The organism is Enterobacter sp. D2, assembly GCF_034427575.1.
GTDB classification, from domain to species: domain Bacteria; phylum Pseudomonadota; class Gammaproteobacteria; order Enterobacterales; family Enterobacteriaceae; genus Enterobacter; species Enterobacter cloacae_M.
This window is the reverse complement of record NZ_JAXQPP010000002.1, coordinates 115,196-171,046: the sequence shown is the minus strand read 5'-3', so window position 1 is coordinate 171,046 and position 55,851 is coordinate 115,196. Positions and strand designations below refer to the sequence as shown.

The following is a 55,851-nucleotide window of genomic DNA, read 5'->3' as shown; positions in this document are numbered from 1 at the left end:
TAATAAAGGGACTGCGACTGTTGTCACAGCACCGGTGACGGCACCTGTGGTTAGCTCTACTGAACCGACTGCCAGCAGTATGACCTCCAGTTCGCCTATCTCTGCATGGCGCTGGCCAACTGACGGCAAGGTTATCGAGAACTTCTCTTCCTCTGAGGGGGGAAATAAAGGGATCGATATCGCAGGGAGTAAAGGACAGGCTATCATCGCGACCGCTGACGGGCGCGTTGTGTATGCCGGTAACGCTCTGCGCGGTTACGGTAATCTTATTATCATCAAACATAACGATGATTACCTGAGTGCCTACGCCCATAACGACACAATGCTGGTCCGGGAACAACAAGAAGTTAAGGCGGGGCAAAAAATCGCTACCATGGGTAGCACCGGAACCAGTTCTACACGCTTGCATTTTGAAATTCGTTACAAGGGGAAATCCGTAAACCCGCTGCAGTATTTGCCGCAGCGATAATTTGACGGGGCATGCCAGCCAGGGTGTCTCGTTCAGGGATCACGGGTAGGAGCCACCTTATGAGTCAGAATACGCTGAAAGTTCATGATTTAAATGAAGACGCGGAATTTGATGAGAACGGAGTAGAGGCTTTTGACGAAAAAGCCTTAGTAGAAGAGGAACCCAGTGATAACGATTTGGCTGAAGAAGAGCTGTTATCGCAGGGTGCCACACAGCGTGTACTGGACGCGACTCAGCTTTACCTTGGGGAGATTGGTTACTCCCCACTGCTAACGGCCGAAGAAGAAGTCTATTTCGCACGTCGTGCTTTGCGTGGTGATGTAGCCTCGCGTCGTCGCATGATTGAAAGTAACCTGCGACTGGTCGTGAAAATTGCCCGCCGTTACGGCAATCGTGGTCTGGCTCTGCTGGATCTGATTGAAGAGGGCAACTTAGGTCTCATCCGCGCAGTTGAGAAGTTTGACCCGGAACGCGGGTTCCGTTTCTCAACCTACGCGACCTGGTGGATTCGTCAGACCATCGAACGGGCTATTATGAACCAGACCCGTACGATCCGCCTGCCGATTCACATCGTCAAAGAGTTGAACGTTTATCTGCGCACCGCGCGCGAGTTGTCCCATAAACTGGACCACGAGCCAAGCGCTGAAGAGATTGCCGAGCAACTCGATAAACCGGTTGATGACGTTAGCCGTATGCTGCGTCTCAACGAGCGCATTACCTCCGTTGACACCCCGCTGGGTGGCGACTCCGAAAAAGCGCTGCTGGACATCCTGGCCGATGAAAAAGACAACGGTCCGGAAGATACCACGCAGGACGATGACATGAAGCAGAGCATCGTCAAATGGCTGTTCGAACTGAACGCCAAACAGCGTGAAGTGCTGGCACGTCGTTTCGGTTTACTGGGGTATGAAGCTGCGACACTGGAAGACGTCGGCCGCGAAATTGGCCTGACTCGTGAACGTGTTCGTCAGATTCAGGTTGAAGGTCTGCGCCGCCTGCGTGAAATCCTGCAGGGGCAAGGTCTGAATATCGAAGCGCTGTTCCGCGAATAAGCAACCTTTCGTCAAAAAAGGCCCGTCGTGAGACGGGCCTTTTTCTTTTGCGCTACGGCTTAGCCGTTTCGTGCAGCAGACGCCACACTATCCGATCGCCTTCCTGATTGAGCACCGCGGTTGACCAGCGCACGTTGACGGGCAGGTCCGGCCGGGTTTGCGTCTCCCGGTAGTGGAGCACCGCGCCACGATCCCAGCGCTGGATCGTGGATAATTCGTCAATGACGATCTTCAGTCCTGGACGGCTTCCGCGCTGATTTTCCAGAAAACTGGCAAGACCGATATAGTCGATCTGAACGCCGCCCGGTGGGATCATCATAAAATCCGGGCTGAAGCGGGCGAGCAGGGCGTCGGAATCACCTTCACCTTTGCCTAACCAGTCTTCAAGCGCAATGTGGAGGTCGATAATGTCGTGTTCGAAAGGCGTCATGAATTCTCCTGTCGCAGCTGGGTGAGCACCTGCGTATTGTTAAGACGAAAAATGTACGGTAAAGGCAGCAGGGTCATGCCTGCGGCAAAAATAAACATCCCGTGCCAGGCGGCGAGCGGTGTCAGCCAGGCCTGCGCCAGGCTCAGGGCCTGCGCCAGCAGCAGGGCTCCGGCAAAAAAGCTCAGCTGACGATTAAGATTCCACAGCGCGCTGGCATCCGGCATCTCTTCCCGGCGCGTCGTCAGAAAAGCGCTGCTCTGAGCCGTACTGCTGCACAGGCTTCCCCCCACGCCCATCAGGGTAAACGCAACGGCAGGCAGCAGCGTAGCCGAACTGACGTTAATCAAAAGCAGGATACCCGTCGCCTGCAGCAGGCAGCCGATGACGATCAGCGGTCGGGGGCCGATACGGTTAAAATAGCGTCCCGTTGCCGTGATGGCGATAAACGATGCCACGGACCACGGCAGCATGAGCATCCCCGTTGCGGCTGGGCTCATGTTCGCCACTTGCTGAAGATAAAACATGCCCGTGACGTTCACCCCAATAAACATGCCGGGTACGCAGATATAGACAAGCATGGAAAAACGCAAAAGCGGGTCCGCGAGTAACGGCAGGTTTAGCAGTCTGGCCGCTTTCATCGCGGGCATTTCGTGTTTAAGCCACAGGCAGGCCAAAACAAAGGTCACGACAGCGACCGGTAGCGTGGCGAAAAATATCCATCGCCAGCTTAGCGTCTGCACCAGCAGGCCTCCGATAGCAGGGGAGCAGGCCGGGGCAAGCAATGCCACCAGCATCACCGCCGAGGAGAGTCGGGCACGCTCGTGAGGCTTAAACTGTTGCCAGGTCAGCGCCTGTCCGACGGGGATCAGTAAACCTCCACCCACGCCCTGGAGTACTCGCCAGGCGATCAGACTTTCAAGCGTTGCAGACAGGCCCGCCGCTGCGGAGGCTGCGCTGAACAGAAAAAGCGAGAGCAGGATGACGCGCTTTGGTCCGATGCGGCGCGTGAGCACGCTGCTGAACGGGATCACCAGCGTCAGGCCGGCAATGTACCCGTTACTGACCCAGGCAAGGGCTGAAGGCGTGGTGTTAAAGGCGTGAGCCATTGCCGGGAAGGCGACGCTGGCAATAAACATATTGATCAAATCAAGAAAAAAGCCCAGCAGATAAACAACGGCGACTTTGCTGCGATACGTCATGGTGGATCCTCCGGTGAGGTGGCGTATCGTATCGATCCGGGAAGCACGGATAAACCTGACAAAGCGCGATATACTGTCAAAAAAGTTTTGACAGTAAAGGGCGTGATGATGATTAATCTGCAGCGGGCTCAGATGTTTGTCGCGGTGGCCGACACCGGCAGTTTCACTGCTGCAGCCGAGGCAATGGGGCTGACAAAAGCCGTGGTCAGCTTCAATATTCGCCAGCTTGAAGATGAGCTGGGCGTTACGCTGCTGCTGCGCTCCACCCGCGGCCTGACGTTAACCGAGGCGGGCGCGCTCTTTCATCAGCGCAGCGTGGCGCTTCTGAAGGATGCGGAACGGCTGCAGGATGATGTCCGCGCGAATCATGCGGGGCTCACTGGCGAACTGCGGATCACGACTACGCCCGAGTATGGCTCACAGGTGGTGGTGCCGCTGCTGGCCAGGTTTAGCCAGCAGCACCCGGATCTTCGCGTGCGGCACGTTTCGTCGTCCCTGCACGCTGACCTTATATCGGAGCGCTTTGACGTAGCCATCCGTCTGGGAACGCTTGCCGATTCGCGCAACCACGCCGCGCTGATTGTGCACTTCTCCATTCTCCCCGTCGCGGCGCCCGGGTGGCTCGTTAACCATCCGATCGAAACGCTTGCGCACCTTGCCAACGCCGACTGGATTATTCACGAGCGTCTGGCCTCGCCGCTGCGCTGGCAGGTGAAGGATTCCAGCGGTGCGCCTGAAACGCTGGAGATAAAAAAAGCGCCGCGTCTGTTTGCCGACAGCGCTCAGGCCCTTATGGCCTTTGCACTTGCTGGCGGAGGTGTGGCGTTACTGCCGGAATGGCTGGCGCGCGATGCGCTTGATGCGGGAAAACTGGTCCCGGTTTTACCGGAATATACCTTTGCGCAGCAGGGCATCTATGCGGTTTATCCCGATGCCCGCCACGTGTCAGCGAAAGTGCGCACCTTTATCGATTTTATGCGCGCCAGCGTGAATTAATCGTGCATCATCTTTTTGATGAGCGCGGAGAACTGCTCCCGCTCGGCCTTGTTAAGACGTCCTAAAAACGCCTCATCCACCTCGTTGCCAACCGGTTTACAGCCAGCAAGCAGGGCTTCACCTTCTGGCGTCAGGAAGACAAACCGGCGGCGCTTATCGGCCGGATCGTGCTCGCGTTTGACCAGCCCGCGCGCCTCCATGCGGCTGAGCATCTCCGCCAGGGTCGCTTTCGTGCTGACCGCCACTTCGGTTAACGCCACCTGTTCAATACCCGGATGCTCGGCAATAGAGCGCATCACCGCATACTGTGGCTTGGTCAGTTCCGGTAAGGCATGTTGCCACTGCGCGGTATGCTGTTGAAAAAGCTGACGTAACAGGTGGAACGCCTCTTGTCTTAGTTCCATGAACTCTCCGACGGAAAAAATCTCTCCCCTATGATAGCCGCTATTGCTCTCAATTTTAACGCGGCATCTTTTAGCCATTCGTGTGATCGTATGCGAACGATCTTGCCAGGAAAACGATCCTGGAGTAGCTTATTTATAATGTTCGTGTACGAACAAATAATTGAGGTGATGAATGAGATTGATAGTAGGAATGACGGGGGCAACGGGCGCACCGCTGGGCGTGGCGCTGCTGCAGGCGCTGCGGGAAATGCCGGAGGTGGAGACGCATCTGGTGATGTCTAAGTGGGCAAAAACCACCATCGAGCTGGAAACGCCCTACACCGCGCAGGACGTTGCTGCTTTGGCTGACGTTGTCCACAGTCCGGCTGACCAGGCCGCCACCATCTCCTCTGGCTCGTTTCGCACCGACGGCATGATCGTCATTCCCTGCAGCATGAAAACGCTGGCGGGTATCCGCGCGGGCTACGCCGAAGGGCTGGTGGGACGTGCGGCGGACGTGGTGCTGAAAGAGGGGCGCAAGCTGGTATTGGTTCCTCGTGAAACGCCGCTCAGCACCATTCATCTTGAGAACATGCTTGCTCTTTCCCGCATGGGCGTGGCGATGGTGCCGCCCATGCCTGCGTATTACAACCACCCGCAAACCGCCGATGACATTACCCAGCACATCGTGACCCGCGTGCTCGACCAGTTCGGTCTGGAGCATAAAAAGGCGCGCCGCTGGAACGGGCTGCGGGAGGCGAAACATTTTGCACAGGAGAATAAAGATGGCATTTGATGATTTGAGAAGCTTCCTGCAGGCGCTCGATGAGCAAGGGCAACTGCTGAAAATTGAGGAAGAGGTTAACGCCGAGCCCGATCTGGCGGCGGCAGCCAACGCGACCGGCCGCATTGGCGACGGCGCGCCTGCGCTGTGGTTCGATAACATTCGTGGCTTTACCGATGCCCGCGTGGTGATGAACACCATCGGCTCCTGGCAGAACCACGCCATTTCGATGGGGCTGCCTGCGAACACCCCGGTAAAAAAACAGATCGACGAGTTCATCCGCCGCTGGGATAAATTTCCCGTCACGCCGGAGCGCCGCGCCAACCCGGCCTGGGCGCAGAATACGGTGGACGGTGAAGACATTAACCTGTTCGATATCCTGCCGCTGTTTCGCCTGAACGACGGTGACGGCGGTTTTTATCTCGATAAAGCGTGCGTTGTCTCGCGCGATCCGCTCGACCCGGACCACTTCGGCAAGCAGAACGTCGGGATCTACCGTATGGAAGTGAAGGGCAAGCGCAAGCTCGGCCTCCAGCCGGTACCGATGCACGATATCGCTCTGCATCTGCACAAAGCGGAGGAGCGCGGCGAAGATCTGCCGATTGCTATTACCCTCGGCAACGATCCAATCATTACGCTGATGGGCGCGACGCCGCTGAAATACGATCAGTCAGAGTATGAAATGGCCGGCGCGCTGCGTGAAAGCCCATACCCGATTGCCACCGCGCCGCTGACCGGCTTCGATGTGCCATGGGGTTCTGAAGTGATCCTGGAAGGGGTGATTGAAGGCCGCAAGCGTGAAATCGAGGGGCCGTTCGGCGAGTTTACCGGGCACTACTCCGGTGGTCGTAACATGACGGTTGTGCGTATCGACAAAGTTTCTTACCGCACCAAACCTATTTTCGAATCCCTTTATCTCGGCATGCCCTGGACCGAGATTGATTATCTGATGGGGCCGGCCACCTGCGTGCCGCTCTACCAGCAGCTTAAAGCGGAGTTTCCGGAAGTGCAGGCGGTGAACGCGATGTACACCCACGGTCTGCTGGCGATTATCTCCACTAAAAAACGCTACGGCGGTTTTGCCCGCGCGGTCGGTTTACGCGCCATGACCACGCCGCACGGCCTCGGCTACGTGAAGATGGTAATTATGGTGGATGAGGATGTCGATCCGTTCAACCTTCCGCAGGTGATGTGGGCGCTGTCGTCGAAAGTGAACCCGGCAGGCGATCTGGTGCAACTGCCGAACATGTCGGTCCTTGAACTCGATCCCGGTTCCAGCCCGGCGGGCATTACCGACAAACTGATTATCGATGCCACCACGCCTGTCGCGCCGGACACCCGGGGCCACTACAGCCAGCCGGTACAGGATCTGCCTGAAACCAAAGCCTGGGCTGAAAAACTGACCGCGATGCTGGCAGCACGTCAATAAGGAGGAAAAGATGATTTGTCCACGTTGTGCCGATGAGCATATTGAAGTGATGGCGACGTCGCCGGTAAAAGGGGTCTGGACCGTTTATCAGTGCCAGCATTGTTTGTATACCTGGCGCGATACCGAACCGCTGCGCCGCACCAGCCGCGAGCACTATCCGGAAGCGTTCCGCATGACGCAGAAGGATATTGATGAGGCGCCGCAGGTGCCGACAATCCCGCCGCTGCTGTAAAAAAAAGCCCGATGGCGCTACGCTTACCGGGCGATAATATTGTGCGGTCTTTTGCCCGGTGGCGCTGCGCTTACCGGGCCTACGGTTTTGTAGGTCGGGTAAGACGAAGCCGCCACCCGACAAAACAGACCGCAGAAAACTAAACCAGACTCTTCAACCTGTAAATCCACTCCAGCGCCTGACGCGGCGTCAGTGAATCCGGGTCGAGGTTCTCCAGCGCTTCCACCGCAGGCGACGTCTCTTCTGCAGGCATCAGCAGCGACATCTGGGTGCCATCAATCTGCGTCGCCGCCGCATTCGGTGACAGGCTTTCCAGTTCACGCAGTTTCTGACGCGCGCGCTTGATCACGTCCTTCGGTACGCCTGCCAGCGCCGCGACGGCCAGGCCATAGCTCTTGCTCGCCGCGCCATCCTGCACCGTATGCATGAAGGCAATGGTATCGCCGTGCTCCAGCGCATCCAGATGAACGTTCGCAACACCTTCCATTTTCTCCGGCAGCTGCGTGAGTTCGAAATAATGGGTGGCAAAAAGCGTCATGGCCTTGATTTTATTCGCAAGGCTTTCCGCACAGGCCCATGCCAGGGACAGACCATCATAGGTTGACGTTCCGCGTCCGACTTCGTCCATCAGCACCAGGCTGTGCTCCGTCGCGTTATGCAGAATGTTTGCCGTTTCGGTCATCTCGACCATGAAGGTTGAGCGTCCGCTCGCCAGATCGTCCGCAGCCCCGACGCGGGTAAAGATGCGGTCGATGGGGCCAATCTCCACGTTTTGCGCCGGGACGTAGCTGCCAATATACGCGAGCAGCGCAATAAGCGCCGTCTGACGCATATAGGTACTCTTACCGCCCATGTTCGGACCGGTAATGATCAACATTCTTCTCTGCGGTGACAGGCTCAGCGGGTTGGCGATGAACGGTTCGTTGAGCACCTGCTCTACCACAGGGTGACGGCCTTCAGTGATGCGAATGCCGGGCTTATCGGTAAAGGTCGGGCAGGTGTAGTTCAGCGTTTCAGCGCGTTCTGCCAGATTGACCAGCACGTCCAGCTCCGCCAGCGCGCTGGCGCTCTGCTGCAGGTCGCCCAGGTGCGGCATCAGCATGTCGAATAGCTCGTCATAAAGCTGTTTTTCCAGCGCCAGCGCCTTGCCTTTCGAGGTGAGGACTTTGTCTTCGTACTCTTTCAGTTCAGGAATGATGTAGCGTTCGGCGTTTTTCAACGTCTGGCGACGCACGTAGTGAATCGGCGCCAGGTGGCTCTGCCCGCGGCTAATTTGAATGTAGTAACCGTGTACCGCGTTATACCCCACTTTCAGGGTGTCGAGCCCAAGACGCTCGCGCTCGCGGATTTCCAGCTTATCGAGGTAGTCCGTCGCACCATCGGCCAGCGCGCGCCATTCGTCCAGCTCCTCGTTGTAGCCCGGGGCAATCACGCCGCCATCACGCACCAGAACCGGAGGCGCATCGATAATGGCACGCTCCAGCAGTTCGCGAAGCTCGGTAAATTCGCCCATGGTTTCGCGGAGTTTCTGTACCGGCGCGCTGTCAACGTCACTCAGCTGCGCACGCAGTTCCGGCAACTGCTGGAAAGCATGACGCATCCGCGCGAGGTCGCGTGGTCGCGCTGTTCGAAGTGCCAGACGCGCAAGGATACGCTCCAGATCGCCCACCTGGCGCAGGACCGGCTGCAGCTCGGTATAGCGATCCTGCAGCGCGGCAATCGTCTGCTGACGGCAAACCAGCGTCTCGGTATTGCGGATCGGCATATGCAGCCAGCGTTTCAGCATGCGGCTGCCCATTGGCGTAACCGTACTGTCGAGGACCGACGCGAGCGTATTTTCTACGCCACCCGCCAGGTTCTGCGTGATCTCCAGGTTACGGCGCGTGGCGGCATCCATGATGATGCTGTCCTGCTGGCGCTCCATGGTGATAGAGCGGATATGCGGCAGGGCGGTGCGCTGGGTATCTTTCACGTACTGCAGGAGGCAACCTGCCGCACACAGCCCGCGCGGGGCATTTTCAACGCCAAAGCCAATCAGATCGCGGGTGCCAAACTGCAGATTCAGCTGCTGGCGCGCGGTATCAATTTCGAATTCCCACAGCGGACGACGGCGCAACCCGCGACGACCTTCAATCAGCGACATTTCGGCGAAATCTTCGGCATAGAGCAATTCTGCAGGGTTGGTGCGCTGCAGTTCGGCAGCCATCGTTTCACGGTCAGCCGGTTCACTCAGACGAAAACGTCCGGAGCTGATATCCAGCGTCGCGTAGCCAAACCCTTTACCGTCCTGCCACAGCGCTGCCAGAAGGTTATCCTGGCGCTCCTGTAACAGGGCTTCATCACTGATGGTGCCAGGCGTGACGATGCGCACGACTTTGCGTTCCACCGGGCCTTTTGAGGTCGCCGGATCGCCGATCTGTTCGCAGATGGCAACGGACTCGCCCTGATTCACCAGCTTCGCCAGGTAGTTTTCTACCGCGTGGTGCGGGATACCTGCCATAGGAATGGGCTCGCCTGCCGATGCGCCACGTTTGGTTAGCGAGATGTCGAGCAGCTGCGATGCACGCTTAGCATCGTCATAAAACAGCTCGTAAAAATCGCCCATACGGTAAAACAGCAGGATTTCCGGATGATGTGCTTTCAGCTTCAGATACTGCTGCATCATCGGCGTATGTGCGTCGAAATTATCGATTGTGCTCATGGAGTTATGATGTCCATTTCTTTGAAAATAAACCGTTTTGATGGGCTCAATGGCCGTTTGTTCCTTCTATTGTCGCATGAAAAAAAGGTCCGGCGCAGAAAAATGTCGTGGCTTTACGAGGCATCTTCCGACATTAATTCGATGACAATTTTTCCATGCTCCACGCCCACCCTGACTCGGGAATGGGTTGTAAATCCCGCTTTTTCAAGCCAGTCACCTTTTAAGCTCAGCGCCGCATGCACGCTGTAGCGCTTCGGTATCTTGGTATTGCGGTCTTCATGGCGCTTTCTAAAATATCCCACTTTTAAATGGCGATAGGGTTTGCCGATCGCGAGCTCTTGCATAGGGTCTCCAGACAACACGGACAAAGGTCATTTCTGATGCCTGTATAAAATACCAGTGATTGCTAGCCGGTGCAGGGCTAAAACTGGAATCAGGCTTCAGGAAACGAAATGCAACCGCTGAAATCCAGTGTTGAAAGGTGTATTATTGATGCACTTTATTATTCGGTAATCCGCTATGTCCGGTAAACGCATCTCACGAGAAAAAGAGACCATCGCGAAAATGATCGCGCTGTATGAAAAGCATTGCCCGCAGGCATCTCAGGAGGAAGGGCACTATCAGGCGCTCAATGCGTATGCCGATAAGCGCCTGGATAAATGCGTTTTCGGTGAGGAAAAGCCTGCCTGCAAGCAGTGCCCCGTACACTGCTACCAGCCTGCCAGACGTGAGGAGATGAAGCAGCTTATGCGCTGGGCAGGCCCGCGTATGTTATGGCGTCATCCCATCCTGACCGTTCGCCATCTGATGGATGACCGTCGTCCAGTGCCGGAACTGCCGGAAAAGTATCGTCCGAAAAAGTGACCGGTTCAGCTTCTGAGCGGGCGGCAAATCACGTTAAGGGCCAGCGCGCTGCAGAGCGGGAAGAGGGCCAGCAGCAGCCAGGGGAGCATCGCCTGCGTTGAGGGCACCAGCGCGCGATCCAGCAGGCTGCCAAACAGCAAATTGCCGGCCAGTACCGCAATGCCTCCGGCGGTGGCGAGTGCGCCGTAGTGCGCCCCCAGCGTGGACTCCTCGGCAAACCGGGGAATCAGGTCCTTAGCCGAGGGTACCAGCAGCATCTGTCCCAGCGTCAACAGCGTCACGAAACAGACCGACGGCAGCAGGCGCAGCCAGCCCTCTGGCGGTTCTGTCGCCGCAAACATCGCCACGCTCGCAAAGGCGGCGGAGAGCAGCAAAAAGCCCACCGGCAGAATTCTCACCGCCCCCACGCGTCGGGCGAAGCGGGCCAGCGGAAGCTGCAAAGTGATGATCAGCACCGAGGCCAGCATAAACAGCGGGCCAAGATCTTTCTCGTTACCACCGGAGCGCTGGAGCTCTACCGGCAGCGCCAGATAGAGCTGGTTATAGCTTAACAGCCACGAGCTGTAGGCAATGATAAAGGCGACAAAGCGCGGCTGGCGGAACGTCGTCCACCAGGGCTGTATGTTTAGGGTCTGTGAAAGGCGGGGGGAAGCCGGAAGACAGAAGTGCAGCACCAGTAAGGCAATAATGAAAACCCCTGCACCCGCCAGCGCCACCTGGCGGAAGCCAAGCCCCGTCAGCAGGGCACCGGCAACCGGGCCCAGCACCGCACCGAGTTCACCGCAGACGGCAAAGAGGGCAAACCACTCCGCCCGGCTACGCTTGCCTCTCGCCTCGCTTTGCGTGCCTGCTTTTGCCAGCAGTGCCTCAATCGAGGGGGAGAACAATGCGCCGCCAATACCGGTCAGGCACGCCCCAAGAATGATGGGCCAGAGTGCGTGCCCGAACGCCAGCAGCAGATAGCCCGCGACGCGAATAATGCACCCGCTCAGGATAACGATTTTCGCGCCAAACCGGTCCGAGAGCGCGCCGCCGACGATAAACATCCCCTGCTGAGAGAACGTGCGCAGGCCGAGGATCAGCCCGATCAGCCCGCCGGAGAGCAGCATATCGTCGCGCAGGAATATCGCCAGGAAGGGGACAACGGCGTAAAAGCCGATGTTAAAAACAAACTGGCTACCCAGTAAAACGGGCGGCCAGAGCGTGGTGGCAGGGCGAAGGGGCATCGTTGGTCACTCGCCCCTAAACGATAAAGTGAATGTGTTTTTTGCCATGGAACGGCGAGATCTCGATTTTGGTTTTGACCCGGAAGACGTCCCAGAGCAACGACTCGGACAGGATGTCCTGCGGTGTCCCCGTCGCCACAATTTGGCCTTTCTGCATCACAATCAGCGAGTCGCAGAACATCGAGGCGTGGTTGAGATCGTGGATAGCGACAATGCTGGTGACCGGTAATTCGCTGATCAACTGCATCAGCTGCATCTGATGATGAATGTCCAGGTGGTTTGTTGGTTCATCCAGCAGGATTTCCGTCGGGGTCTGGGCCAGCGCGCGGGCAATGTGGACGCGCTGGCGCTCACCGCCGGAGAGGCTCAGCCACCCCTGGTTGCTTTTATCCAGCATATCCACGCGCTGCAGAGCGGCGGTGACGGTTTCGTCATCGTGCGTGCTCCAGTTGGAAAAGGCGGAGTGGTGCGGAATCCGCCCGAGTTTGACCACGTCGCGCACGCGCATGTTGGCGTCAGTCATGCCGTGCTGCTCCACGAAGGCGACCCGGCGGGCCAGCTGCTTTTTGGCAATACGAGAGATGTCCTGGCCGTCCAGCGTCACACAGCCCGCATCCGGGCGACGCAGCCCCGCGAGGATACGTAAAAGAGACGATTTACCGCAGCCGTTAGGGCCAAGCAGTCCTACCGTTTCGCCCCGGGAAACCTTCAGCGACACGTCATTAACGATGACTTTTTTGCCGACCTTCCAGGTAATATTTTCAGCGCAGATGCTCATCACTTATTCCTTGAGCGGTAGATAATCACGGCAAAGAACGGAACGCCAACCAGCGCGGTGACCACGCCGACGGGCAGGCTTTGCGGCGCAATCAGCATGCGCGAGGCGATATCGGCCAGCACCATCAGGATTGCGCCTGCCAGCGCGCTGGCAATCAGCAGCGTGCGGTGCAGCGGCCCGAACAGGAAACGCATGACGTGCGGCACCACCAGCCCGACAAAGCCGATTGAGCCCGCCATGCTGACGATGGTCGCGGTAATCAGCGCGGTAGTGGTAAAAAGTGCCAGGCGCACCCAGGGGACAGCAATGCCCAACGATGCCGCGGCGTCATCACCGAACGTAAAGGCATCCAGCGCCCGGGAATAGTAGAGGCAAATGGCTAACCCAATCAGCACCACGACCAGTGCCAGCTGGAATTCAGGCCAGCGTACGCCGCTGAAGCTGCCCAGCAGCCAGAACATTACGTCGCGCGCCTGCTGGGCACTGGCGGAGGTGCTAATGGTGTAGGCGGTAATAGCGTTAAAAAGCTGCGAGGCGGCGACGCCTGCCAGAATCGTACGTTCATTCCCGCCGCGCGCCCCGTTCGTCAGAAACGCGACAAACGCAAACGCGGCGAACGCCCCGGCAAAGGCCCCGGCAGAGAGCGACACCGCACCGGTGCCGATCCCCAATACGACGACAGAGACCGCCCCGGTCGATGCGCCCGCGGACACGCCGAGCACGTAGGGTTCCGCCAGCGCGTTCTTCAGCAGGCTCTGCAATACGGCCCCGCAGATGGCCAGCCCCGCGCCGCAGCAGGCCGCCACCAGCGCGCGGCTCAGGCGAAAGTCCCAGATCACGCTCTCATAGATGCGAGTGAGCGGAACCTCGGTGAGCCCCATTTTATTGCTGATGGCGTAAAACACGTTATCCAGCGGGATGGACAACTCGCCGACGCTGACGCTCAGCGCGATCGCCAGAAATAACAGGACCAGAGCGAGCAAACCCGAGGTCGTCAGAACCAGGCTCTGCCGGGCCTGAAGAACGGCGGTTGTCATCAGTTCAGCCCCAGCTTTCTGAGCTGTTCGCCGACCTGCTCAGCCCCGTAAATCGTGCGGATCGTCGGGTTCATCGCCTGGCCGTCCATCACCACGATATGGCCTTTTTTCACCGCGTCCAACTGGCTGACCGCCGGATCGCTCTTCAGGAATTTGATTTTTTCTTCCGCGTTATCCAGCGCCCAGCGGTTGCGGTCAAGGCTGGACACCACGATGACATCCGGATTGGCGGCAATAATGCTTTCCCAACCCACGGTTGGCCATTCGGTCTCGGACGTAATGGCGTTATGGCCGCCCATCAGGCTGGCGATAAACCCGGAGGGACTATTTTTACCGCCGACGTAGGCGTCCGCAGAAGGGGATGAACTGGAGAACCAGAAGACAAACGAAAGGTCTTTTTTATTCTTGCCGAATTCCTGGCGCAGGTCAGCCTCACGTTTTTTGAAATCGGCAATCACGGCCTGACCGCGGTCTTCAACGTTAAAGATTTTGGCGAAATCCTCAATCTCTTTGTAGAGATACGTCATATCCCAAAGCTTCTGGCGGCTGCCGTACATATCGCCGGTGGCTTTTTTGGTCGCACACATGCCCGGTGACACGTAGCTGTTCACGCCCAGAGTCATCAGATCGTCGCGTTTTGCGACCTTGCTTTCCGGCCCCAGCAGCAGCGGTGACTGCGCGGGGACAAAGTCGGGATTTTGCGCAAGCACGGATTCAAGGGTAGGGATTTCGACCGTCAGGGTTTTGATTTTTGCGTTCTGTTCCGCCAGCTGCGGCAGCACTTTCGTCGGCCAGAAGGCGCTGGCCTTCACCTTATCTTCCAGCCCCAGCAGGAGCAGAATTTCGACGGTATTCTGACCCAGAGCCACGACGCGTTCCGGCGCTTTGGTGAATGTCTCTTTATAGCCACAGTTTTCAATGGTCAGAGGATATGTGGTTGCCAGAGCAGAACTGACCGACGCAACCGCCAGGCCTAACGCGCAGATGACCTTCTTCATGAAACGCTACCCTTGATTAATATTATTATTGATGCAAATGAAACTCATTATTAAGGCGGAATTTTATACAGAGGAAACGATTTTGTGTCAATGAGGGACAATTGCGCAGGGTAACGAAAGGCGGTGCCAGAAAAACACCGCCGGATTGGGGGCTTAAACCAGGCTCTCTTTATCAATACCGAGACGCTTCATGCGTGACAGCAGGGTGGTGCGTTTTAACCCCAGACGCTGGGCGGCACCTTTTGGCCCGGCGACCACGCCGTTGGTCTCTTTCAGCACGCGCATAATGAGCTGATATTCATCTTCTCCCTCTTTCGCTGTCTCGGCGGCGGGCGCGGTTACGTCAGGAAGCGTAACTTCAGGCAGGGAGAGTTGCAGCACGTTTCCGCGCGTCAGCAGCACCGCGCGTTCGATGACGTTTTCCAGCTCGCGCACGTTGCCGGGCCATTCCATCGATGAAAGGGTACGCAACGTCTCGGCAGGAATACTGTCGATGTTTCGCCCCATACGGCGCGCGATCTTCGCGGTAAAGGCTTTAACCAGCAGGGGGATATCTTCCGGGCGCTCGCGCAGCGGCGGCAGGAAGATCGGGAAGACGTTCAGGCGATAGTAAAGGTCGCTGCGAAACTCGCGGTCGGCGACCATTTTTTTCAGGTCCCGGTTGGTGGCCGCAATCAGCCGCACGTCGGTCTGGATAAGTTTGTTGCTGCCAAGGCGCTCAAACTCCTGCTCCTGCAGGACGCGCAGCAGTTTCGGCTGTAGCTCCAGCGGCATATCGCCCACTTCGTCGAGGAACAGCGAGCTTTTGTCCGCCAGCTCAAAACGGCCCAGCCGCTGGCTGCTGGCTCCGGTGAATGCACCGCGCTCGTGGCCGAACAGATCGCTTTCCAGCAGTCCCGCAGGCATCGCGGCGCAGTTCATCTTCACCATCCGGCGGCTGTTGCGGTTGCTCAGGTTATGGATAGCGCGGGCAATCAGCTCTTTACCCGTACCGGTTTCGCCCAGAATCAGCACCGTGCTGTCGCTTTGCGCCACCATCTCAACCTGCTTAAGCACGCTGTACATGGCGTCGCTGCGCCCGATGATTTCACCAAACTCGCTGTCCACGTTGTTGAGCTGTTCGGTCAGGGCCAGGTTCTCATCCACCAGCCGCTCTTTCAGGCGATGAATTTCCTGATAGGCGAGGGCGTTATCGAGCGCGATGGAAATACGCTCGGCAATCTGGCGCAGCAGCTTCAGGTTGGCGGTGGTAAACACGCCTTCCTCGCACTGCGCCAGCTTCAGCACGCCCAGCATGGTGTTACCGGACATCAGCGGCAGCAGGCACAGGGTCTGAATTTTATTGCCCCAGGTGTTAAACAGCATCCGCTCGTACGGCGCGACCGGGTCCTGCTCGTTCAGGTTGAGCAGGAGGATCTCTTTGCTCTTGAAGACCCGCTCGGAAAGGGTGCCCGCTTCGTCTACCTCGCTCTGCTCGTGCGCCGGGTTGGCTTCATCGAGATAGTGCGTGGAGTAGATGTTCAGCTTGCCCTTGCGATGCCCGCGCAGCGCAATGCTGATGGCGTCTATTTTGAAATAGTGGTGGATCTCTTTCGAAACTTCGCTGACCAGCTCGTCCATGTCGAGCCGCGACAGCACGGCGTTGGTGATGGCGACCAGAATGCGGAAGTTGTCGCGCTCGCGGCTCAGCAGGTCGTAATCGACGTTATTGGTGACGCGGCTTTGGATCTGCTCCGCGACGACGGCCACAATCTGGGTAAAGGTGTGCAGGCGCTCGTATTCCGCCTCGCTCCAGGGCTGGTCGGTCGTGCGGATAAACTCGCAGCCGCCAAAAATCTGGCCCTCTGCCGCCAGCGGCAGCATGCAGTAATGCCCGAAAGGCTGATAGAGGTCGCTCTCCGCCAGCTTCGGCCACGCCTGGCGGAACTCCGCAAAGTTGCAGTGCAGCACTTCAGGCCGGGAGAGTATGCGGCGCACCGGGCCATGCGCCAGATACGTTTCGTCTTCGTATTCAAACGTTTTGCCATTATCACGCGTCGAGTAGTAGCTCGCGCGCTGCGTTCCGCTATGCCAGAGCACAATCGCGGCGCTGTCCGCCAGCGCCGATTGCCTGACCAGCCGCGTCAGGGCATCGCTCAGCGCACCGAGATCGGGCTGCTGTAAAAGTGTGCGCGTGATGTCAAACAGGCCCTGCTGTCCAAGATCGCTCATCGGTGTATACGGCATATTGCTTTCCAATAGAAACTGGCAAAAAAAGAGACATTCAGTGCTGACCGCTTTTGGCGCGGTTCTAGCAAATACGGGGTAAGGGTTCCGCGTGCGGCAGGTCAAGCGTCCGCTTCACGCCATAAAGTCCGGTCAGGCGCACCCCTTTGCGCTCAACCACTTCACCAATCATCGCCGCCTCTTTTCCTGACGGATGAGCCCGCAGCTGTTCAAGAACGGCTTCCGCGGCCGAGCGTTCAACGCCAATCACCAGTTTGCCTTCGTTGGCAAAGTTGAGCGGGTCCAGCCCCAGCAGTTCGCAAAGCCCACGAACGGCGGGCTTAACGGGCAGGCTGCGCTCGGTGAGTTCAATCCCGCATCCGCAGCTTGCCGCAAACTCATGGACCACGGCGTTGACACCGCCTCGCGTGGCATCCCGCAGGGCCTTCACGCCGGGAATACCGCGCAGCGTCTGAATCAGCGGGGTGAGTACCGCGCAGTCGCTGCGCAGTTCGCCGTCCAGCCCCAGGCCCTCGCGCAGGTTCAGGATGGTCGCCCCGTGGCAGCCCAGCGTGCCGGTCACGATCAGCCCGTCGCCCACGCTGAGGCGCTGTGCGCCCCAGTGAATATCGGCGGGGATCGCGCCCATGCCGGCGGTGTTGATAAACAGCTTGTCGGCCGCGCCGCGCTGCACCACTTTGGTATCGCCGGTGACGATAGCTATCCCGGCCTCGCGTGCGGTCTGCGCCATGCTGTTGACCACTGTCGTGAGCGTCTCCATCGGCAATCCCTCTTCGAGGATAAACCCGCAGGAGAGGTAGCGCGGAACGGCACCGCTGACCGCCACGTCGTTGGCCGTGCCGCAGACGGCGAGCTTGCCGATATCGCCGCCGGGGAAGAACAGCGGGTCAATCACGTAGCTGTCGGTGGAGAAGGCCAGCCTGTCGCCCTGCGCGGTGAGGGTGGCGAGGTCAATGCGCGCCTGGTCTTCCTGTTCGGCGAGCCAGGGGTTGTTGAAGGCTTCCATAAACAGCCGGTTAATCAGCTGCTGCATCGCCTGTCCGCCGCTGCCGTGCGCCATTTCAACCGTATTCATGCTTCACTCTCCTGGTTGCGATACTGATACCACGCGGCACACGCCCCTTCGGAGGAGACCATCAGCGCGCCAAACGCCGTTTGCGGGTTACAGGTATTGCCAAATAACGGGCATTGATGCGGTTTGCATTTACCGGTGAGGACTTCGCCGCAGCGGGCCCGGGGATCGTCGCAAACCTGCTGCGGCTGCGGGCGGAAATGCGCTTCGGCGTCGAACGCGCGATAGGCTGACGTCAGGCGCACGCCGGATTCAGCAATCAGCCCCAGGCCGCGCCACTCGCTGTCGCCCTCAACGCTGAACACGTCGGCGATCGCCTGCTGCGCTCGTTCATTACCCGCATCGGGCACCACGCGGCGATACTGATTTTCCACCGCGCTCAGGGCCGCTATTTTCTGCTCAACCAGCATGGTCACACCTTGCAGTAGATCAAGTGGTTCGAAACCAGCGACCACTAACGGACGATTGTACTGTTCAGCGATAAAACCGTAGGCGTCTGTGCCAATCACCATGCTGACATGCCCCGGTGCCAGAAATGCGTCAATGCCGTTTCCCGGCTCTTCCAGCAGGCTGCGCAGCGTGGGAATGAGCGTAATGTGCTGGCAGAACAAGAAAAAATTCTCGACGCCGCGCGCTTTCGCCTGCTGCAGCGTGATGGCGGTGGCGGGCATGGTGGTTTCAAACCCCAGACCAAAAAATACCACCTCACGGTTGGGGTTACGCTCTGCCAGCATCAGGGCATCCATCGGCGAATAGACGATCCGGATGTCTGCGCCGCGCGCTTTCGCCTGCAGCAGCGAACCATTTTTCCCCGGCACGCGCATCGCGTCGCCAAAGGTGCAGAAAATGACGTCGGGCTGGCTGGCAATTTCAATACAGCTGTCGATGCGCCCCATCGGCAGCACGCAGACCGGGCAGCCGGGGCCGTGGATAAACTCAATGTTTTCCGGCAACAGCTGGTCGAGGCCAAATTTGAAGATGGCGTGCGTGTGCCCGCCGCACACCTCCATGATCCGCAGCGGCCTTTCTTTCGTGTAGTCCAGCCGCGCTGCGCGCGTTTTCAGGTGGCCAATAAGCTGCAGCACCTGCTCCGGCGCGCGGTATTCATCAACGTAACGCATGATTACCGCTCCTCGCCGTACAGCAGCGCGCCCACGTCAGGCTCCACGTCGAACATATTTTGCAGGGCGTCGAGCGTGTCGCGGGCTTCCGCTTCGTTAATCACGCTCATGGCGAACCCCACGTGGACCAGCACCCACTGTCCGAGACGCGAAGCGCCGCTTTCATCGGTGCTGCCCACCAGCGTCAGGTCGACGTCGCGCAGGATGCCGCAAACCTCGACTTTGGCCTGATTACCGTCGATGGCGTGAATTTGTCCCGGTACGCCTATGCACATCGTTCGCTCTCCAGCCAGTGTAGCCAGCCGTCCATGCCGTCGCCGCGCGTGGCGGAGACCAGCAGGATCTCAATCTCCGGGTTCACCTCGCGGGCATACGCCACGCACTTATCCACGTCGAAATTCAGGTACGGCAGCAGGTCGACTTTGTTCAGCAGCATGATGGACGCGGCGGCAAACATGTGCGGGTACTTCAGCGGCTTGTCTTCGCCTTCGGTCACCGAAAGCACCGCCACCTTGTGTCGTTCGCCGAGGTCGAAGCTCGCCGGGCAGACGAGGTTGCCGACGTTTTCAATAAACAGGATGCCGTTATCCGCCAGCGGCAGGCGCGGGGCAGCGTCGGCAATCATCTGCGCATCCAGGTGGCAGCCTTTACCGGTGTTGACCTGAATCGCCGGGGTGCCGGTTTCGCGAATGCGAGCCGCATCGTTAACGGTTTGCTGGTCGCCTTCGATCACCGCGCAGGAGACACGCCCGTTCAGGCGCTTGAGCGTTTCGGTCAGTAGCGTGGTTTTGCCGGATCCGGGGCTGGAGACAAGGTTCAGCGCCAGCTGTTTGCGGGTGGCAAAGCGGGCGCGGTTGCGGGCGGCGATCTGGTTATTCTTGTCCAGCACGTTGATTTCCACCTCCAGCATCTGGCGCTGGCTGATGCCCGGCGCGTGGGTGCCCGCTTCGCCGTGGCCGTAATGCAGGTCGCCCGCATCGGAGCGTTGCGGCGCAAAGGTAATGCCGGTCAGGGCTGCCGCAGGGCGCGGTGCGGGGGAAAAGGGCGCGGAGCGAAACGCGGAGTGGGGGCGGTGTTCATCCCCTTCTATATACAGGTTGCCTTCGGCGCAACCGCAGGTACTACACATACTTTACTCCTTCTCGATTTCGAGGCGTTGGATCTGCATGCCGTCATCCGCCACGATGCGCAGACCGGTGCTCTGACACTGCGGGCAGCGCTGTACCTTTGATGACACCAGGGTGACGTACTGCTGGCACTGCTCGCACCAGCACTCCGCCTGCTGTTCTTCAATATGCAGTTCGCAGCCTTCCGCCAGCGTGCCGCGGCAGACCAGCTCAAAACAGAAATTCAGGGCGCTGGGCTCAACGCAGGAAAACGCCCCGACTTTCAGCCAGACGCCGGTGACGCGCTTCGCGTGGTTTTGCACTGCCTGCTGTTCGATAAGTTCCAGAGCCCGCTGGCAGAGGGTGATTTCGTGCATGACGCCTCCTCAATGAATTGCGCCATTGAATGCAATAACGGTGCCAGCTTGATTTTTGTTAAGGCGTGACGATGTCAACGCTGTCGAAATGACACGTCGACACCGCGGCGTTGACAGCGGGTTTGTAATTAAATCTATTTAAAATCAGAAAGTTAAAAACTGGCATGGAATCTGCTTAACAGCCGCTATCTCCATTAACCGGATACCTTCTATGACTATTTGGGAAATCAGCGAAAAAGCGGATTACATCGCGCAGCGTCATCAGCAGCTGCAGGACCAGTGGCACCTCTACTGCAACTCTCTGGTTCAGGGCATAACCCTCTCGAAAGCGCGTCTTCACCACGCGATGAGCTGCGCGGCGCAGGGCGACATGCGCTTCGTCCTGTTCGGCCATTTCATCATCAACGTTACCCTGGCGGATAACTTCAACAGCCACACCATTGAGTACCACCTCGAGACAAAAGACGGCGAAAAACAGTGTATTGCGAAGGCGCAGCTGATGGCCGATGGCATGGTGGACGGCCACGTCAGCAACCGCGATCGCCAGCAGGTGCTGGAGCACTATCTGGAAAAAATCGCGCCGGTCTATAACGGCCTGTACGCCGCCGTTGAACACGATCTCCCGGTCAACCTGAAGCAGCTGATGGATGGAAATACCTCAGCGAACGTGGCCTGACTCCTGCGTGTCGAGAAGTGTCGACAAGACAGCTTTTCGACAAAAATGACTATCACCAGAGGATAACCCGGTGAACCGTTTTGTAATTGCTGACTCGACGGTCTGTATTGGCTGTCGAACCTGTGAGGCGGCGTGCTCGGAAACGCATCGCCTGCATGGGCTGCAGTCCATGCCGCGCCTGCACGTCATGCGTAATGAAAAAGAGTCTGCCCCGCAGCTCTGCCATCACTGTGAAGACGCCCCCTGCGCGGGCGTCTGCCCTGTGAATGCCATCACCCGCGTTGATGGCGCTGTCCAGCTGAACGAAAGCCTGTGCGTAAGCTGCAAGCTGTGCGGCATTGCCTGCCCGTTCGGCGCGATTGAATTTTCCGGCAGCCGTCCGCTGCATATTCCGGCGAACGCCAACTCGCCAAAAGCCCCGCCCGCACCACCGGCTCCGGCACGCGTAAGCACGCTGCTGGACTGGGTGCCCGGCATCCGTGCCGTTGCGGTGAAATGCGACCTGTGCAGCTTCGATGAGCAGGGGCCGGCCTGCGTGCGCACCTGCCCGACTAAGGCGTTGATTCTGGTTAACATTCGCGACATCGCCCGTACCAGCAAGCGTAAACGCGAGCTGACCATCAACAGTGATTTTGGCGACCTTTCTCTGTTACAGGCGCTTAACGAGGGGGCGAAATGAACGCGGCGATGATGATTACCAGCGCGGTAGCCTGTTTTGCTGGCGCCGCTGTTCTGGCGCTGATCTTCTCATTCCATAAAACCCTGAGCGGCGCGATCGCCGGACTCGGCGGGGCGGTTGCTAGCCTGATGACGCTGGCAGCAGGCGGCGTTGTCCTGCTCGGCGGCCAGTCCGCTGAGACCGTGATGCCGCTGATTCGCCACAACGTGGAGATCGCGCCCCTGAACGCCATCTGGCTGGTGACGTTTGGCCTGTGCGGGCTGTTTATCAGCCTGTTCAATATCGACTGGCACCGCCATCCGCACGTCAGGGCTAACGGCCTGCTGGTTAACCTGCTGATGGCGGCGGCGGTCTGCACCGTTATCGCCAGCAACCTCGGCGCGCTGGTGGTGATGGCGGAAATCATGGCGCTGTGCGGCGTGTTCCTGACGGGCTGCAGCGCCTCCGGCAAGCTGTGGTTTGCTCTGGGACGCCTCGGAACGCTGCTGCTGGCGCTGGCCTGCTGGCTGGTGTGGCACCGCTTCGGCACGCTGGACTTCGCTGCGCTCAACGGGCATCCGCTGGGGAACGACGTCTGGCTGCTGGGCACGCTCGGCTTTGGCCTGCTCGCTGGCATCATCCCGCTGCACGGCTGGGTGCCGCAGGCGCATGCGAATGCCTCCGCGCCCGCCGCCGCGCTGTTTTCTGTGGTGGTGATGAAAGTGGGTCTGTTCGGGATTCTGGCGATTACGCTGACCGGCGGACAGCCGCCGCTGTGGTGGGGCGTCGTGCTGCTGATTACGGGCATGATCACCGCGTTCGTCGGCGGCCTGTACGCGCTGATGGAGCACAATATTCAACGCCTGCTGGCGTACCACACGCTGGAAAACATTGGCATTATCCTGCTCGGCATTGGCGCGGGGGTGACCGGGCTGGCGCTCAACCAGCCGGCGCTGATTGCCGCCGGTTTTATCGGCGGTCTGTATCACCTCGTCAACCACAGCCTGTTTAAAAGCACCCTGTTCCTCGGCGCGGGCAGCGTCTGGTTCCGCACCGGCCATCGGGATATCGAAAAGCTGGGCGGGATTGGCAAAAAGATGCCCGTCATTTCGCTGGCGATGCTGGTGGGTCTGATGGCAATGGCCGCGCTGCCGCCGCTGAACGGCTTTGCCGGGGAGTGGGTGATCTACCAGTCCTTCTTCGCGCTCGGCCAGAGCGACGCATTTATCGCACGCCTGCTCGGCCCGCTGCTGGCGGTTGGACTGGCGATAACCGGGGCGCTGGCGGTGATGTGCATGGCGAAAGTCTACGGCGTGACCTTCCTCGCCGCGCCGCGCACCCGCGAAGCGGAAAACGCCTGCTGCGCACCGTTGTTGATGGGCGTGAGCGTGGTCGCGCTGGCGCTGTGCTGCATCGCGGGCGGCGTCGCCGCGCCGTGGCTGCTGCCGCTGCTGGGCAACGCTATTCCGCTGCCGCTGAGCGTGGCGAATACCACCGTCTCTCAGCCCATGATCGCGCTGCTGCTGATTGGCGCACCGCTGCTGCCGCTCGTCCTGATGCTGTTCTTTAAACGCGACCGGCTCGCCTCCCGCTCGCGCGGTGCGGCGTGGGCCTGCGGCTACGAACACGAACAGTCGATGGTCATCACCGCCCACGGTTTTGCCATGCCGGTGAAGGAGAACTTCGCCGCCATGCTGAAGCTGCGTCACTGGCTGAACCCGGTGGGCTGGGTACCCGGCTGGCAGAGTGCCGCCGCGCCCGCACTGTTCCGCCGTCTGGCGGTCATCGAGCTGGCGGTGCTGGTGGTCATTGTGATTTCACGAGGAGCCTGACATGAGTCTGTTACTGGCAATTCTTCAGGCGCTGGTGCTGTTCGCCGCCGCGCCGCTGCTGTCGGGCATCACGCGCGTGGCGCGCGCCCGGATGCACAACCGTCGCGGGCCCGGGGTGCTCCAGGAGTACCGCGATCTCTTTAAACTGCTCTCCCGTCAGAGCGTCGCGCCGGATGCAGCAGGCTGGGTCTTCCGCCTGACGCCGTTTGTGATGGTGGGCGTGATGCTGACCATCGCCACCGCGCTGCCGGTGGTGACGGTGGCGTCGCCGCTGCCCGTGCTTGGCGATCTGATCACGCTGATTTACCTCTTTGCCATCGCCCGCTTCTTCTTTGCGATTGCGGGCCTGGACACCGGGAGCCCGTTTACCGGCATCGGTGCCAGCCGCGAGGCAATGCTCGGCGTACTGGTGGAGCCGATCCTGCTGCTGGGGCTGTGGGTCGCCGCGCAGGTCGCGGGCTCTACCCACGTCAGCTTTATCACCCACACCGTTTACCACTGGCCGGTGGCGCGCTCGATCCCGCTGGTGCTGGCGCTGTGCGCCTGCGCGTTCGCCACGTTTATTGAGATGGGCAAACTGCCGTTCGACCTGGCGGAAGCCGAGCAGGAGCTGCAGGAAGGGCCGCTTACCGAATACAGCGGCTACGGCTTCGCGGTGCTGAAGTGGGGCATCAGCCTCAAGCAGCTGGTGGTGCTGCAGATGTTTGTCGGCGTCTTCTTCCCGTGGGGACAGATGACGCACTTCTCCGCGGGCGGTCTGCTGCTGGCCGTCGTGGTTGCCGTCCTCAAGCTGCTGGTCGGCGTGCTGGTGATTGCCCTGTTTGAAAACAGCATGGCGCGTCTGCGTTTTGTGGAAACGTCGCGCATTACCTGGGCCGGTTTTGGTTTTGCATTTTTAGCGTTCGTCTCCTTGCTGGTGGCGTGATTAAAGAGAGTATTTATGTCTGAAGAAAAGAAAGGCCAGCAGTACCTCTCCGCGTTGCATCAGGCTTTCCCCGGTGTGGTGCTGGAGGAGTCCTGGCAAACCAAAGACCAGGTAACCGTCACCATTAAGGTGAACTATCTGCCGGAAGTGGTCGAGTTTCTGTACTACCAGCAGGGCGGCTGGCTGTCGGTGCTGTTCGGCAACGACGAGCGCCAGCTGTGCGGCAACTATACGGTGTACTACGTGATGTCGATGGAGCAGGGCGAAAAGTGCTGGCTCACCGTGCGCGTCGAAGTCGACCCGGCTAAGCCGGAATACCCGTCCGTCACGCCGCGCGTGCCCGCCGCCGTCTGGGGCGAGCGCGAAGTGCGCGACATGTACGGCCTGGTGCCGGTCGGCCTGCCGGACGAGCGCCGCCTGGTGCTGCCGGACGACTGGCCGGACGAACTCTATCCGCTGCGCAAAGACAGCATGGACTACCGCCAGCGCCCGGCGCCGACCACCGACAGCGAAACCTACGAGTTTATCAACGAGCTCGGCAGCAAGAAGAACAACGTGGTGCCGATCGGCCCGCTGCACGTCACCTCTGACGAACCGGGCCACTTCCGCCTGTTCGTCGACGGCGAGAACATCATCGACGCCGACTACCGCCTGTTCTACGTCCACCGCGGCATGGAAAAGCTGGCGGAAACCCGCATGGGCTACAACGAGGTGACGTTCCTCTCTGACCGCGTGTGCGGCATCTGCGGCTTCGCCCACAGCACCGCCTACACCACCTCGGTGGAGAACGGCATGGGGATCGTGGTACCGGAGCGCGCGCAGATGATCCGCGCCATTCTGCTGGAGGTGGAGCGTCTGCACTCGCACCTGCTGAACCTCGGCCTGGCCTGCCACTTCGTCGGCTTTGACTCCGGGTTTATGCAGTTCTTCCGCGTGCGCGAGGCGTCAATGAAGATGGCGGAGATCCTCACCGGGGCGCGTAAAACCTACGGCCTGAACCTGATCGGCGGGATCCGCCGCGACCTGCTGAAGGACGACATGATCCAGACCCGCCAGCTGGCGCAGCAGATGCGCCGCGACGTGCAGGAGCTGGTGGACATGCTGCTCAGCACGCCAAACATCGAGCAGCGCACCGTCGGCATCGGCCGCCTTGACCCGGAAATTGCCCGCGACTTCAGCAACGTCGGCCCGATGGTGCGCGCCAGCGGCCACGCCCGCGACACGCGCGCCGATCACCCGTTCGTCGGCTACGGCCTGCTGCCGATGACCGTGCACAGCGAGCAGGGCTGCGACGTCATCTCGCGCCTCAAGGTGCGTATCAACGAGGTGTTCACCGCCCTGAACATGATCGACTTCGGTCTCGATAACCTTCCCGGCGGCCCGCTGATGGTGGAGGGCTTTACCTACATTCCTAACCGCTTTGCCCTCGGCTTTGCCGAAGCGCCGCGCGGGGACGATATCCACTGGAGCATGACCGGCGACAACCAGAAGCTCTACCGCTGGCGCTGCCGCGCGGCCACCTACGCCAACTGGCCAACCCTGCGCTATATGCTGCGCGGCAACACGGTTTCCGATGCGCCGCTGATCATCGGCAGCCTCGACCCGTGCTACTCCTGCACTGACCGCATGACCGTGGTCGACGTGCGCAAGAAAAAAAGCCAGGTGGTGCCGTACAAAGAGCTTGAGCGCTACAGCATCGAGCGTAAAAACTCGCCGCTGAAATAAGGACTCGCCATGTTTACCTTTATCAAAAAAGTAATCAAAACGGGCACGCAGACCAGCAGCTATCCGCTGGAGCCGATGCCGGTGGATAAAAACTTTCGCGGCAAGCCGGAGCACAACCCGCAGCAATGCATCGGCTGCGCGGCCTGCGTCAACGCCTGCCCGTCGAACGCCTTAACGGTCGAAACGGATCTCAAAACCGGCGAACTGGCCTGGCAGTTTAACCTCGGGCGCTGCATCTTCTGCGGCCGCTGCGAGGAGGTCTGCCCGACGGTCGCCATTCGCCTGTCGCAGGAGTACGAGCTGGCGGTGTGGAAGAAGGAGGACTTCCTCCAGCAGTCGCGCTTTGACCTGTGCAGCTGCCGCGTGTGCAGGCGCCCGTTCGCCGTGCAAAAAGAGATCGACTATGCCATCGCGCTGCTGCAGCACAACGGTGACGCCCGCGCGGAGCACCACCGCGAAAGCTTTGAAACCTGCCCGGAGTGCAAGCGTCAGAAGTGCCTGCTGCCGTCCGACCGTATTGATATCACCCGCCATATGAGAGAGGCCAGCTGATGGAAAACCTACTGGGCCCGCGAGACGCTAACGGCATTCCTGTGCCGATGACGGTGGAGGAGTCCATCGCCAGCATGAAGGCGTCGCTGCTGAAAAAAATCAAACGCTCGGCCTACGTCTACCGCGTGGACTGCGGCGGCTGCAACGGCTGCGAGATCGAGATCTTCGCTACGCTGTCGCCGCTGTTTGACGCCGAGCGCTTCGGCATCAAAGTGGTGCCGTCCCCGCGTCATGCGGACATTCTGCTGTTTACCGGGGCCGTCACCCGCGCCATGCGCTCGCCGGCGCTGCGCGCCTGGCAGTCCGCGCCGGACCCGAAAATCTGCATCTCCTACGGGGCCTGCGGCAACAGCGGCGGTATCTTCCACGACCTTTACTGCGTCTGGGGCGGCACCGACAAAATCGTGCCGGTGGACGTCTACATTCCGGGCTGCCCGCCAACGCCCGCCGCGACGCTGTACGGCTTCGCGATGGCGCTTGGCCTGCTGGAGCAGAAAATCCACGCCCGCGAGCCGGGCGAGCTGGACAACCGGCCTGCGGCCATCCTGCACCCGGACATGGTCCAGCCGCTGCGGGTGAAGATTGACCGCACGGCGCGCAGGCTGGCGGGCTATCGCTACGGGCGTCAGATTGCCGATGATTATCTGCGCCTGCTGAGCCAGGGCGACCATCAGGTGGCGCGCTGGCTGGAGGCGGAAAACGATCCGCGTCTCAATGAGATCGTGGCGAACCTGAACAGCATCGTGGATGAGGCGCGTATCCGATGAGTGAAACGGTGGTGTTCAGCCAGCTGAGCCGTAAGTTTATTGATGAGAACGATGCCACGCCCGACGCGGCGCAGCAGGTGGTCTATTACAGCCTGGCGATTGGGCATCACCTCGGGGTGATTGACTGCCTGGAGGCGGCGCTGAGCTGCCCGTGGCCCGAGTACCTGGCATGGATCGCCACGCTGGAGGAGGGCAGCACGGCGCGGCGCAAGATGGAGGGCGTGCCGAAGTACGGCGAGATCGTCATCGACGCCAACCACATTGCGATGCTCGCCAACGCCTTTGACGCGGCGCTCGGCAGGCAAACCCCCGAGCAGCAGTCGTGGAGCAAAACGCTGCTCGGCATGCTGCACGATATTCATCAGGAGAGCGCCATCTACCTGATGGTGAGGAGATTACGTGACTGACGTTTTACTGTGTGTCGGCAACAGCATGATGGGCGACGACGGCGCGGGCCCGCTGCTGGCAGAGATGTGCGCCGCAAACCCGCAGGGCAGTTGGGTGGTGATTGACGGCGGCAGCGCGCCGGAAAACGACGTGGTCGCCATCCGCGAGCTGCGCCCGGAGAGGCTGTTAATCGTCGATGCCACCGATATGGGGCTCAACCCCGGTGAGATCCGCCTGATTGACCCGGACGACATCGCCGAGATGTTTATGATGACCACCCACAATATGCCGCTGAACTACCTGGTCGATCAGATTAAAGACGACGTGGGCGAGGTGCTGTTTTTGGGGATTCAGCCGGACATCGTGGGGTTTTATTACCCGATGACGCCGCCGGTGAAAGAGGCGGTGGAACGGGTCTATTCACGGCTTGCGGAGTGGGTTGGGGATGGAGGTTTTTCTCAGCTCTGAGCAGTGCCAAACCCCTCTCCCTCTCCCTGTGGGAGAGGGCCGGGGTGAGGGCAACAGGCTACTCGAGATCCGCCCCGTTACTCGCAATCACCTTCTTATACCACCAGAACGATTTCTTGCGCTTGCGGTCCAGCGTGCCGTTTCCTGCGTCGTCCCGGTCGACGTACACAAACCCGTAGCGCTTGCTCATCTCGCCCGTTGAGGCGGCCACCAGGTCGATACAGCCCCAGGTGGTGTAACCCATCAGCGGCACGCCGTCCTCAATCGCGTCGCCCATCGCGCGGATATGCTCGCGCAGATAGCTGATGCGGTAGTCGTCGTTAATCTCGCCGTTTTCATCAACGACATCTTTCGCCCCCAGGCCGTTTTCCACCAGGAACAGCGGCTTCTGGTAGCGGTCGTACATCATGTTCATGGTGATGCGCAGGCCGAGCGGGTCGATGCCCCAGCCCCATTCGCTCACCTGAATGTGCGGGTTACGTAGGGACTTCACGATGTTCGCCGCGCTGGTGTTGCCCGCGTTCATGTCCGCCGACGCGCAGCGCGAGGCGTAATAGCTGAACGAGACAAAGTCGACGGTGTTTTTTAACAGCTCGTCGTCGCCGGGATCTTTCACAATCACCACGCCTTTCTCGCGGAACACGCGGGCTGAGTAGGCCGGGTAGCTGCCGCGCGCCTGCACGTCGATGAAGAACAGGTTCTCGCGGTCTTTCTCCAGCGCCATCCACACGTCTTCCGGCTTGCAGGAGTACGGATAGAAATTCCCGCCCGCCAGCATGCAGCCGACCTGGTTTTCCGGGTTCACCTCGTGGGCAATTTTGGTCGCCAGCGCGCTCGCCACCAGCTCGTGGTGCGCGGCCTGGTATTTCACCTGGTCTTCGTTTTCGCCTTCCTCAAACACCAGTCCCGCCCCGGAGAACGGGCTGTGCAGCATGATGTTGATTTCGTTGAAGGTCAGCCAGTATTTCACCAGCCCGTTAAATTCCTCAAAGCAGGTGCGGGCGTAGCGGGCGAAGAAATCGACCATCTTACGGTTGCGCCAGGAGCCGTATTCCGTCACCAGGTGCATCGGCACGTCGAAGTGGCAGAGCGTAACCAGCGGCTCGATGTTGTACTTTTTGCACTCCTCGAACACCGCGCGATAGAAGGCAATGCCCTCTTTGTTCGGCAGCGGCTCGTCGCCGTTCGGGTAGAGGCGGCTCCAGGCAATGGAGGTGCGGAACACCGTAAAGCCCATCTCCGCCATCAGGGCGATGTCCTCTTTATAGCGATGGTAAAAATCAATCGCTTCGTGGCTCGGGTAGAACTCGTCGTCACGCAGCGAAAAACGCTTTTCCTTACCGATCTTCACCGCCAGGCGATTCGCGCCGTGGGGGATCATATCGACGGTCGTTAGTCCTTTGCCGCCTTCACGGTAAGCACCTTCACTCTGGTTGGCGGCAAGCGCGCCGCCCCATAAAAATCCTTGTGGAAAAACAGACATTCTTACCTCGCTTTCAATTTATGCTTTTGCTGCGTTGTTCTGTACCGGTGCGGTCTGCAGGGCGCGCGCTTTTTCAGCCTCGTCTTCGACCGGGATATCCTCAAACCCTAAAAGCAGGGTCAGAACAAACGACAGCACCACTGCCAGCCCCATCACGCCGAACACCCAGACGATGGTCATCGGGTTGGCCGGGTCAAAGAACTGCACGCTGGTGAACAGCCCCGGTGCCGCCATTGAGTGGCTGGCAAGACCGGCCATGCCGGCGACCGCCCCGCAGATAAAGCCGCTGATCAGGCTCGCAATCAGCGGACGTTTCAGACGCACCGCCACGCCGTACAGGGCCGGTTCAGAGATCCCCGCCATAATGGCGGAGGCTGCCGCCGCCAGCGCCGTCTGGCGCAGCTCCGGGTTTTTGGTTTTCCACGCCACCGCCAGCGACGAGCCGCCGAGCGACAGGTTGGCGCCGATTTCCGACGGCATCACCATCCCTTCCTTGCCCGTTTCGGCAATGGTCTGAATGATGGTCGGCGTAAACACGCGATGCATCCCGGTCATCACCAGCAGCGGCCAGAGCGCGCCCATGATGGCGACGGAGAGCCAGCCCAGGTAGCCGTGAATGGTGTAGACCAGCGCGGAGATGGCGCTACCGATCCAGATCCCCAGCGGGCCAATCAGCACGATGGCGAGCGGGGCGGCAATCAGCACGATCAGCATCGGCTTGAGGAAGTTTTTCGTCACCGCCGGGGTAATGCGATCCACCCAGCGTTCGATGTATGACAGGCACCAGGTCATCACCAGCGCCGGGATCACCGTGTAGGTGTATTTCACCGCCGTCACCGGAATAAAGGCGAACTCAACGTGCTCGCCCTGCGCGGCTTTCGCCATCAGCTCGATAAAGCTCGGGTGCACCAGCACGCCCGCGATGGCGATGGCCAGCGACATGTTGGTTTTGAATTTAACCGCCGCCGAGGCCGCCACCATCAGCGGCAGGAAGAAGAAGGCGCCGTCGCCGATGACGGTCAGAATAGTGAGCGTCGGCGCGCCTTTTGGCAGCACGCCGGTCATCTCGAGGATCATCGCCAGCAGCTTGACCATCGAGCCGCCGATGATCGCCGGGATCAGCGGAGACATGGTGCCGATCAGCGCGTCGAGGATCCCGGCGCCAACGCGGCGTAAGGTCATCTTCTGCGGGCCTTCCGGCACCGCGGGCTGCAGGTCAGCGGGCAGCAGGCTTACCACTTCGCGGTACGCCTGTGAAACCGTGTTGCCAATAATGACCTGGCACTGGTTGTCGTTGCGCACTACGCCGAGCACGCCGCTGATGCTTTTCAGGCGCGCTGCGTCGGTCAGGCTTTCGTCTTTCAGTACGAAACGCAGACGCGTCATGCAGTGGGTGACGGCGACGATGTTCTCTTTGCCGCCCAGCGCGCTGATAACGTCGTTCGCCAGCGCAGCGTAATTTTTGGCCATCGGATGTGATCCTGTTATTGTTGTGAGATATGTAGGAAACCGGTTCCACATAATCATCATGAGTTTCTTTGGATGAAACAAGATCGCTTTTTGACCATTTTTTCGTTTCGTGATGCAGATCGCAATGGTGTAGCAAAAGCGTGATTTCGCCGCTGCGACAATTTTTCTGCAGTGCAGTACACTGCGCTCCATCAGATTCAGACGGAATAACAACATGACCACGATGCTTGAAGTGGCGAAGCGGGCAGGCGTTTCGAAAGCCACGGTGTCCCGGGTGCTATCGGGAAATGGCTACGTCAGCCAGGAGACCAAAGACCGGGTGTTTCAGGCCATTGAAGAGAGCGGCTATCGCCCGAATTTACTGGCGCGAAACCTGGCGACCAAACGAACCCAGACGCTGGGGCTGGTGGTGACTAACACCCTCTATCACGGCGTTTACTTTAGCGAACTCCTGTTTCACGCCGCGCGCATGACGGAAGAAAAGGGGCGGCAGCTGATCCTCGCGGACGGCAAGCACAGCGCGGATGAAGAGCGTGAGGCGATCCAGTACCTGCTCGATATGCGCTGCGACGCGGTGATCATCTATCCGCGTTTCCTGAGCGTGGAAGAGATGGATGAGATCGTCGAGAAGTGCGAACAGCCCATCATGGTGCTCAACCGCCGCCTGCGGAAAAACAGCAGCCACTGCGTCTGGTCAGATCATAAAGCCTCCAGCCAGGAGGCGGTGTCGCAGCTGATTGCGAAAGGGCACCGGGAGATCGCGTTTATTACCGGCTCGCTGGATTCTCCCACCGGGGTTGAGCGTCTCTCCGGCTACAAGGACGCGCTGGCGCAGCACGGTATTCCGCTGCGCGAGGGGCTGGTTGCGCAGGGGAAATGGAACCCCGCCAGCGGCGCGGCGGCGGTTGCCGAACTGCTTGCGCGCGGTGAACGGTTTACGGCGCTGGTGGCGAGTAATGACGACATGGCGATCGGCGCCATGAAGCAGCTGCACGACAGCGGCGTGGCCGCCCCGGACGCGGTGTCGGTGATCGGTTTCGACGACGTGGCCATCGCGCCCTACATCGTGCCGTCGCTTTCCAGCGTGCGTATTCCGGTGACGGAGATGATCAAAGAGACCATCAGCCGCCTGATCTTCATGCTCGACGGCGGTGAGTTTAAGTATCAGCAAACCTTCTCCGGCGAGCTGGTGCTGCGCGACTCGGTTATTGATGGCCCGCACCGCTGATGTCGACAGCTGTCATCGTCATAAGTGACGATGACAGCGCCGCCGTAATTTTTAAATTCTTATAAAATCAATAGGTTAACTATTGGCACGGTTTATGAATATCTCCGCGCATAACTGTAATGCTGGAGAAGCAGATGAACCGTTTTATTATGGCCGATGCCAGTAAGTGTATTGGCTGCCGTACCTGTGAAGTAGCGTGCGTGGTTTCCCATCAGGCGGAGCAGGACTGCGCGTCGCTCACCCCTGACACCTTCCTGCCGCGCATCCACGTCATCAAAGGCGTGAATATTTCCACCGCCGCCATCTGTCGCCAGTGCGAAGACGCACCGTGCGCGAACGTCTGCCCGAACGGGGCGATTAAACGCGAGAAAGGCTTTGTGCACGTCATGCAGGAGCGCTGCATTGGCTGCAAAACCTGCGTGGTCGCCTGCCCGTACGGCGCGATGGAGGTGGTTGTCCGTCCGGTGGTACGCAACAGCGGCATGGGGCTGAGCGTACGTGCGGAGAAAGCCGAAGCCAACAAATGCGATCTTTGCTATCACCGCGACGCCGGTCCGGCCTGCATGGAAGCCTGCCCGACGCATGCGCTGGTCTGCGTGGATCGCGACAAGCTTGAGCAGATGAGCGCCGAAAAGCGCCGTCGCGCGGCATTCGACACGTCGTCATCGCTGCTGTTCTGAACCGTATGTGCAGTAACGGCGTACAGCTGCGCGTGCGCGGCAAGGTGCAGGGCGTGGGGTTTCGTCCCTTCGTCTGGCAGCTGGCGCAGGCGCTTCAGTTAACCGGTGACGTCTGCAATGATGGAGAGGGCGTGCTGGTGCGCCTCGCGGGTAATGGGGGGGCCTTTACCGCGAGGCTGCATCAGGACTGCCCGCCGCTGGCACGCATTGACCACGTTGAAACGCAGCCGTTTACCTGGGCGCAGGTGCCGGAGGACTTTACCATCCGCCACAGCGCGGGCGGGGCGATGGACACCCAGATTGTTCCCGACGCCGCGACCTGTCCGGCGTGCCTGGCTGAAATGCGCGACCCTGCCGAGCGCCGCTATCGCTATCCGTTCATCAACTGCACGCACTGCGGGCCGCGGTTTACCATTATCCGTGCGATGCCCTATGACCGTCCGGCCACGTCAATGGCCGCATTTCCCCTCTGCCTGCCTTGTGAGACGGAATACCGCAACCCCGCCGATCGACGTTTTCACGCCCAGCCGGTAGCCTGCCCGGACTGCGGGCCAGCGCTGGAATGGCGTGCGGGCGACATCACCGCTTCCCGTGAGGCTGCGCTGAGCGCGGCGGTGGCGATGCTGAAAAACGGCGGCATAGTCGCGGTCAAAGGGCTGGGCGGTTTTCATCTCGTCTGCGACGCGCGTAATCCGCAGGCGGTCGCGACGCTCCGGGCTCGCAAGCAGCGTCCCGCGAAGCCGCTGGCGGTGATGATCCCAAATGCGGACGGCGTGCCGGAGGCGATCCAGACGCTGTTACGCTCCTCCGCAGCGCCGATTGTGCTGACCCCAAAAGCCTCGCTTCCCGGGTTTCCCGAAGGGATTGCACCCGGGCTCGATTGTATTGGCATCATGCTTCCCGCTAACCCGCTGCAACACCTTCTGATGATGGACTGCCAGCGCCCGCTGGTGATGACTTCCGGCAACCTCAGCGGCAGACCGCCTGCCATGACCAACCAGCAGGCGCTGGATGAACTCGGCGACATCGCGGACGGCTTCCTGCTGCACAACCGCGATATCCTGCAGCGGATGGACGATTCGGTGATGGATCGGGACGGCACGATGCTTCGCCGCGCGCGCGGTTTTGTGCCGGATGCCGTCACGTTGCCTGCGGGTTTTGAGAATATCCCTGCCATGCTATGCACCGGCGCGGAGATGAAAAACACCTTCTGCCTGGTGCGTGGCAGCCAGGCGGTGCTGAGCCAGCATTTTGGCGATCTCGGTGACGAGGGCGTCGAAGCGCAGTGGCGAGGCGCGCTCTCGCTGATGCAGAAAATTTACGCCTTTCAGCCGAAGCGCGTGGTGTGCGACGCCCATCCGGGCTATCACACGCAACGATGGGCGCAGGCGCAGGGGCTGCCCGTTGAAACCGTGCTCCATCATCACGCCCACGCGGCGGCGTGCCTGGCGGAGAACGGCTGGCCTCTCGACGGCGGAGACGCGATTGCCCTGACGCTGGACGGGATCGGCATGGGCGAGAACGGCGCGCTGTGGGGCGGGGAGTGCCTGCGGGTGAACTATCTCGCGTGCGAGCGTCTGGGCGGGCTGCCTGCCGTTGCGCTGCCGGGGGGCGATCTGGCGGCGCGGCAGCCGTGGCGCAATCTGCTCGCCCACTGCCTGGCGTTTGTCCCTGACTGGCAGCAGTACCCGGAAACGCGCGCGGTTCAGCGTCAAAACTGGCCGCTGCTGGCAACGGCGATCCGGCGCGGCATCAACGCACCGCAGGCCTCGTCCTGTGGTCGCCTGTTTGATGCGGTCGCCTGCGCGCTGGGTATTGAAACCCAATCCTGGGAAGGTGAAGCGGCCTGCCGGCTGGAATCGCTGGCCTCGCAATGCGCGGGCGTCGACCATCCGGTGACGTTGTCTGTCGACAACCTTGCGCTTTTCTGGCAGCAGTGGCTGGCCTGGCAGGCTGAGCCCTGCGAGCGCGCGTGGGCGTTTCACGACGCGCTGGCAAAAGGGCTGGCGGAACTCGCCGCGCGCCATGCACGACGCCTGTCGCTGTCGACAATCTGTCTCAGCGGCGGCGTGCTGCACAACCGTCTGCTGCGCGCGCGCCTGCGTCATTATCTTTCTGACTTAACGCTTCTTTTTCCTTCGCGCCTGCCCGCAGGTGACGGAGCGATCTCCTTCGGGCAGGCGGCGATCGCCGCTGCCCGGTCATGTTCACAAAGGACTTAAAATGTTACGACTCTTACGCAATGAACCTCGCGCCGCGCTTCTGCTGCTGGCTCTGGTAATGGCAAACCTGCTGGCCTGGGGATGGGCATGGCACGCTTTTAGCGGCAGCACGGCGCTGATGGCCGCCAGCCTGCTGGCGTGGTGCTACGGGCTGCGTCACGCGGTGGACGCTGACCACATCGCGGCGATTGATACCGTGACGCGTAAGATGATGCAGCAGGGCAAACGTCCGTCCGGCGTGGGGGCGTGGTTCTCGCTGGGGCACTCCACCATCGTGGTGCTGGCCTCTATTGCTATTGCCGCTACCGCGACGGCGTTTCAGAAAAACATGGAGTGGTTCCACGAAACCGGCAGCCTGATCGGCACCGCGGTTTCCGCCACCTTCCTGCTGGCGATGGCGCTGGTGAACATGGTGATCCTGCGCGGCGTCTGGCGCAGTTTTCAGGCGCTGAAACAGGGCAGGTCAGTGCAGGGCGACATCACGCTCCCTGCCCAGGGCGGCGTCATGAACTGGCTGTTTGGCAAAACCTTCCGCCTGGTGAATAAAAGCTGGCAGATGTACCTGGTCGGTTTCCTGTTTGGCCTCGGCTTTGACACGGCCACCGAGATTGGCGTGCTGGGGATCTCTGCCGCCAGCGCGTCAAGCGGGATGTCGGTGTGGTCAATCATGGTCTTCCCGGCGCTCTTCGCCAGCGGCATGGCGCTGGTGGATACCCTCGATAACCTGTTGATGGTCGGTGCCTACGGCTGGGCGTTCAACAAGCCGCAGCGCAAGCTCTACTACAACATGACCATCACCGGCACCTCCGTGATAGTGGCGCTGTTTATCGGCGGGCTGGAAGCTCTGGGGCTGCTGATGGACAAATTTTCCCTCAGCGGCGGCGTGTGGGATCTGATTGGCGCGGTAAACGACAACCTGGGCAACGCCGGGTTTGCGGTGGTCGGGCTGTTTGTCGCCTGCTGGCTGATCTCCATGGTCAACTACCGCTGGCGCGGCTACGACGCGCTGGTGGTACGTTCCTGAACCGGCTCCTGCACGGCGCAACCTCCGCGACTTCCTCAATGGCTGGCGCATAGCGGCATACCGATAAAAAAGGTGCTGAAAATGTAGAACTTTTGCGGAATAAATATATTCCGCATTCTTCGCTTGTGTGAAATAACGAGAAAGATAATTGAGTTATTTATAAAAATTCGCCATTATTTGCCTCCTGCTGATGATGTCTTTTCAGACTGAGTCAGCTGCCAATAATAAATCTGGATGATGTTTTTAAGCTGTTTCATATTAAAGCATTTACGAAAATAATAAATAAGGGATTGATGGCGATGATATATCTACTTTGCATTTATTTAATGAATAGAATGCGTAAGAAAAAGCCCCGGAATATCGGGGCGGTGAATAATAAAATTCAAAGGTTAACTCTGCGTAGACTCGTTGTTGGACGGGTAAACGAAGCGCCGCCCGGCAACGAGAGGGTTAAGCAGGTAACAGTTTCAGCAGTGCGAAAGCCTCCTTCATCCGGTCTTCACTAACCACAAAAGCGCGAATCTGACCCTCGTTATCCGCGCCGCGCGCGACCATTCCCTGCGGTTCGAGGGTAATTTGCCAGTTCAGATCCTGACGCTGCGTTTCACCGGCAAGATGCAGCGGTAATTCTGGCGTTTTGACTTTAATCAGCATGGCGGGTAATTTCAGCGGCGCGCTGCCGCCGAGCAGGTTTTTCGCCAGATACATCGCGCTTAATTGAATTGGCTGTAAAAAGGGCAGTACCTGACCGTTAATTTCAGCGCAGTCACCTAACGCGTAAATATCAGGTTGCGTGGTTTGCAGGTAGCTATTTACCTTCACGCCACGCTGTATTTCGGCGCCTGCGCGATGCGCCAGCGTGGTTTCCGGGCGCAGGCCCGTTGCAGCGATTACCACATCCACCTCAACGCTGCGGCTGCGGTCGAGAGTGGCACGAATGCCGCCTTCGGTTTTGCTCAGGCTTTGCAGCTGCGATTTCAACAGCAGATGCACCCCCATGTCGGTCAGGCGATGCTGTAAGCGACTGCTTACTTCTGCGGGCATCAGCGACGACAGAATGCTTGCCGCGTGGTCGACCAGAGTCACGGATATACCCGCCCGGCAGAAATCCATCGCCAGCTCGGTGCCTATCAGCCCGCCGCCGACAATCATCACGCGTTGCGCGTCGCGAAGCGCCGTTTCGCTGGCCTGATACTCCTGCTGGCTGTTGAGGGTGCACATCAGCTCGCGGCCTTCAACCGGCGGCACAAACGCAGAGGCACCCGTGGCCAGCACCAGTTTGTCGTACTGCCAGGTTTTCTCTTTTGCTTTCACCTCGTGGGCGGCAGCGTCGATGTCGGTGACCCAGGTGTACGGGAACAGACGCAGGTTAAACTGTTCCGCGAACTCCCCCGCCGTCTGGCGGGTGAGGTCTTCGGCGCGCTGATGCTGACTAATCACGTGGCTTAGATCAGGCTTGTTGTACTCGTCCATGCTGTCGGCGGCGATCACCGTCAGCGGCACGCTGGCGTCCTGCTTGCGGATGTTTTTCACCAGCTGGCGGGCGGCAAAGCCCGAGCCGATGATGACGATACCGTTGTTCATTTTGCCTCCGTACCCAGTTCGTCAAAGACGTCTTTACCGAGTGAACACTCCGGGCAGAGGAAGTTTTCCGGCACGTCACTCCACGGCGTGCCCGGCGCAACGTCCTGCCGCGGCTCGCCCAGCGCCGGGTCGTAAATCCACTGGCAGACGCTGCACTGCATGCGCGGTCCGGCATCGGCGGCTGCCGCGGCGGCGCAGGCGCAGGTTTCCTGCTGTGCGGTTGGTTCGGCAGCTTGCGGAAGCGGTGCGAGCGCCCACTGACGGGCAATGTCGCGGCCGTGCTGGCGGCAGACCTCCTGGGCGTCGATATCCGGGCGCCATTTCGCCTTCAGGCTGAGGGACATCTCAAAGCCCGCATCCTGCAGGCGCGTAGACAGACGGTCTACCGCGCCGCCGCTCCACCCGTGGGAGCCAAAGGCGCTGGCGCGCTTGTTGCGAAAACGCAGACCGGTCATTTCTTCCACCAGACCGGCAATTTTCGGCATCATCACGTTGTTCATGGTGGAGGTGCCCACCAGCACGCCCTTAGAGCGGAAGACGTTGGTCAATACCTCGTTCTTATCGCTGCGCGCCACGTTGAAGATTTTCACCGCCACGTTGGGGTCCACTTCGTTGATGCCCTGGGCAATGGCGTCCGCCATCATGCGGGTGTTGTTGGACATGGTGTCGTAGAAAATAGTGATGCGGTCTTCCTGATAGTCCGCCGCCCATTTCAGGTAGAGCTCCACAATCTGGGTGGGATTTTCACGCCACACCACGCCGTGGGAGGTGGCAATCATGTCCACCGGCAGGTTAAAGCCGAGGATCTCGGTGATTTTTGGCGTCACCAGGCGGCTGAACGGGGTCAGAATGTTGGCGTAGTAGCGCTGGCACTGCTCGAAGAGTTCGGTCTGGTCCACTTCGTCGTTGAACAGGCGCTCGTCGCAGTAGTGCTGGCCGAAGGCGTCATTGCTGAACAGCACCGCGTCGTCGGTCATGTAGGTCATCATGCTGTCCGGCCAGTGCAGCATCGGCGTTTCCACGAAGATCAGCTGCTTGCCGTTGCCTATATCCAGCGCGTCGCCGGTTTTAACGGTGTGGAAATTCCACTCCGGATGGTGGTGGTGGCCGTTGATCGAGTCGATGGCGTTGGTGGTGCAGTAGATCGGCGTGTTCGGGATGTAAGACATCAGCTCGGTCAGCGCGCCGGCGTGGTCCTCTTCCGCGTGGTTGATGATGATGTAGTCGATGGCGTCCAGGTCGATTTCACTGCGCAGGTTCTGCACGAACTCGCGGCTGAACTTGTGATCGACGGTATCGATCAGCACGTTTTTTTCTTCGCGGATGAGATAGCTGTTGTAGCTGCTGCCGCGCAGCGTTTTGTATTCCGTCCCGTGGAAATCGCGCACTTCCCAGTCACGTTGACCGACCCAATGAATGTTATTTTTAACCAGAATAGACATAGCAACCTCTACGTAATACAGCATTTTCAAATAAGATGATTTGCCTATATCAAGTTGCGTGCCAGTTTTTAATTTATTGATTTTAATTAATTAATATTTTTATGATCCGTAATGGGTAGTCATTATGACTACCCAAAGTAGTGTCAATATGACAACATGCATTGTCAAAATGACAGCGAGGTCTCTATGAGCTTTTCCGTAGACGTGCTGGCGAAGATCGCCATTGAGCTGCAGACCGGTATCGGCCATCAGGACCGCTTTCAGCGGCTGATCTCCACGCTGCGCCACGTGCTTGAGTGCGACGCCTCGGCGCTGCTGCGCTACGAGGGGCGGCAGTTTATTCCGCTGGCTATCGACGGGCTGGCGAAGGACGTGCTCGGGCGGCGTTTTACCCTTGAGGGCCATCCGCGTCTGGAAACCATCGCCCGCGCGGGTGACGTAGTGCGCTTCCCGGCGGACAGCGATCTGCCCGACCCGTACGACGGGCTTATTCCCGGACAGGAGAGCCTGAAGGTTCACGCCTGTATCGGCCTGCCTTTATTTGCCGGGCAAAACCTGATCGGCGCGCTGACCCTCGACGGCCTGTCGCCGGACCAGTTCGACACCTTTAGCGACGAAGAGCTGCGCCTGATTGCCGCCCTGGCCGCCGGGGCGCTGAACAATGCCCTGCTGATTGAACAGCTGGAGAGCCAGAACATTCTTCCCGGCAGCCCGGCGGCGTTTGAGCAGGTGACGCAAACGGAGATGATCGGCCTTTCTCCGGGCATGGCGCAGCTCAAAAAAGAGATTGAGATTGTCGCCGCCTCAGATTTGAACGTGCTGATCTTCGGGGAAACCGGCACCGGCAAGGAGCTGGTGGCGAAGTCCATTCACGAAGCCTCGCCGCGCGCGGTGAACCCGCTGGTGTACCTCAACTGCGCCGCGCTGCCGGAAAGCGTGGCGGAAAGCGAGCTGTTTGGTCACGTTAAAGGGGCGTTTACCGGGGCCATCAGCAACCGCAGCGGCAAGTTCGAAATGGCCGATAACGGCACGCTGTTTCTGGATGAAATCGGCGAGCTCTCCCTGTCGCTGCAGGCCAAGCTGCTGCGTGTTTTGCAGTACGGCGACATCCAGCGCGTGGGGGATGACCGAAGCCACAGGGTGGACGTTCGCGTGCTGGCGGCAACGAACCGCGACCTGCGTGAAGCGGTGGTGGCAGGGCAGTTCCGCGCCGACCTGTTTCATCGCCTGAGCGTGTTCCCGCTTACCGTGCCGCCGCTGCGCGAGCGCGGGGACGACGTGGTGCTGCTGGCGGGCTTTTTCTGCGAGCAGTGCCGTCTCAGGATGGGGCTTTCCCGCGTGGTGCTGAGTCCTGGAGCGAGGGCGCATCTGCTGAGCTACGGCTGGCCGGGCAACGTGCGCGAGCTGGAGCACGCGATCCACCGCGCGGTGGTGGTGGCGCGGGCGACGCGTTCGGGTGACGAAGTGGTGATCCACGCGCGGCATTTTGCGCTGCAGGATGAAACCGCACCGGCAATCGCCCAGGCTCTACCAGAAACGGTGAATGAAAATCTGCGTGAAGCTACAGAGGCGTTTCAGCGTCAGATGATTACCCGCGCGCTGGAGCAGAATAACCGCAGCTGGGCGGCGTGCGCGCGTGCGCTGGAGATGGACGTCGCCAACCTGCACAGGCTGGCGAAGCGTCTGGGACTGAAGGGTTAGATAATGCCGGCCTGATAGAAATCCTGCAGGTTGATGGCGCCGCACAGCCTGCCGGAATCATCCACCACCGGTGCGGCGGTGATTTTGCGCTTCATCAGCACCTCTTTGGCTTCAATGGCGCGGCTCCCGGCGTTCAGCGTCAGCCCGCCCTGGGTCATCGCTTCCGAAACCCGCGCTTCCAGCCTGCCGCCGCCCACCAGCCAGCGGCGCAGGTCGCCGTCGGTGAACACGCCCTTAACGCTCCCGCTGTCATCGCAGACCGCTACCAGCCCCAGACCGGTGCGGCTCAGCTCCAGCATCGCGTCCATGACGCTGGTATCGAGTTTGACCTGCGGAATGGCATCGTCGGTGCGCATCAGGTGGTGAACCTTGTTGAGCAGGCGTGCGCCGAGCGCGCCCGCCGGATGCGAACGGGCGAAATCTTCTTCGTTAAAGCCACGCGCCTGCATCACCGCCATTGCCAGCGCGTCGCCCATCATCAGGGTGTTAACGGTGCTGGAGGTCGGGGCGAGGTGCATCGGGCAGGCTTCGCGCTCGACGGATATGTCCAGCGTCGCTTTGGCGGCCAGCGCCAGCGGCGAGCGGGACTTCCCGGTCATCGCCAGCAGGGCGACCGATTTTTCCTGCAGGCGTGGAATAATCAGGTCCAGCTCTTTGGCCGAACCGGAGTAGGAGATAAACAGCATCACGTCGCGGCTTTCAATCATCCCCAGATCGCCGTGCAGCGCCTCTGCCGGATGCACAAAAAAAGCCGGGGTGCCGGTGCTCGCGAGCGTCGCGGCAATCTTTTTGCCGATATGGCCGGATTTACCGATGCCCGCCACGATCACTTTGCCTTCGCAGTGGATAATGGTGTTGGCGGCGCGGACAAAATCCTCGCCCAGACGTTCCGGCAGGCGGCTGGCTTCCTGCAGTTCCAGCATCAGCGTCTGGCGGCCCGTTTCTAACAGAAAATCACTCATCTCTCTCTCCGGTTACGATCACGTCGATTCCTTTCTCTTCCAGCGCTTTCTTGAACGCCGGGTCGATACCCGCGTCGGTAATCAGCTTATCAACGCTTTCAAGGCTACAGACAATGTTGGGGCTTTTGCGGCCAAACTTCGACGAGTCTGCCATCAAAATCACTTCCCGCGCGGCGTTGCACATCGCTTTACTGACGCTGAAAACCTCGTTGAACGTCGTAACGCCTGCGTTCAGGTCGATGCCGTCGGTGCCCATAAAGAGTTTATCAAAGCTGAAGTGGTCGAAGGCATTCTCCGCCAGCTGGCCGTGAAACGACGCCGATTTTTTGCGGAAGGTGCCGCCGGGCATCAGGATGGTCTGCTCGCTGTCAAACTCCGACAGGGCGTTGACGATGTGCAGGCTGTTGGTCATCACCGTGATGTTGTTAAAGCGGCTGAGCAGCGGGATCATCTGCAGGACGGTGCTGCCTGCATCCAGAATGATGGAGTCGCCATCGTGGATAAATTTGACGGCGGCTTCGGCAATCAGCGCTTTCTGGTGGGTATTGATCAGCGTTTTGTGATCGATAGGCGGGTCCGCTTCGTCCTTGTTGAGCACCACGCCGCCGTAGGTTCGAATGACGGCGCCAGAGTTTTCGAGCAATACCAGGTCCTTGCGTATTGTCGTGCCGGTGGTGTCAAAGTAGTGGGCCAGATCCTCTACCGAGCATTTTCCCTGCTTTTGCAGATGCTCGAGAATGGCCGCCTGCCGCTGACGAGGTTTCATAGGCGCTTCGTTCCTTAGGTTGCGAAATGATAATTTCGCAAGTCTATAGCTTTCACAACGAAATTATCCATGTTTCAGATTAAGCGCTAATGATAGTGCATTCTGACAGAGTGGATCATGGGGAAAGATCACATCAGGCCGTAATTCCTGCAGCGAAATGCCGTTGATCGCCTGGATTTTCGCCGGACGGGCGAAGACGGTCATGCCGCGCATGATGAGGGAATCGCAGACGTGATTGTTTTCATCCAGCGCAACGGCGACGACGACTCGCGGTTTGAAGCGTCCGCCGGAACGCCCGACCCCGACGCGACCTTTCTGACACAGCGCGTCAAACGCGCGGTTAAACTGGTGGATCTGCCAGCCGCCAAACGCCATCTGGCAGATCCAGGCGAGGGCGGCGACGGTGATGAGTGCGGTGACCATATCGACTCCTTATTATGTTCCCTCTCCCGGTGGGAGAGGGTTAGGGTGAGGGCATCAGGCCGCTCGATCAGAACATCACCTGCCCGCCGGTGACGTTAATCGACTGCCCGGTGCAGTAAGACGCTTTCGGGCTGGCGTAAAACAGCAGCATGTTCAGCACGTCCTGATAGTCGCACCCGCGCTTCAGCGGCACTTTATCGATGTAGTACTGCTCCACCTCGTCCGCTTTGATGCCAAGTTTGGTGGCGTACTGCGGCAGCAGGGACTGGAACATCGGCGATTTCAGCAGGTTGCCCAGCATCAGCGAATGCACGGTAATGCCGTATTCGGCCAGATCCAGCGCCAGAGACTGCGTCAGCCCCACGCCGCCAAACTTCGCCGCGCTGTAGCCGGAGTTGTGCTTGCTGCCCACTTTCCCTGATTTGGAGTTGATCTGAATGATGCGCCCCTGAATGCCGTCGCGGATCATCAGACGGGAAAACTCGCGGGCGCAGAGGAAATAGCCCACCAGATTCACCTGTAGCGAGCGGTCAAAGTCCCCCAGCTCGAAATCGCTGATAAAGGCCGCTTTCGCAATCCCCGCGCTGTAGACCAGCAGGTCGGTACGCCCAAAAATCTCGTCCACGCCGCGGGCCAGCGCCATCACGCTCTGCTCGCTGGTGGCGTCGGCACCAAACCCGTACGCCATCCCTTCGCCAAACTCGGTGTTAATGGTGTCCGCCACGCGGGCGGCTTTTTCACTCTGAATGTCCACTACCGCCACGCGGTAGCCCTCTGCGGCAAGCCCACGGCAGAGGAACTCGCCTAAGGTTTGTCCTCCACCAATGACAACGGCAACCTGACTCATGTGTTTCTCCTTAAATTACGCAACAAATTTTAACGTGCAGCCTGGGGTGACAGCCTGCGGAACCGGGCCCGCCACGTGAACCGTGCCGGGATATTCGGCCTGCGGCTGGCCGTCGAAACGCAGGGTGATGTGCCCCAACTCGCGCAGGTTTTGCTCGGCCACGTCGCCGACGGCGGTCACGGCATAGCGCGCCTCGCCCAGCTCCAGCTGGCTCCCGGCCTTCAGCTCGCCCTTCAGCTCGCCGTGACAGTGGATAAAGCAAAACTCTTCGATATCCGCCGGGGCGCCTTCGCGGAAGGTGATCAGCATCTGGTCGCTCAGCGCGTCAGCCGCGCTCTGGCCGATGCGGGTAATGGTGGTCTGGTAAATCACGGTCATCGCAGGAACCTCTTATTGATAAATAAAGCCGGAGACAAACCAGGCAATCAGCACCGTCGGCGCGCCCGTCAGGAAGCGACTGACCAGCACCGACGGCACGCCCACGCGCACGGTGTCCTGGCGCGCTTCGGCCAGCGACAGCCCTACGGGGATGAAATCGCACGCCGCCTGGGCGTTAATGGCGAACAGGGCGGGCAGGGCGAGGTGCGGGGGAATGTTCCCCAGACCAATCTGCACGCCAATCAGCACGCCGATGACCTGGGCAATCACCGCACCAGGGCCGAGGAACGGCGACAGCAGCGGGAAGGAGCAGATCAGCGCCAGCGTCACCAGCCCGAGCGGGTGGCTCGCGAGCGGGGCGAGGCCGTGAGCAATCCAGTCGCCCAGGCCGGACGCCATGATGATGCCGATCAGCGCCGAGACGAATGCCATAAACGGCAGAATGGTTTTCAGCACCGTGTCGATGGTGTCGCGCCCGGACTGGAACAGTACCGCCACGGCGGAACCCATGCCCATCCCGACCTTCGCCAGCAGGCCGTCGCTCTGTTCGGTGATTTTCTTGCTGGTGTCGTACTCGCGCGGGGCCGCTTTTTGCGGCGCGGCAGTGCCATTCACCAGCGTGATGTTGTCCTCCTTCACGCCTGAGACATAAATGTCCTCAAGGATGTACTGCGCCAGCGGGCCGGATTTTCCGGTGGAGTGAATATTCACCGTCGGAATGCGGCGCTTCGGATAGATACCGCAGCGCAGCGTGCCGCCGCAGTCGATTACCGCCACGCCGATTTCCGCTTCCGGCGGCTCGCCTTCCTTGAAGCCGTCGACCGCTTCCCAGCCGGTCAGCTCGCGCAGTCTGTCGACGATTGCCGGGCGCGTGCCTGCGGTGATGTAGACGATCTTTTTGCCTTCGGTGGCGTCGAACTCCAGCGGGCCGCCCCAGCCGCCCGTGCCTTTTTCAATGCGGATCCGGTTCATGCTGTGGCTCCTGAAAGATGGACTTTCTGTTCAAGCTGGATGCCCATTTTTTTCTCAAAAATGGCGGTGGTGAGGTCGGTCACCCAGCCGCGGAAGAAGTTGGTGACCAGGCCAACCAGCAGGTAGCTCACCGCCAGCGGGCCGAGCGGCAGGCCAAGGGTGGTGAGGCCGCTGGCGATCCCGAGATAGACAAACAGCTCGCCGGGGTTAATGTGCGGGAACAGGCCGTTCATGGAATGGCAGCTGTAGGAGGCGGCGGCGTAGTAGCTCGGCTTGTACTTTTCCGGCATGAAGCGGCCGAGGCTTAAGGTCATCGGGTTGCAGAACACGAAGGTACCGATGAACGGCAGTACCAGGTAGCGGGACAGCGGATTCCCGGCACAGCGCTGGGCGAAGCGTTCGATGCGCTGCTGGCCGATAAAGTTGATCAGCGCGTTCATGATCACCAGCAGGCTGATCAGCAGGGGCAGGATCCCGGTCACCATGCCGGTGAACACTTCTCCGCCTTTCTGAAACAGCCCGATGAACCACTCGGCGCCGTGGGTGATGGTTTCTATCATTCTTCTCTCCTGTGGGGCTTTTTTGTTTTTGTCTGACTGCGGTTAATAATAATCACTTTGAAAGGTTTTAAAGTGTTAGTTAGATCTCACAATGAAAGAAAAATGGATTATTTTGAAAGTTTATTGGCGGGGCGAATGATTTTCGGTGGAAAAAAGCGCGGATTTGCGTAGGGGAGGTGCGTACCGCTTCCTTGAGGTGTTGCGGATGCTTTACCATACTGGGTTCTTATCGAACCCGTTAAATGGATGTCTCATGTTCAAGCGTCGTTATGCAGCGCTGTTGCCTGCGCTTATTCTGCTGTCTGCCTGTAGTAGCAAACCTAAGACCGAAGCCGTTCAGCAAACGGCGGGCGCGCCTTCCGGAGGATTCCTGCTGGAGCCGCAGCACAATATGATGCAGATGGGCGGCGACTTCGCGAATAACCCGGCGGCCGAGCAGTTCATCGATAAAATGGTGAGCAAGCACGGCTTTGACAGACAGCAGCTGCACGAAATTTTGTCTCAGGCCAAGCGCCTGGACTACGTGCTGCGCCTGATGGACAGGCAGGCGCCGACGGCCCAGGTGCCGAGCGGGCCGAACGGCGCGTGGCTGCGCTATCGCAAACAGTTTATTACCCCGGACAACGTGCAAAATGGCGTGGTGTTCTGGAATCAGTATGAAGATGCGCTCAACCGCGCGTGGCAGGTATACGGCGTACCGCCTGAAATCATCGTCGGGATTATTGGCGTGGAAACCCGCTGGGGCCGCGTGATGGGTAAAACCCGCATCCTCGACGCTCTGGCCACGCTCTCATTTAACTACCCGCGCCGCGCGGAGTATTTCTCTTCCGAGCTGGAAACCTTCCTGCTGATGGCGCGCAGCGAGCAGGACGATCCGCTCGATCTTAAAGGGTCGTTTGCCGGTGCGATGGGCTACGGCCAGTTTATGCCGTCCTCCTATAAGCAATATGCCGTCGACTTTAACGGTGATGGTCATATCAACCTGTGGGATCCGGTGGATGCCATCGGCAGCGTGGCGAACTACTTCAAAGCGCACGGCTGGACGCCGGGCGGACAGGTTGCCGTTCAGGCAAACGGCGAGGCGTTTGGTCTGGAAAACGGCTTCAAAACCAAATATAGCGTCGCACAGCTGACGGCGGCGGGCTTAACGCCAACCCAGCCGCTGGGCAATGTCGATCAGGTGAGCCTGTTGCGCCTGGACGTGGGAACCAGCTATCAGTACTGGTACGGCATGCCGAACTTCTACACCATCACCCGCTATAACCACAGCACCCATTATGCAATGGCGGTGTGGCAGCTGGGGCTGGCAGTGTCTCAGGCGCGCGTTCCGGCGGCGTCACCGTTTAGTCAGTAAGTTGCTCAGACGGGTAGGCCGGGTAAGGCAACGCCGCCACCCGGCATGGCTGCACGCACGGTGCGGCCTGATGCCCTCACCCTGACCCTCTCCCACGGGAGAGGGAAATTCTTCAGAAACATTTCGCCACACTCCCTTTTCAAACCCGTCATTTACATCTTAACCGCCTTTCATTATTGTTATGTTATAACATTTAATACGGTGTCGACATGTCAACGTCCCTTTTTTCTCTGTCTGCTCTGGTTCGGCTTTTGCTGGCGCTGGTGCTGGTTGTCTTTATCGGGCTGGCCGTGCGCTGGGCGGTGGCACTGCCATGATCGTGATGAACGAACTGGTCGCGGGTTATGAACGCCAGCCCGTTACGCGGCCCCTCTCGGGCACCATTGAGCGCGGCAGCATGACCGCCATTATCGGCGCTAACGGCTGCGGGAAATCCACGCTGCTGAAAACGCTGGCGGGGTTTATTCCTCCCGTCAGCGGCGGTTTCCGCTGGCAGGGTAAGCGCCCGGTCATCGGCTGGCTGGCACAGCGTCACGCCCTGGAGGCGCAGTTTCCGCTGACCGTACAGGACGTGGTAAGCATGGGCTGCTGGCCGGGCATTTCGCTTTTTTCCGGGTTTCGTCGCGAAACGCGGCTGCGCATTGCCAGCGCGCTTGAGCGCGTCGGGCTTGAGTCCATGGCGTTATCCACCATCGATGAACTCTCCGGCGGTCAGTTTCAGCGCATGCTGTTTGCCCGCGTCCTGGTGCAGCAGGCGCCGCTGGTGATGCTGGATGAACCCTTTACCGGGGTCGATGAAGCCACCTGCAGCGTGCTGATGGATTTGATGCTGGAGATGTATATGCAGGGGCAAACGCTGCTCGCGGTACTGCACGACAGCGAGCGCGTGTCGCGCCATTTTCCGCAGACGCTGCGGCTGGATGCTGACGTTCCCCAGTGGAAAACCGAGCGGGTGAGGGTGGCATGATCTGGCATCTCTTTTTTCAACCGTTCATTGAGTACGGCTTTATGCGTCGCGCGCTGGTGGTTTGCCTGGCGCTCTCCGTCAGCACCACCGCGCTCGGCGTGTTTCTTCAGCTGCGTCGGATGAGCCTGATGGGCGACGCCCTTTCTCACGCCATTTTGCCGGGTGTCGCCGTGGGGTATTTGCTCAGCGGTATGTCGCTGCTGGCGATGAGTATTGGCGGTTTTATCGCGGGAATTACCGTGGCGCTGCTGGCCGGTCTGGTCAGTCGACGCACGCCGCTGAAAGAAGATGCCAGCTTTGCCGGGTTTTATCTTGGCTCGCTGGCGCTGGGGGTCACGCTGGTGTCGCTGCGCGGGTCGAATGTCGATCTGCTGCATCTGCTGTTTGGCTCTATCCTCGCAGTGGACAAGGACGCCGCGCTGTTTGTCACGGGCGTGTGTATGTTCACCCTTATCACACTGGCGCTGTTTTATCGAGGGCTGGTCACAGAAGCGTTTGATACTGCCTGGCTGCAGGTGAACGCCCGCTGGCTGCCTGGCCTGCTGCACGGACTGTTTCTGGCGCTGCTGGTGCTTAACCTGGTGGCTGGTTTTCAGGTGCTCGGCACGCTGATGGCCGTCGGGCTGATGATGCTTCCGGCCGTGGCGGCACGCTGCTGGGTGCGCACGCTACCAGCCTTACTTCTGATGGCGGGGATAAGCGGTATTTTCTGCGCATGGCTGGGGCTGAGCCTCTCCTGGGCGATGAGCCTACCTGCCGGGCCGTCCATCGTGCTCACCGCCAGCGCGCTGTTCTTTATTTCCATTTTACTGGGTACGCGAAGCAGGCTCGCTGGCAGCCTGCGGGCGTATTTTTAACGCAAGGGGAAACGATGAAACGTACAGGATTTGTAGTGGCGCTCGCGCTGGGGATGATGTCGCACGGCGTGATGGCGAAAACGCTGAATGTGGTGACCAGCTTTTCGATTCTGGGGGATATCACGCAGGAGGTAGGCGGTGACCATGTGAACGTGACGACGCTGGTCGGGCCGGACGGCGATCCGCATACCTTTGAACCGTCGCCGAAAGACAGCGCCGCTCTGAGCAAGGCTGATGTGGTGGTGGTGAACGGCCTGGGGCTGGAAGGCTGGCTTGATCGTCTGGTGAAAGCCTCCGGGTTCAAAGGGCAGCTGGTTGTCGCCTCAACAGGAGTGAAAACCCACACGCTTGAGGAAGATGGAAAGACTGTGACCGATCCCCATGCGTGGAACAGCGCGGCGAACGGGGCGCTCTATGCACAAAATATCCTGAACGGGCTGGTGAAAGCCGATCCTGAGGACAAAGCCGTGCTGGAAGCCTCTGGCAAAACGTATATCGCGCAGCTCAGCCAGCTGGATAACTGGGCCAAAACGCGCTTTAGCCAGATCCCGCCGGCGAAGCGTAAAGTGCTGACCAGCCATGACGCGTTCGGCTATTTCAGCCGCGCCTACGGCGTGACGTTTATGGCGCCGCAGGGGCTGTCGTCTGAGAGCGAAGCCAGCGCGGCGCAGGTCGCCGAGATTATCAATCAGATTAAAGCCGACGGCGTGAAAACCTGGTTTATGGAAAATCAGCTCGATCCGCGTCTGGTGAAACAGATTGCATCGGCGACGGGCGCACAGCCCGGGGGCGAGCTTTACCCCGAAGCGCTGTCGGCAAAAGGTGGGGTGGCTGACACCTACGTTAAGGCGTTTCGCCACAATGTGCACACCCTCGCTGAGAGCATGAAATAACTTTTCCACCGCCGGTGCGTCCGTACCGGCTTTTTTCTGAAGCCCACTCGTAAAACCTGAAGTGCATCCCCACATCTGACGAGAAAGTGCTATCTTGTGCAGCACGTTTTTCTGATGCCTGGAGCGAGAATGACTGACCATGAATTGATGCAGCTTAGCGAGATCGTTGGCCTTGCGCTGAAGCAGCGTGGCGCGACAATCACCACTGCGGAATCCTGCACCGGCGGCTGGGTGGCGAAAGCGATTACCGATATTGCCGGCAGTTCCGCCTGGTTTGAACGCGGTTTTGTGACCTACAGTAACGAAGCTAAAGCACAGATGATTGGCGTGCGTGAATCCACGCTTGAACAGCATGGCGCGGTCAGCGAACCGGTGGTAATCGAGATGGCTATTGGCGCGCTCAAAGAGGCGCGGGCAGATTACGCGATTTCCATTAGCGGTATTGCGGGCCCGGACGGCGGCAGCGATGTGAAGCCTGTCGGCACCGTCTGGTTTGGGTTCGCCACCTCCAAAGGGGAAGGGATCACCCGCCGGGAGTGCTTCAGCGGCGATCGCGAAAGCGTGCGTCGTCAGGCAACCGTTTATGCGTTAAAAACGCTCTGGCAACAATTTCTACAAAACACTTGATACTGTATGACCATACAGTATAATTGCACCAACAGAACAGAAATCCACGGTGAAGCACAGTCGCTTCTCCCGGCATGACAGGAGTAATAATGGCTATCGACGAAAACAAACAGAAAGCGTTGGCGGCAGCACTGGGCCAGATCGAAAAGCAATTCGGTAAAGGCTCCATCATGCGCCTGGGTGAAGACCGTTCCATGGATGTGGAAACCATCTCCACCGGTTCGCTTTCTCTGGATATCGCGCTGGGCGCTGGCGGTCTGCCTATGGGCCGTATCGTAGAAATCTACGGGCCAGAGTCCTCCGGTAAAACCACCCTGACGCTGCAGGTGATCGCTGCGGCACAGCGCGAAGGTAAAACCTGTGCGTTTATCGATGCCGAGCACGCGCTGGACCCTGTTTATGCTCGCAAGCTGGGCGTGGATATCGACAACCTGCTGTGTTCTCAGCCGGACACCGGTGAGCAGGCGCTGGAAATTTGTGACGCGCTGGCGCGTTCTGGTGCCGTTGACGTTATCGTGGTCGACTCCGTTGCCGCACTGACGCCAAAAGCCGAAATCGAAGGTGAAATCGGTGACTCTCATATGGGCCTCGCGGCACGAATGATGAGCCAGGCGATGCGTAAGCTGGCGGGTAACCTGAAGCAGTCCAACACGCTGCTGATCTTCATCAACCAGATCCGTATGAAAATTGGTGTGATGTTCGGTAACCCGGAAACCACTACCGGCGGTAACGCACTGAAATTCTACGCCTCTGTCCGTCTGGATATCCGCCGTATCGGCGCGGTGAAAGAGGGCGAGAACGTGGTCGGTAGCGAAACCCGCGTGAAGGTTGTGAAGAACAAAATCGCCGCGCCGTTCAAACAGGCTGAATTCCAGATCCTCTACGGCGAAGGGATCAACTTCCTCGGCGAGTTGGTTGACCTGGGCGTGAAAGAGAAGCTGATTGAAAAAGCGGGGGCCTGGTACAGCTACAACGGTGACAAGATTGGTCAGGGTAAAGCGAACGCGATCTCCTGGCTGAAAGAGAACCCGGCTGCGGCGAAAGAGATTGAGAAGAAGGTGCGTGAGCTTCTGCTGAACAACCAGGACTCTAAACCTGATTTCGTGGTCGATGCCGCGGATGCTGAAGAAACTAACGAAGACTTTTAATTCTTTCGTTTAAAAATGAAGGGCTGCTGATGCGGCCCTTTTTGCATTTCTGAATCAGCAGGTTTTTTATGAGTGAACCGACAACACGTCGACCCGCGTATGCACGCTTACTGGACCGCGCGGTGCGCATCCTGGCCGTTCGTGACCACAGTGAACAGGAGCTGCGGCGAAAACTGTCGGCTCCGGTGATGAGTAAAAACGGGCCGGAAGAGATTGATGCCACCGCGGAAGATTATGACCGCGTGATTGCCTGGTGCTATGAGCATCGTTATCTTGATGACGAGCGCTTTGCCTCACGGTTTCTCGCCAGCCGCGGCCGTAAAGGATATGGGCCCGCGCGCATCCGGCAGGAGCTGAACCAGAAAGGGGTGGCCCGGGAGTCCATCGAAAAAGCGATGCGCGAATGCGATACTGACTGGTGCGAGCTGGCCAGAGAACAGGCGATTCGTAAATACGGCGAGCCGCTGCCGCGTGAATTTTCAGAAAAAGTTAAAATCCAGCGCTTTTTGCTCTACCGCGGCTTTCTGATGGAAGATATTCAGGATATCTGGCGTAATTTTGCCGATTGAACGCATGCGGGATTTTACTTCCCACTAAAGAAAACTTATCTTATTCCCACTTTTTCCAGTAGCTGGTCTGTCCAACGGTTTACCGATACAGGCTGGCTACGACATTTCGTTAGCTTGATTTCAGGATAATTATGAGCAAGAGCACCGCTGAGATCCGTCAGGCGTTTCTCGATTTTTTCCATAGTAAGGGACACCAGGTTGTTGCCAGCAGCTCCCTGGTACCGAACAACGATCCGACTCTGCTGTTTACCAACGCCGGGATGAACCAGTTCAAGGATGTGTTCCTTGGTCTCGACAAGCGTAATTATTCCCGCGCCACAACCTCACAGCGTTGCGTGCGTGCGGGCGGTAAACACAACGACCTGGAAAACGTCGGTTACACCGCGCGTCACCACACCTTCTTCGAAATGCTGGGTAACTTCAGCTTCGGCGACTACTTCAAACACGATGCCATTCAATATGCGTGGGAACTGCTGACCGGTGAAAACTGGTTCAACCTGCCGAAAGAGCGTCTGTGGGTTACCGTCTATGAAACCGATGACGAAGCCTACGAAATCTGGGAAAAAGAAGTCGGGATCCCGCGCGAGCGTATTATTCGCATCGGCGATAACAAAGGCGCGCCATACGCGTCTGACAACTTCTGGCAGATGGGTGATACCGGCCCTTGCGGCCCGTGCACCGAGATCTTCTACGATCACGGCGACCACATCTGGGGTGGCCCTCCGGGCAGCCCGGAAGAAGACGGCGATCGCTACATTGAGATCTGGAACATCGTCTTCATGCAGTTCAACCGTCAGGCCGACGGTACGATGGAGCCGCTGCCGAAGCCTTCCGTTGATACCGGTATGGGTCTGGAGCGTATTGCCGCGGTTCTGCAGCACGTCAACTCCAACTACGAGATTGACCTGTTCAGCACCCTGATCAAAGCCGTTGCCGAAGTTACCGGCGCGTCCGACCTGAACAACAAATCGCTGCGCGTTATCGCGGACCACATTCGTTCCTGTGCGTTCCTGATTGCCGACGGCGTTATCCCGTCGAATGAAAACCGTGGCTACGTGCTGCGTCGTATCATTCGTCGTGCCATCCGTCACGGCAACATGCTGGGCGCGAAGGACACCTTCTTCTATAAACTCGTTGGGCCACTGATTGGCGTGATGGGTGCTGCCGGTGACGAGCTGAAACGCCAGCAGGCGCAGGTAGAGCAGGTTCTGAAAACCGAAGAAGAGCAGTTTGCGCGTACACTGGAGCGCGGTCTGGCGCTGCTGGACGAAGAGCTGGCGAATCTCAAGGGCGACACGCTGGATGGCGAAACCGCTTTCCGCCTGTACGACACCTACGGCTTCCCGGTTGACCTGACGGCGGACGTTTGCCGCGAGCGCAACATCAAAGTTGACGAAGCGGGCTTCGAAGCCGCGATGGAAGAGCAGCGTCGTCGTGCGCGTGAATCCAGCGGTTTCGGTGCAGACTACAACGCGATGATCCGCGTTGATAGCGCGTCTGAATTCAAAGGTTATGACGCGCTGGAACTGACCGGCAAAGTGACCGCCCTGTTTGTTGACGGTAAAGCCGTGGACAGCATCAGCGCGGGCCAGGAAGCGGTTGTCATTCTGGACAAAACGCCGTTCTACGCGGAATCCGGCGGTCAGGTTGGCGATAAAGGCGAACTGAAAGGCAACGGTTTCAGCTTCAGCGTCAACGACACCCAGAAATACGGTCAGGCGATTGGTCACCAGGGCAAACTGGTTTCCGGTTCTCTGAAAGTGGGCGAGGGCGTACAGGCTAACGTTGATGAAGCTCGCCGCGCGCGCATTCGTCTGAACCACTCTGCAACCCACCTGATGCACGCCGCCCTGCGCGACGTACTCGGTACCCACGTTGCACAGAAAGGTTCTCTGGTTAACGACAAAGTGCTGCGTTTCGACTTCTCGCATTTTGAAGCGATGAAACCGTCTGAAATCCGCGCGGTGGAAGATCTGGTGAACGCGCAGATCCGTCGTAACCTGCCAATCGAGACCCACATCATGGAGCTCGAGGACGCGAAGAAAAAAGGTGCGATGGCGCTGTTTGGTGAGAAATATGACGACCGCGTTCGCGTGCTGAGCATGGGCGACTTCTCTACCGAGCTGTGCGGCGGTACGCACGCATCGCGCACCGGTGACATCGGCCTGTTCCGCATTGTTTCCGAATCGGGTACGGCGGCAGGTGTGCGTCGTATTGAAGCGGTGACCGGTGAAGGTGCGATTGCCAGCCTGCATGCGCAGAGCGATCAGCTGCACGACATCGCGCAGCTGCTGAAAGGCGATAGCCAGAACCTGGGCGAGAAAGTGCGCGTTGCGCTGGATCGCACGCGTCAGCTGGAAAAAGAGCTGCAGCAGCTGAAAGAGCAGGCTGCGGCGCAGGAGAGTGCAAACCTCTCCAGCAAGGCTGTAGACATTAAGGGCGTCAAACTGCTGGTCAGCGATCTGGCGGGCGTTGAGCCTAAGATGCTGCGTACTATGGTCGACGATCTCAAGAACCAGCTTGGTTCTACCGTTATCGTGCTGGCGACAGTGGCAGAAGGTAAGGTTTCTCTGATTGCGGGCGTCTCTAAGGATGTGACCGACCGCGTAAAAGCAGGGGAACTGATTGGTATGGTCGCTCAGCAGGTGGGTGGCAAGGGTGGCGGTCGTCCGGACATGGCGCAAGCCGGTGGTACGGATGCGGCGGCACTTCCGCAAGCTTTGGCCAGCGTTGAAAGCTGGGTAAGCGCGAAACTGTAATAACTACAAAGCACAAGCAGACGCCATAGCGGTAACGTTATGGCGTCTTGTTCACTGTGCTATCGATAACGATAAAGTCAGGTTGAGTTTGTGTATATCGGCTAAACTTACGTTTAACAGAATGTGATGCCGTGACTGCTTACACTTTACGTGTTTGTCATCGCTTACTTTTTGGCGTTATATGATGGATAATGCCGGGATACAAGAGACCCGACTCTTTTAATCTTTCAAGGAGCAAAGAATGCTGATTCTGACTCGTCGAGTTGGTGAGACCCTCATGATTGGGGATGAGGTCACCGTGACAGTTTTAGGGGTAAAGGGTAACCAGGTACGTATTGGTGTTAACGCTCCTAAAGAAGTATCTGTCCACCGTGAAGAGATCTACCAGCGTATCCAGGCTGAAAAATCCCAGCAGTCCAGTTACTGATATTGTCGCGTCTCGCTGTCGGGCGAGACGCAACCCTC

56 protein-coding genes (1 of these 56 running past the window's edge) are annotated in these 55,851 nt (G+C 59.2%); 30 read left to right on the top strand and 26 right to left on the bottom strand.

Annotated elements, in window-relative coordinates:
- Together nlpD and rpoS are read left to right on the top strand one after the other, a co-directional pair.
- Positions 1–469, top strand: partial view of a murein hydrolase activator NlpD gene (gene nlpD / locus SPG90_RS13025; RefSeq protein WP_322408181.1) — the 3' end only. It extends 656 nt beyond the left edge of the window; 469 of the gene's 1,125 nt are visible here — the last part of the coding sequence; the start codon falls outside the window, past its left edge; the stop codon is at positions 467–469.
- 59 nt (positions 470–528) lie between these two features.
- Positions 529–1,521 (top strand): RNA polymerase sigma factor RpoS, encoded by a 993-nt coding sequence (gene rpoS / locus SPG90_RS13020; protein ID WP_008499600.1) that lies wholly within the window; start codon positions 529–531, stop codon positions 1,519–1,521.
- Between the two features lie 52 nt (positions 1,522–1,573).
- On the opposite strand, the gene SPG90_RS13015 is transcribed toward rpoS, so the two are convergent.
- Both SPG90_RS13015 and SPG90_RS13010 read right to left on the bottom strand, forming a co-directional pair.
- The gene (locus SPG90_RS13015) at positions 1,574–1,951 is read right to left on the bottom strand and encodes a DUF4440 domain-containing protein (protein WP_045404183.1); all 378 of its coding nucleotides are present in this window, start codon (positions 1,949–1,951) and stop codon (positions 1,574–1,576) included.
- Positions 1,948–3,150 carry an MFS transporter gene (locus tag SPG90_RS13010; protein ID WP_322408180.1) on the bottom strand — a complete coding sequence of 401 codons (1,203 nt, stop codon included), beginning with the start codon at positions 3,148–3,150 and terminating at the stop codon, positions 1,948–1,950. The genes SPG90_RS13015 and SPG90_RS13010 overlap by 4 nt, the downstream gene beginning before the upstream one ends.
- A 108-nt stretch (positions 3,151–3,258) precedes the next feature.
- Here SPG90_RS13010 and SPG90_RS13005 point away from each other — a divergent pair, with 108 nt between their 5' ends.
- Positions 3,259–4,146, top strand: a complete 888-nt coding sequence (locus SPG90_RS13005; protein ID WP_322408224.1) for a LysR family transcriptional regulator — start codon at positions 3,259–3,261, stop codon at positions 4,144–4,146.
- On the opposite strand, the gene SPG90_RS13000 is transcribed toward SPG90_RS13005, so the two are convergent.
- A complete protein-coding gene (locus SPG90_RS13000; protein ID WP_023308984.1) occupies positions 4,143–4,550 on the bottom strand; it encodes a MarR family winged helix-turn-helix transcriptional regulator in 408 nt (135 codons plus the stop codon). The genes SPG90_RS13005 and SPG90_RS13000 overlap by 4 nt on opposite strands.
- A 172-nt stretch (positions 4,551–4,722) precedes the next feature.
- Here SPG90_RS13000 and SPG90_RS12995 point away from each other — a divergent pair, with 172 nt between their 5' ends.
- From SPG90_RS12995 to SPG90_RS12985, 3 genes are read left to right on the top strand one after another with little or no spacing between them, the layout of a single operon-like run.
- Positions 4,723–5,325, top strand: a complete 603-nt coding sequence (locus tag SPG90_RS12995; protein ID WP_023308983.1) for a non-oxidative hydroxyarylic acid decarboxylases subunit B — start codon at positions 4,723–4,725, stop codon at positions 5,323–5,325.
- Positions 5,315–6,742, top strand: coding sequence for a non-oxidative hydroxyarylic acid decarboxylases subunit C (locus SPG90_RS12990; RefSeq protein ID WP_023308982.1), 1,428 nt, complete (start codon positions 5,315–5,317; stop codon positions 6,740–6,742). Before SPG90_RS12995 ends, SPG90_RS12990 begins: the two co-directional genes overlap by 11 nt.
- 10 nt (positions 6,743–6,752) lie before the next feature.
- Positions 6,753–6,974, top strand: coding sequence for a non-oxidative hydroxyarylic acid decarboxylases subunit D (locus tag SPG90_RS12985; RefSeq protein WP_003862116.1), 222 nt, complete (start codon positions 6,753–6,755; stop codon positions 6,972–6,974).
- Between the two features lie 139 nt (positions 6,975–7,113).
- Here SPG90_RS12985 and mutS read toward each other — a convergent pair whose 3' ends face one another.
- Positions 7,114–9,675 (bottom strand): DNA mismatch repair protein MutS, encoded by a 2,562-nt coding sequence (gene mutS, locus SPG90_RS12980; protein WP_322408179.1) that lies wholly within the window; start codon positions 9,673–9,675, stop codon positions 7,114–7,116.
- A 113-nt stretch (positions 9,676–9,788) separates the two neighbouring features.
- The gene (locus SPG90_RS12975; RefSeq protein WP_023308980.1) at positions 9,789–10,019 is read right to left on the bottom strand and encodes a SymE family type I addiction module toxin; all 231 of its coding nucleotides are present in this window, start codon (positions 10,017–10,019) and stop codon (positions 9,789–9,791) included.
- A 175-nt stretch (positions 10,020–10,194) separates the two neighbouring features.
- Between SPG90_RS12975 and SPG90_RS12970 the strand changes: the two genes are divergently transcribed.
- Entirely contained in the window at positions 10,195–10,539 is a 345-nt protein-coding gene (locus SPG90_RS12970; protein ID WP_045404187.1) for a nitrous oxide-stimulated promoter family protein, read from the top strand.
- A gap of 5 nt (positions 10,540–10,544) precedes the next feature.
- Here the strand turns inward: SPG90_RS12970 and SPG90_RS12965 are convergent, their stop codons facing one another.
- From SPG90_RS12965 to hypA, 10 genes are all read right to left on the bottom strand, one after another.
- Complete coding sequence (locus SPG90_RS12965; protein WP_045404190.1) at positions 10,545–11,765, bottom strand: MDR family MFS transporter; 1,221 nt, start codon at positions 11,763–11,765, stop codon at positions 10,545–10,547.
- 16 nt (positions 11,766–11,781) lie between these two features.
- Positions 11,782–12,543, bottom strand: coding sequence for an ABC transporter ATP-binding protein (locus SPG90_RS12960; protein WP_045355783.1), 762 nt, complete (start codon positions 12,541–12,543; stop codon positions 11,782–11,784).
- Complete coding sequence (locus SPG90_RS12955; RefSeq protein WP_045404191.1) at positions 12,543–13,580, bottom strand: FecCD family ABC transporter permease; 1,038 nt, start codon at positions 13,578–13,580, stop codon at positions 12,543–12,545. Before SPG90_RS12955 ends, SPG90_RS12960 begins: the two co-directional genes overlap by 1 nt.
- The gene (locus SPG90_RS12950; protein WP_126303039.1) at positions 13,580–14,578 is read right to left on the bottom strand and encodes an ABC transporter substrate-binding protein; all 999 of its coding nucleotides are present in this window, start codon (positions 14,576–14,578) and stop codon (positions 13,580–13,582) included. The genes SPG90_RS12955 and SPG90_RS12950 overlap by 1 nt, the downstream gene beginning before the upstream one ends.
- 153 nt (positions 14,579–14,731) lie before the next feature.
- Positions 14,732–16,804, bottom strand: coding sequence for a formate hydrogenlyase transcriptional activator FlhA (gene flhA / locus SPG90_RS12945; RefSeq protein WP_023308978.1), 2,073 nt, complete (start codon positions 16,802–16,804; stop codon positions 14,732–14,734).
- Positions 16,805–16,868: 64 nt separating this feature from the next.
- On the bottom strand, positions 16,869–17,879 hold the full coding sequence (hypE, locus tag SPG90_RS12940) for a hydrogenase expression/formation protein HypE (protein WP_045404193.1): 1,011 nt from the start codon (positions 17,877–17,879) through the stop codon (positions 16,869–16,871).
- A complete protein-coding gene (gene hypD / locus SPG90_RS12935) occupies positions 17,876–18,997 on the bottom strand; it encodes a hydrogenase formation protein HypD (protein ID WP_126303038.1) in 1,122 nt (373 codons plus the stop codon). The genes hypE and hypD overlap by 4 nt, the downstream gene beginning before the upstream one ends.
- A gap of 2 nt (positions 18,998–18,999) precedes the next feature.
- Positions 19,000–19,272, bottom strand: coding sequence for a HypC/HybG/HupF family hydrogenase formation chaperone (locus SPG90_RS12930; protein ID WP_047650282.1), 273 nt, complete (start codon positions 19,270–19,272; stop codon positions 19,000–19,002).
- On the bottom strand, positions 19,263–20,126 hold the full coding sequence (gene hypB / locus SPG90_RS12925; RefSeq protein ID WP_126303037.1) for a hydrogenase nickel incorporation protein HypB: 864 nt from the start codon (positions 20,124–20,126) through the stop codon (positions 19,263–19,265). The genes SPG90_RS12930 and hypB overlap by 10 nt, the downstream gene beginning before the upstream one ends.
- A 3-nt stretch (positions 20,127–20,129) precedes the next feature.
- Entirely contained in the window at positions 20,130–20,480 is a 351-nt protein-coding gene (gene hypA / locus SPG90_RS12920) for a hydrogenase maturation nickel metallochaperone HypA (protein ID WP_126303036.1), read from the bottom strand.
- Between the two features lie 211 nt (positions 20,481–20,691).
- Between hypA and hycA the strand changes: the two genes are divergently transcribed.
- The 9 genes from hycA (at position 20,692) to hycI (ending at position 28,470) form a co-directional block, all read left to right on the top strand.
- A complete protein-coding gene (gene hycA / locus SPG90_RS12915) occupies positions 20,692–21,156 on the top strand; it encodes a formate hydrogenlyase regulator HycA (RefSeq protein ID WP_045404197.1) in 465 nt (154 codons plus the stop codon).
- 70 nt (positions 21,157–21,226) lie between these two features.
- Positions 21,227–21,835 carry a 4Fe-4S dicluster domain-containing protein gene (locus SPG90_RS12910; RefSeq protein ID WP_023308971.1) on the top strand — a complete coding sequence of 203 codons (609 nt, stop codon included), beginning with the start codon at positions 21,227–21,229 and terminating at the stop codon, positions 21,833–21,835.
- Entirely contained in the window at positions 21,832–23,646 is a 1,815-nt protein-coding gene (hycC, locus tag SPG90_RS12905; protein WP_126303035.1) for a formate hydrogenlyase subunit 3, read from the top strand. The genes SPG90_RS12910 and hycC overlap by 4 nt, the downstream gene beginning before the upstream one ends.
- A 1-nt stretch (position 23,647) precedes the next feature.
- Positions 23,648–24,571 carry a respiratory chain complex I subunit 1 family protein gene (locus SPG90_RS12900; RefSeq protein WP_126303034.1) on the top strand — a complete coding sequence of 308 codons (924 nt, stop codon included), beginning with the start codon at positions 23,648–23,650 and terminating at the stop codon, positions 24,569–24,571.
- 15 nt (positions 24,572–24,586) lie between these two features.
- Positions 24,587–26,296: an NADH-quinone oxidoreductase subunit C gene (locus SPG90_RS12895; RefSeq protein WP_126303033.1), complete on the top strand. Its 1,710-nt coding sequence runs from the start codon at positions 24,587–24,589 to the stop codon at positions 26,294–26,296.
- Between the two features lie 9 nt (positions 26,297–26,305).
- Positions 26,306–26,848, top strand: a complete 543-nt coding sequence (locus SPG90_RS12890) for a formate hydrogenlyase complex iron-sulfur subunit (RefSeq protein ID WP_023308967.1) — start codon at positions 26,306–26,308, stop codon at positions 26,846–26,848.
- Complete coding sequence (locus SPG90_RS12885) at positions 26,848–27,615, top strand: NADH-quinone oxidoreductase subunit B family protein (protein WP_033146382.1); 768 nt, start codon at positions 26,848–26,850, stop codon at positions 27,613–27,615. Before SPG90_RS12890 ends, SPG90_RS12885 begins: the two co-directional genes overlap by 1 nt.
- Positions 27,612–28,022, top strand: a complete 411-nt coding sequence (locus SPG90_RS12880) for a formate hydrogenlyase maturation HycH family protein (RefSeq protein WP_023308965.1) — start codon at positions 27,612–27,614, stop codon at positions 28,020–28,022. Before SPG90_RS12885 ends, SPG90_RS12880 begins: the two co-directional genes overlap by 4 nt.
- Positions 28,015–28,470 (top strand): hydrogenase maturation peptidase HycI, encoded by a 456-nt coding sequence (hycI, locus tag SPG90_RS12875; protein ID WP_045404203.1) that lies wholly within the window; start codon positions 28,015–28,017, stop codon positions 28,468–28,470. Before SPG90_RS12880 ends, hycI begins: the two co-directional genes overlap by 8 nt.
- 58 nt (positions 28,471–28,528) lie before the next feature.
- Here the strand turns inward: hycI and SPG90_RS12870 are convergent, their stop codons facing one another.
- On the bottom strand, positions 28,529–29,953 hold the full coding sequence (locus SPG90_RS12870) for a 6-phospho-beta-glucosidase (protein ID WP_047173492.1): 1,425 nt from the start codon (positions 29,951–29,953) through the stop codon (positions 28,529–28,531).
- 18 nt (positions 29,954–29,971) lie between these two features.
- Positions 29,972–31,423 carry a PTS cellobiose/arbutin/salicin transporter subunit IIBC gene (gene ascF, locus SPG90_RS12865; RefSeq protein WP_126303032.1) on the bottom strand — a complete coding sequence of 484 codons (1,452 nt, stop codon included), beginning with the start codon at positions 31,421–31,423 and terminating at the stop codon, positions 29,972–29,974.
- Positions 31,424–31,637: 214 nt separating this feature from the next.
- On the opposite strand from ascF, the gene SPG90_RS12860 reads away from it, so the two are divergent.
- The 4 genes from SPG90_RS12860 (at position 31,638) to SPG90_RS12845 (ending at position 36,577) form a co-directional block, all read left to right on the top strand.
- Positions 31,638–32,651 (top strand): LacI family DNA-binding transcriptional regulator, encoded by a 1,014-nt coding sequence (locus SPG90_RS12860; protein WP_126303031.1) that lies wholly within the window; start codon positions 31,638–31,640, stop codon positions 32,649–32,651.
- Positions 32,652–32,785: 134 nt separating this feature from the next.
- Positions 32,786–33,331: an electron transport protein HydN gene (gene hydN / locus SPG90_RS12855; protein ID WP_023308960.1), complete on the top strand. Its 546-nt coding sequence runs from the start codon at positions 32,786–32,788 to the stop codon at positions 33,329–33,331.
- Between the two features lie 5 nt (positions 33,332–33,336).
- Positions 33,337–35,553, top strand: a complete 2,217-nt coding sequence (hypF, locus tag SPG90_RS12850) for a carbamoyltransferase HypF (RefSeq protein ID WP_126303030.1) — start codon at positions 33,337–33,339, stop codon at positions 35,551–35,553.
- 1 nt (position 35,554) lies between these two features.
- The gene (locus tag SPG90_RS12845; protein WP_126303029.1) at positions 35,555–36,577 is read left to right on the top strand and encodes a HoxN/HupN/NixA family nickel/cobalt transporter; all 1,023 of its coding nucleotides are present in this window, start codon (positions 35,555–35,557) and stop codon (positions 36,575–36,577) included.
- Positions 36,578–37,027: 450 nt separating this feature from the next.
- On the opposite strand, the gene norW is transcribed toward SPG90_RS12845, so the two are convergent.
- Positions 37,028–38,161 (bottom strand): NADH:flavorubredoxin reductase NorW, encoded by a 1,134-nt coding sequence (gene norW / locus SPG90_RS12840; protein WP_322408178.1) that lies wholly within the window; start codon positions 38,159–38,161, stop codon positions 37,028–37,030.
- Positions 38,158–39,603 (bottom strand): anaerobic nitric oxide reductase flavorubredoxin, encoded by a 1,446-nt coding sequence (gene norV / locus SPG90_RS12835; RefSeq protein ID WP_126303027.1) that lies wholly within the window; start codon positions 39,601–39,603, stop codon positions 38,158–38,160. Before norV ends, norW begins: the two co-directional genes overlap by 4 nt.
- A 186-nt stretch (positions 39,604–39,789) precedes the next feature.
- Here norV and norR point away from each other — a divergent pair, with 186 nt between their 5' ends.
- Complete coding sequence (gene norR / locus SPG90_RS12830; RefSeq protein WP_126303026.1) at positions 39,790–41,304, top strand: nitric oxide reductase transcriptional regulator NorR; 1,515 nt, start codon at positions 39,790–39,792, stop codon at positions 41,302–41,304.
- Here the strand turns inward: norR and gutQ are convergent.
- The 7 genes from gutQ to srlA form a co-directional block, all read right to left on the bottom strand.
- A complete protein-coding gene (gutQ, locus tag SPG90_RS12825) occupies positions 41,301–42,266 on the bottom strand; it encodes an arabinose-5-phosphate isomerase GutQ (RefSeq protein ID WP_126303025.1) in 966 nt (321 codons plus the stop codon). The genes norR and gutQ overlap by 4 nt on opposite strands.
- Positions 42,259–43,032: a glucitol operon DNA-binding transcriptional repressor SrlR gene (srlR, locus tag SPG90_RS12820; RefSeq protein ID WP_032640855.1), complete on the bottom strand. Its 774-nt coding sequence runs from the start codon at positions 43,030–43,032 to the stop codon at positions 42,259–42,261. Before srlR ends, gutQ begins: the two co-directional genes overlap by 8 nt.
- Before the next feature lie 63 nt (positions 43,033–43,095).
- Positions 43,096–43,455, bottom strand: coding sequence for a transcriptional regulator GutM (gutM, locus tag SPG90_RS12815; protein ID WP_023308952.1), 360 nt, complete (start codon positions 43,453–43,455; stop codon positions 43,096–43,098).
- A gap of 67 nt (positions 43,456–43,522) precedes the next feature.
- The gene (gene srlD, locus SPG90_RS12810) at positions 43,523–44,302 is read right to left on the bottom strand and encodes a sorbitol-6-phosphate dehydrogenase (protein WP_045404214.1); all 780 of its coding nucleotides are present in this window, start codon (positions 44,300–44,302) and stop codon (positions 43,523–43,525) included.
- A 15-nt stretch (positions 44,303–44,317) separates the two neighbouring features.
- Positions 44,318–44,680, bottom strand: coding sequence for a PTS glucitol/sorbitol transporter subunit IIA (srlB, locus tag SPG90_RS12805; RefSeq protein WP_023308951.1), 363 nt, complete (start codon positions 44,678–44,680; stop codon positions 44,318–44,320).
- A gap of 12 nt (positions 44,681–44,692) precedes the next feature.
- Positions 44,693–45,652: a PTS glucitol/sorbitol transporter subunit IIB gene (locus tag SPG90_RS12800; protein ID WP_023308950.1), complete on the bottom strand. Its 960-nt coding sequence runs from the start codon at positions 45,650–45,652 to the stop codon at positions 44,693–44,695.
- Positions 45,649–46,212 (bottom strand): PTS glucitol/sorbitol transporter subunit IIC, encoded by a 564-nt coding sequence (gene srlA, locus SPG90_RS12795; RefSeq protein WP_023333189.1) that lies wholly within the window; start codon positions 46,210–46,212, stop codon positions 45,649–45,651. The genes SPG90_RS12800 and srlA overlap by 4 nt, the downstream gene beginning before the upstream one ends.
- A gap of 253 nt (positions 46,213–46,465) precedes the next feature.
- On the opposite strand from srlA, the gene mltB reads away from it, so the two are divergent.
- From mltB to csrA, 9 genes are all read left to right on the top strand, one after another.
- On the top strand, positions 46,466–47,566 hold the full coding sequence (gene mltB / locus SPG90_RS12790) for a lytic murein transglycosylase B (protein WP_171843736.1): 1,101 nt from the start codon (positions 46,466–46,468) through the stop codon (positions 47,564–47,566).
- A 313-nt stretch (positions 47,567–47,879) separates the two neighbouring features.
- Complete coding sequence (locus tag SPG90_RS12785) at positions 47,880–48,533, top strand: metal ABC transporter ATP-binding protein (RefSeq protein WP_045355803.1); 654 nt, start codon at positions 47,880–47,882, stop codon at positions 48,531–48,533.
- Positions 48,530–49,390 carry a metal ABC transporter permease gene (locus tag SPG90_RS12780; protein WP_023308946.1) on the top strand — a complete coding sequence of 287 codons (861 nt, stop codon included), beginning with the start codon at positions 48,530–48,532 and terminating at the stop codon, positions 49,388–49,390. Before SPG90_RS12785 ends, SPG90_RS12780 begins: the two co-directional genes overlap by 4 nt.
- 14 nt (positions 49,391–49,404) lie before the next feature.
- Positions 49,405–50,283 (top strand): metal ABC transporter substrate-binding protein, encoded by an 879-nt coding sequence (locus SPG90_RS12775; RefSeq protein ID WP_126303024.1) that lies wholly within the window; start codon positions 49,405–49,407, stop codon positions 50,281–50,283.
- A 129-nt stretch (positions 50,284–50,412) separates the two neighbouring features.
- A complete protein-coding gene (pncC, locus tag SPG90_RS12770) occupies positions 50,413–50,910 on the top strand; it encodes a nicotinamide-nucleotide amidase (protein ID WP_023308944.1) in 498 nt (165 codons plus the stop codon).
- A gap of 89 nt (positions 50,911–50,999) precedes the next feature.
- Positions 51,000–52,058, top strand: a complete 1,059-nt coding sequence (recA, locus tag SPG90_RS12765) for a recombinase RecA (protein ID WP_023308943.1) — start codon at positions 51,000–51,002, stop codon at positions 52,056–52,058.
- Between the two features lie 68 nt (positions 52,059–52,126).
- Positions 52,127–52,627: a recombination regulator RecX gene (recX, locus tag SPG90_RS12760; protein ID WP_033146366.1), complete on the top strand. Its 501-nt coding sequence runs from the start codon at positions 52,127–52,129 to the stop codon at positions 52,625–52,627.
- A gap of 131 nt (positions 52,628–52,758) precedes the next feature.
- Positions 52,759–55,386, top strand: a complete 2,628-nt coding sequence (alaS, locus tag SPG90_RS12755; protein ID WP_126303023.1) for an alanine--tRNA ligase — start codon at positions 52,759–52,761, stop codon at positions 55,384–55,386.
- A 241-nt stretch (positions 55,387–55,627) separates the two neighbouring features.
- Positions 55,628–55,813 carry a carbon storage regulator CsrA gene (csrA, locus tag SPG90_RS12750; protein WP_000906486.1) on the top strand — a complete coding sequence of 62 codons (186 nt, stop codon included), beginning with the start codon at positions 55,628–55,630 and terminating at the stop codon, positions 55,811–55,813.
- Positions 55,814–55,851 lie beyond the last annotated feature (38 nt).

Coding starts and splice junctions, on each gene's coding strand:
- SPG90_RS12985 (WP_003862116.1), top strand. CDS start 6,753: ATGATTTGTCCACGTTGTGCCGATGAGCATATTGAAGTGATGGCGACG.
- SPG90_RS12960 (WP_045355783.1), bottom strand. CDS start 12,543: ATGAGCATCTGCGCTGAAAATATTACCTGGAAGGTCGGCAAAAAAGTC.
- SPG90_RS12800 (WP_023308950.1), bottom strand. CDS start 45,652: ATGAACCGGATCCGCATTGAAAAAGGCACGGGCGGCTGGGGCGGCCCG.
- norW (WP_322408178.1), bottom strand. CDS start 38,161: ATGAACAACGGTATCGTCATCATCGGCTCGGGCTTTGCCGCCCGCCAG.
- csrA (WP_000906486.1), top strand. CDS start 55,628: ATGCTGATTCTGACTCGTCGAGTTGGTGAGACCCTCATGATTGGGGAT.
- pncC (WP_023308944.1), top strand. CDS start 50,413: ATGACTGACCATGAATTGATGCAGCTTAGCGAGATCGTTGGCCTTGCG.
- SPG90_RS12890 (WP_023308967.1), top strand. CDS start 26,306: ATGTTTACCTTTATCAAAAAAGTAATCAAAACGGGCACGCAGACCAGC.
- SPG90_RS13010 (WP_322408180.1), bottom strand. CDS start 3,150: ATGACGTATCGCAGCAAAGTCGCCGTTGTTTATCTGCTGGGCTTTTTT.
- srlB (WP_023308951.1), bottom strand. CDS start 44,680: ATGACCGTGATTTACCAGACCACCATTACCCGCATCGGCCAGAGCGCG.
- SPG90_RS13015 (WP_045404183.1), bottom strand. CDS start 1,951: ATGACGCCTTTCGAACACGACATTATCGACCTCCACATTGCGCTTGAA.
- SPG90_RS12895 (WP_126303033.1), top strand. CDS start 24,587: ATGTCTGAAGAAAAGAAAGGCCAGCAGTACCTCTCCGCGTTGCATCAG.
- SPG90_RS12870 (WP_047173492.1), bottom strand. CDS start 29,953: ATGTCTGTTTTTCCACAAGGATTTTTATGGGGCGGCGCGCTTGCCGCC.
- mutS (WP_322408179.1), bottom strand. CDS start 9,675: ATGAGCACAATCGATAATTTCGACGCACATACGCCGATGATGCAGCAG.
- norV (WP_126303027.1), bottom strand. CDS start 39,603: ATGTCTATTCTGGTTAAAAATAACATTCATTGGGTCGGTCAACGTGAC.
- ascF (WP_126303032.1), bottom strand. CDS start 31,423: ATGGCCAAAAATTACGCTGCGCTGGCGAACGACGTTATCAGCGCGCTG.
- hycC (WP_126303035.1), top strand. CDS start 21,832: ATGAACGCGGCGATGATGATTACCAGCGCGGTAGCCTGTTTTGCTGGC.
- mltB (WP_171843736.1), top strand. CDS start 46,466: ATGTTCAAGCGTCGTTATGCAGCGCTGTTGCCTGCGCTTATTCTGCTG.
- hypE (WP_045404193.1), bottom strand. CDS start 17,879: ATGAATACGGTTGAAATGGCGCACGGCAGCGGCGGACAGGCGATGCAG.
- hypA (WP_126303036.1), bottom strand. CDS start 20,480: ATGCACGAAATCACCCTCTGCCAGCGGGCTCTGGAACTTATCGAACAG.
- recA (WP_023308943.1), top strand. CDS start 51,000: ATGGCTATCGACGAAAACAAACAGAAAGCGTTGGCGGCAGCACTGGGC.
- SPG90_RS12785 (WP_045355803.1), top strand. CDS start 47,880: ATGATCGTGATGAACGAACTGGTCGCGGGTTATGAACGCCAGCCCGTT.
- SPG90_RS12990 (WP_023308982.1), top strand. CDS start 5,315: ATGGCATTTGATGATTTGAGAAGCTTCCTGCAGGCGCTCGATGAGCAA.
- SPG90_RS12900 (WP_126303034.1), top strand. CDS start 23,648: ATGAGTCTGTTACTGGCAATTCTTCAGGCGCTGGTGCTGTTCGCCGCC.
- SPG90_RS12885 (WP_033146382.1), top strand. CDS start 26,848: ATGGAAAACCTACTGGGCCCGCGAGACGCTAACGGCATTCCTGTGCCG.
- hypD (WP_126303038.1), bottom strand. CDS start 18,997: ATGCGTTACGTTGATGAATACCGCGCGCCGGAGCAGGTGCTGCAGCTT.
- SPG90_RS12965 (WP_045404190.1), bottom strand. CDS start 11,765: ATGCCCCTTCGCCCTGCCACCACGCTCTGGCCGCCCGTTTTACTGGGT.
- alaS (WP_126303023.1), top strand. CDS start 52,759: ATGAGCAAGAGCACCGCTGAGATCCGTCAGGCGTTTCTCGATTTTTTC.
- srlR (WP_032640855.1), bottom strand. CDS start 43,032: ATGAAACCTCGTCAGCGGCAGGCGGCCATTCTCGAGCATCTGCAAAAG.
- SPG90_RS12970 (WP_045404187.1), top strand. CDS start 10,195: ATGTCCGGTAAACGCATCTCACGAGAAAAAGAGACCATCGCGAAAATG.
- SPG90_RS12955 (WP_045404191.1), bottom strand. CDS start 13,580: ATGACAACCGCCGTTCTTCAGGCCCGGCAGAGCCTGGTTCTGACGACC.
- SPG90_RS12995 (WP_023308983.1), top strand. CDS start 4,723: ATGAGATTGATAGTAGGAATGACGGGGGCAACGGGCGCACCGCTGGGC.
- norR (WP_126303026.1), top strand. CDS start 39,790: ATGAGCTTTTCCGTAGACGTGCTGGCGAAGATCGCCATTGAGCTGCAG.
- SPG90_RS12780 (WP_023308946.1), top strand. CDS start 48,530: ATGATCTGGCATCTCTTTTTTCAACCGTTCATTGAGTACGGCTTTATG.
- SPG90_RS12775 (WP_126303024.1), top strand. CDS start 49,405: ATGAAACGTACAGGATTTGTAGTGGCGCTCGCGCTGGGGATGATGTCG.
- srlD (WP_045404214.1), bottom strand. CDS start 44,302: ATGAGTCAGGTTGCCGTTGTCATTGGTGGAGGACAAACCTTAGGCGAG.
- gutQ (WP_126303025.1), bottom strand. CDS start 42,266: ATGAGTGATTTTCTGTTAGAAACGGGCCGCCAGACGCTGATGCTGGAA.
- SPG90_RS12845 (WP_126303029.1), top strand. CDS start 35,555: ATGTTACGACTCTTACGCAATGAACCTCGCGCCGCGCTTCTGCTGCTG.
- SPG90_RS12950 (WP_126303039.1), bottom strand. CDS start 14,578: ATGAAGAAGGTCATCTGCGCGTTAGGCCTGGCGGTTGCGTCGGTCAGT.
- SPG90_RS12975 (WP_023308980.1), bottom strand. CDS start 10,019: ATGCAAGAGCTCGCGATCGGCAAACCCTATCGCCATTTAAAAGTGGGA.
- hypF (WP_126303030.1), top strand. CDS start 33,337: ATGTGCAGTAACGGCGTACAGCTGCGCGTGCGCGGCAAGGTGCAGGGC.
- SPG90_RS13005 (WP_322408224.1), top strand. CDS start 3,259: ATGATTAATCTGCAGCGGGCTCAGATGTTTGTCGCGGTGGCCGACACC.
- SPG90_RS12930 (WP_047650282.1), bottom strand. CDS start 19,272: ATGTGCATAGGCGTACCGGGACAAATTCACGCCATCGACGGTAATCAG.
- srlA (WP_023333189.1), bottom strand. CDS start 46,212: ATGATAGAAACCATCACCCACGGCGCCGAGTGGTTCATCGGGCTGTTT.
- rpoS (WP_008499600.1), top strand. CDS start 529: ATGAGTCAGAATACGCTGAAAGTTCATGATTTAAATGAAGACGCGGAA.
- SPG90_RS12880 (WP_023308965.1), top strand. CDS start 27,612: ATGAGTGAAACGGTGGTGTTCAGCCAGCTGAGCCGTAAGTTTATTGAT.
- hypB (WP_126303037.1), bottom strand. CDS start 20,126: ATGTGTAGTACCTGCGGTTGCGCCGAAGGCAACCTGTATATAGAAGGG.
- SPG90_RS13000 (WP_023308984.1), bottom strand. CDS start 4,550: ATGGAACTAAGACAAGAGGCGTTCCACCTGTTACGTCAGCTTTTTCAA.
- gutM (WP_023308952.1), bottom strand. CDS start 43,455: ATGGTCACCGCACTCATCACCGTCGCCGCCCTCGCCTGGATCTGCCAG.
- recX (WP_033146366.1), top strand. CDS start 52,127: ATGAGTGAACCGACAACACGTCGACCCGCGTATGCACGCTTACTGGAC.
- SPG90_RS12860 (WP_126303031.1), top strand. CDS start 31,638: ATGACCACGATGCTTGAAGTGGCGAAGCGGGCAGGCGTTTCGAAAGCC.
- flhA (WP_023308978.1), bottom strand. CDS start 16,804: ATGCCGTATACACCGATGAGCGATCTTGGACAGCAGGGCCTGTTTGAC.
- hycA (WP_045404197.1), top strand. CDS start 20,692: ATGACTATTTGGGAAATCAGCGAAAAAGCGGATTACATCGCGCAGCGT.
- hydN (WP_023308960.1), top strand. CDS start 32,786: ATGAACCGTTTTATTATGGCCGATGCCAGTAAGTGTATTGGCTGCCGT.